Origin of the sequence: Flavobacterium sp., assembly GCF_965657075.1 — a bacterium.
Taxonomy (GTDB): Bacteria; Bacteroidota; Bacteroidia; order Flavobacteriales; family Flavobacteriaceae; genus Flavobacterium.
On the sequence record NZ_CBFHMV010000016.1, the window covers coordinates 1 to 57,671 of the forward strand.

The 57,671-nt window shown below is 31.7% G+C and carries 55 protein-coding genes (1 of these 55 running past the window's edge); 29 read left to right on the forward strand and 26 right to left on the reverse strand.

Features of this window, described 5'->3' with window-relative positions; all coding sequences use genetic code 11:
- Positions 1-144 precede the first annotated feature (144 nt).
- Positions 145-1,671, reverse strand: coding sequence for a T9SS type A sorting domain-containing protein (locus ACTF56_RS09465; RefSeq protein ID WP_438966661.1), 1,527 nt, complete (start codon positions 1,669-1,671; stop codon positions 145-147).
- Between the two features lie 268 nt (positions 1,672-1,939).
- On the opposite strand from ACTF56_RS09465, the gene ACTF56_RS09470 reads away from it, so the two are divergent.
- Positions 1,940-2,071, forward strand: a complete 132-nt coding sequence (locus ACTF56_RS09470; RefSeq protein WP_438966662.1) for a hypothetical protein — start codon at positions 1,940-1,942, stop codon at positions 2,069-2,071.
- A 2-nt stretch (positions 2,072-2,073) separates the two neighbouring features.
- Here ACTF56_RS09470 and aroC read toward each other — a convergent pair whose 3' ends face one another.
- Complete coding sequence (gene aroC, locus ACTF56_RS09475) at positions 2,074-3,135, reverse strand: chorismate synthase (RefSeq protein ID WP_438966663.1); 1,062 nt, start codon at positions 3,133-3,135, stop codon at positions 2,074-2,076.
- Between the two features lie 103 nt (positions 3,136-3,238).
- Here aroC and ACTF56_RS09480 point away from each other — a divergent pair, with 103 nt between their 5' ends.
- Both ACTF56_RS09480 and ACTF56_RS09485 read left to right on the forward strand, forming a co-directional pair.
- Entirely contained in the window at positions 3,239-4,057 is an 819-nt protein-coding gene (locus ACTF56_RS09480) for a hypothetical protein (RefSeq protein WP_438966664.1), read from the forward strand.
- Between the two features lie 91 nt (positions 4,058-4,148).
- On the forward strand, positions 4,149-4,643 hold the full coding sequence (locus ACTF56_RS09485; RefSeq protein ID WP_438966665.1) for a hypothetical protein: 495 nt from the start codon (positions 4,149-4,151) through the stop codon (positions 4,641-4,643).
- A gap of 55 nt (positions 4,644-4,698) precedes the next feature.
- Here ACTF56_RS09485 and ACTF56_RS09490 read toward each other — a convergent pair whose 3' ends face one another.
- From ACTF56_RS09490 to ACTF56_RS09545, 12 genes are all read right to left on the reverse strand, one after another.
- Entirely contained in the window at positions 4,699-5,127 is a 429-nt protein-coding gene (locus ACTF56_RS09490; protein WP_438966666.1) for a protease complex subunit PrcB family protein, read from the reverse strand.
- Positions 5,120-6,265, reverse strand: a complete 1,146-nt coding sequence (gene bshA, locus ACTF56_RS09495) for an N-acetyl-alpha-D-glucosaminyl L-malate synthase BshA (RefSeq protein ID WP_438966667.1) — start codon at positions 6,263-6,265, stop codon at positions 5,120-5,122. The genes ACTF56_RS09490 and bshA overlap by 8 nt, the downstream gene beginning before the upstream one ends.
- Before the next feature lie 65 nt (positions 6,266-6,330).
- Positions 6,331-6,786, reverse strand: coding sequence for a DUF1801 domain-containing protein (locus ACTF56_RS09500; protein ID WP_438966668.1), 456 nt, complete (start codon positions 6,784-6,786; stop codon positions 6,331-6,333).
- A 98-nt stretch (positions 6,787-6,884) separates the two neighbouring features.
- Positions 6,885-7,349 (reverse strand): GNAT family N-acetyltransferase, encoded by a 465-nt coding sequence (locus ACTF56_RS09505; protein ID WP_438966669.1) that lies wholly within the window; start codon positions 7,347-7,349, stop codon positions 6,885-6,887.
- 8 nt (positions 7,350-7,357) lie between these two features.
- Positions 7,358-10,219: a glycoside hydrolase family 3 N-terminal domain-containing protein gene (locus tag ACTF56_RS09510; protein ID WP_438966670.1), complete on the reverse strand. Its 2,862-nt coding sequence runs from the start codon at positions 10,217-10,219 to the stop codon at positions 7,358-7,360.
- Between the two features lie 129 nt (positions 10,220-10,348).
- Entirely contained in the window at positions 10,349-10,831 is a 483-nt protein-coding gene (locus tag ACTF56_RS09515; protein WP_438966671.1) for an ABC transporter ATPase, read from the reverse strand.
- On the reverse strand, positions 10,831-11,427 hold the full coding sequence (locus ACTF56_RS09520) for a hypothetical protein (protein ID WP_438966672.1): 597 nt from the start codon (positions 11,425-11,427) through the stop codon (positions 10,831-10,833). The genes ACTF56_RS09515 and ACTF56_RS09520 overlap by 1 nt, the downstream gene beginning before the upstream one ends.
- Before the next feature lie 20 nt (positions 11,428-11,447).
- Positions 11,448-12,239, reverse strand: coding sequence for a (Fe-S)-binding protein (locus tag ACTF56_RS09525; protein ID WP_438966673.1), 792 nt, complete (start codon positions 12,237-12,239; stop codon positions 11,448-11,450).
- A gap of 50 nt (positions 12,240-12,289) precedes the next feature.
- The gene (locus tag ACTF56_RS09530; protein WP_438966674.1) at positions 12,290-12,736 is read right to left on the reverse strand and encodes an LNS2 domain-containing protein; all 447 of its coding nucleotides are present in this window, start codon (positions 12,734-12,736) and stop codon (positions 12,290-12,292) included.
- 56 nt (positions 12,737-12,792) lie between these two features.
- Positions 12,793-14,097, reverse strand: a complete 1,305-nt coding sequence (locus ACTF56_RS09535; RefSeq protein WP_438966675.1) for a 4Fe-4S dicluster domain-containing protein — start codon at positions 14,095-14,097, stop codon at positions 12,793-12,795.
- An 11-nt stretch (positions 14,098-14,108) separates the two neighbouring features.
- Positions 14,109-15,068, reverse strand: a complete 960-nt coding sequence (locus tag ACTF56_RS09540; RefSeq protein ID WP_438966676.1) for an MlaD family protein — start codon at positions 15,066-15,068, stop codon at positions 14,109-14,111.
- A 47-nt stretch (positions 15,069-15,115) separates the two neighbouring features.
- The gene (locus ACTF56_RS09545; RefSeq protein WP_438966677.1) at positions 15,116-16,288 is read right to left on the reverse strand and encodes an N-acetylmuramoyl-L-alanine amidase family protein; all 1,173 of its coding nucleotides are present in this window, start codon (positions 16,286-16,288) and stop codon (positions 15,116-15,118) included.
- A gap of 117 nt (positions 16,289-16,405) precedes the next feature.
- Here ACTF56_RS09545 and ACTF56_RS09550 point away from each other — a divergent pair, with 117 nt between their 5' ends.
- Positions 16,406-19,036, forward strand: coding sequence for a putative LPS assembly protein LptD (locus tag ACTF56_RS09550; RefSeq protein ID WP_438966678.1), 2,631 nt, complete (start codon positions 16,406-16,408; stop codon positions 19,034-19,036).
- Between the two features lie 19 nt (positions 19,037-19,055).
- The gene (locus tag ACTF56_RS09555; protein ID WP_438966679.1) at positions 19,056-19,436 is read left to right on the forward strand and encodes a RidA family protein; all 381 of its coding nucleotides are present in this window, start codon (positions 19,056-19,058) and stop codon (positions 19,434-19,436) included.
- Positions 19,437-19,460: 24 nt separating this feature from the next.
- On the opposite strand, the gene ACTF56_RS09560 is transcribed toward ACTF56_RS09555, so the two are convergent.
- Positions 19,461-20,483 carry a threonine aldolase family protein gene (locus tag ACTF56_RS09560; RefSeq protein WP_438966680.1) on the reverse strand — a complete coding sequence of 341 codons (1,023 nt, stop codon included), beginning with the start codon at positions 20,481-20,483 and terminating at the stop codon, positions 19,461-19,463.
- A gap of 47 nt (positions 20,484-20,530) precedes the next feature.
- Between ACTF56_RS09560 and prfB the strand changes: the two genes are divergently transcribed.
- Together prfB and ACTF56_RS09570 are read left to right on the forward strand one after the other, a co-directional pair.
- Positions 20,531-21,629, forward strand: a protein-coding gene (gene prfB / locus ACTF56_RS09565; protein WP_438966681.1) for a peptide chain release factor 2 whose coding sequence is annotated in 2 segments (ribosomal slippage) — positions 20,531-20,593 and positions 20,595-21,629 — 1,098 coding nt in all. Because the reading frame shifts where the segments join, the coding sequence is not laid out codon by codon here.
- A 142-nt stretch (positions 21,630-21,771) separates the two neighbouring features.
- Positions 21,772-22,695, forward strand: a complete 924-nt coding sequence (locus ACTF56_RS09570) for an AraC family transcriptional regulator (RefSeq protein WP_438966682.1) — start codon at positions 21,772-21,774, stop codon at positions 22,693-22,695.
- On the opposite strand, the gene ACTF56_RS09575 is transcribed toward ACTF56_RS09570, so the two are convergent.
- Together ACTF56_RS09575 and ACTF56_RS09580 are read right to left on the reverse strand one after the other, a co-directional pair.
- A complete protein-coding gene (locus ACTF56_RS09575) occupies positions 22,692-23,066 on the reverse strand; it encodes a DUF779 domain-containing protein (protein WP_438966683.1) in 375 nt (124 codons plus the stop codon). The genes ACTF56_RS09570 and ACTF56_RS09575 overlap by 4 nt on opposite strands.
- A 68-nt stretch (positions 23,067-23,134) precedes the next feature.
- Entirely contained in the window at positions 23,135-24,640 is a 1,506-nt protein-coding gene (locus ACTF56_RS09580) for an aldehyde dehydrogenase family protein (RefSeq protein ID WP_438966684.1), read from the reverse strand.
- A gap of 216 nt (positions 24,641-24,856) precedes the next feature.
- Here ACTF56_RS09580 and ACTF56_RS09585 point away from each other — a divergent pair, with 216 nt between their 5' ends.
- Both ACTF56_RS09585 and ACTF56_RS09590 read left to right on the forward strand, forming a co-directional pair.
- Positions 24,857-26,500 carry an acyl-CoA carboxylase subunit beta gene (locus ACTF56_RS09585; protein ID WP_438966685.1) on the forward strand — a complete coding sequence of 548 codons (1,644 nt, stop codon included), beginning with the start codon at positions 24,857-24,859 and terminating at the stop codon, positions 26,498-26,500.
- A gap of 96 nt (positions 26,501-26,596) precedes the next feature.
- Positions 26,597-26,884 carry a hypothetical protein gene (locus ACTF56_RS09590; protein ID WP_438966686.1) on the forward strand — a complete coding sequence of 96 codons (288 nt, stop codon included), beginning with the start codon at positions 26,597-26,599 and terminating at the stop codon, positions 26,882-26,884.
- A gap of 121 nt (positions 26,885-27,005) precedes the next feature.
- On the opposite strand, the gene ACTF56_RS09595 is transcribed toward ACTF56_RS09590, so the two are convergent.
- Positions 27,006-27,437 carry a winged helix-turn-helix transcriptional regulator gene (locus ACTF56_RS09595; protein WP_438966687.1) on the reverse strand — a complete coding sequence of 144 codons (432 nt, stop codon included), beginning with the start codon at positions 27,435-27,437 and terminating at the stop codon, positions 27,006-27,008.
- Positions 27,438-27,516: 79 nt separating this feature from the next.
- Here ACTF56_RS09595 and ACTF56_RS09600 point away from each other — a divergent pair, with 79 nt between their 5' ends.
- From ACTF56_RS09600 to ACTF56_RS09610, 3 genes are read left to right on the forward strand one after another with little or no spacing between them, the layout of a single operon-like run.
- Positions 27,517-28,287 (forward strand): SDR family oxidoreductase, encoded by a 771-nt coding sequence (locus ACTF56_RS09600; protein ID WP_438966688.1) that lies wholly within the window; start codon positions 27,517-27,519, stop codon positions 28,285-28,287.
- A 21-nt stretch (positions 28,288-28,308) separates the two neighbouring features.
- Positions 28,309-28,797: a hypothetical protein gene (locus ACTF56_RS09605; protein ID WP_438966689.1), complete on the forward strand. Its 489-nt coding sequence runs from the start codon at positions 28,309-28,311 to the stop codon at positions 28,795-28,797.
- Position 28,798: 1 nt separating this feature from the next.
- Complete coding sequence (locus ACTF56_RS09610) at positions 28,799-29,803, forward strand: alpha/beta fold hydrolase (RefSeq protein ID WP_438966690.1); 1,005 nt, start codon at positions 28,799-28,801, stop codon at positions 29,801-29,803.
- Between the two features lie 291 nt (positions 29,804-30,094).
- On the opposite strand, the gene ACTF56_RS09615 is transcribed toward ACTF56_RS09610, so the two are convergent.
- A complete protein-coding gene (locus ACTF56_RS09615; protein WP_438966691.1) occupies positions 30,095-30,865 on the reverse strand; it encodes a prohibitin family protein in 771 nt (256 codons plus the stop codon).
- Between the two features lie 139 nt (positions 30,866-31,004).
- On the opposite strand from ACTF56_RS09615, the gene ACTF56_RS09620 reads away from it, so the two are divergent.
- Entirely contained in the window at positions 31,005-32,666 is a 1,662-nt protein-coding gene (locus ACTF56_RS09620) for a pseudouridine synthase (RefSeq protein ID WP_438966692.1), read from the forward strand.
- 127 nt (positions 32,667-32,793) lie between these two features.
- Positions 32,794-34,410, forward strand: a complete 1,617-nt coding sequence (locus ACTF56_RS09625) for a M1 family metallopeptidase (protein ID WP_438966693.1) — start codon at positions 32,794-32,796, stop codon at positions 34,408-34,410.
- Between the two features lie 446 nt (positions 34,411-34,856).
- Here ACTF56_RS09625 and ACTF56_RS09630 read toward each other — a convergent pair whose 3' ends face one another.
- The 3 genes from ACTF56_RS09630 to ACTF56_RS09640 form a co-directional block, all read right to left on the reverse strand.
- Positions 34,857-35,273, reverse strand: a complete 417-nt coding sequence (locus ACTF56_RS09630; protein WP_438966694.1) for an endonuclease domain-containing protein — start codon at positions 35,271-35,273, stop codon at positions 34,857-34,859.
- Positions 35,274-35,695: 422 nt separating this feature from the next.
- Positions 35,696-36,736, reverse strand: a complete 1,041-nt coding sequence (locus tag ACTF56_RS09635) for an AMP-binding protein (protein ID WP_438966695.1) — start codon at positions 36,734-36,736, stop codon at positions 35,696-35,698.
- A complete protein-coding gene (locus ACTF56_RS09640; protein WP_438966696.1) occupies positions 36,729-37,673 on the reverse strand; it encodes a lysostaphin resistance A-like protein in 945 nt (314 codons plus the stop codon). Before ACTF56_RS09640 ends, ACTF56_RS09635 begins: the two co-directional genes overlap by 8 nt.
- Positions 37,674-37,751: 78 nt before the next feature.
- On the opposite strand from ACTF56_RS09640, the gene arsC reads away from it, so the two are divergent.
- The 10 genes from arsC (at position 37,752) to ACTF56_RS09690 (ending at position 50,313) form a co-directional block, all read left to right on the forward strand.
- Complete coding sequence (arsC, locus tag ACTF56_RS09645) at positions 37,752-38,093, forward strand: arsenate reductase (glutaredoxin) (protein WP_438966697.1); 342 nt, start codon at positions 37,752-37,754, stop codon at positions 38,091-38,093.
- A gap of 81 nt (positions 38,094-38,174) precedes the next feature.
- Entirely contained in the window at positions 38,175-40,613 is a 2,439-nt protein-coding gene (locus tag ACTF56_RS09650) for a TonB-dependent receptor domain-containing protein (protein WP_438966698.1), read from the forward strand.
- Positions 40,614-41,162: 549 nt separating this feature from the next.
- On the forward strand, positions 41,163-41,897 hold the full coding sequence (locus ACTF56_RS09655) for a hypothetical protein (protein ID WP_438966699.1): 735 nt from the start codon (positions 41,163-41,165) through the stop codon (positions 41,895-41,897).
- A 242-nt stretch (positions 41,898-42,139) separates the two neighbouring features.
- Positions 42,140-43,174 carry a site-specific tyrosine recombinase/integron integrase gene (gene xerA / locus ACTF56_RS09660; RefSeq protein WP_438966700.1) on the forward strand — a complete coding sequence of 345 codons (1,035 nt, stop codon included), beginning with the start codon at positions 42,140-42,142 and terminating at the stop codon, positions 43,172-43,174.
- Between the two features lie 152 nt (positions 43,175-43,326).
- Entirely contained in the window at positions 43,327-44,928 is a 1,602-nt protein-coding gene (locus ACTF56_RS09665) for an RNA-binding domain-containing protein (protein ID WP_438966701.1), read from the forward strand.
- Positions 44,929-45,090: 162 nt separating this feature from the next.
- Positions 45,091-46,071 (forward strand): hypothetical protein, encoded by a 981-nt coding sequence (locus ACTF56_RS09670; RefSeq protein WP_438966702.1) that lies wholly within the window; start codon positions 45,091-45,093, stop codon positions 46,069-46,071.
- A gap of 225 nt (positions 46,072-46,296) precedes the next feature.
- Positions 46,297-46,845 (forward strand): hypothetical protein, encoded by a 549-nt coding sequence (locus ACTF56_RS09675; protein ID WP_438966703.1) that lies wholly within the window; start codon positions 46,297-46,299, stop codon positions 46,843-46,845.
- A gap of 192 nt (positions 46,846-47,037) precedes the next feature.
- Complete coding sequence (locus ACTF56_RS09680) at positions 47,038-48,861, forward strand: AHH domain-containing protein (protein WP_438966704.1); 1,824 nt, start codon at positions 47,038-47,040, stop codon at positions 48,859-48,861.
- Between the two features lie 2 nt (positions 48,862-48,863).
- A complete protein-coding gene (locus tag ACTF56_RS09685; RefSeq protein ID WP_438966705.1) occupies positions 48,864-49,610 on the forward strand; it encodes an imm11 family protein in 747 nt (248 codons plus the stop codon).
- Between the two features lie 187 nt (positions 49,611-49,797).
- Positions 49,798-50,313, forward strand: coding sequence for a hypothetical protein (locus ACTF56_RS09690; protein ID WP_438966706.1), 516 nt, complete (start codon positions 49,798-49,800; stop codon positions 50,311-50,313).
- 190 nt (positions 50,314-50,503) lie between these two features.
- Here ACTF56_RS09690 and ACTF56_RS09695 read toward each other — a convergent pair whose 3' ends face one another.
- Positions 50,504-52,066 carry an IS1182 family transposase gene (locus ACTF56_RS09695; RefSeq protein WP_438966707.1) on the reverse strand — a complete coding sequence of 521 codons (1,563 nt, stop codon included), beginning with the start codon at positions 52,064-52,066 and terminating at the stop codon, positions 50,504-50,506.
- Between the two features lie 110 nt (positions 52,067-52,176).
- Between ACTF56_RS09695 and ACTF56_RS09700 the strand changes: the two genes are divergently transcribed.
- Positions 52,177-52,935 carry a hypothetical protein gene (locus ACTF56_RS09700; protein WP_438966708.1) on the forward strand — a complete coding sequence of 253 codons (759 nt, stop codon included), beginning with the start codon at positions 52,177-52,179 and terminating at the stop codon, positions 52,933-52,935.
- A gap of 151 nt (positions 52,936-53,086) precedes the next feature.
- Here the strand turns inward: ACTF56_RS09700 and ACTF56_RS09705 are convergent, their stop codons facing one another.
- Both ACTF56_RS09705 and ACTF56_RS09710 read right to left on the reverse strand, forming a co-directional pair.
- Complete coding sequence (locus ACTF56_RS09705; RefSeq protein ID WP_438966709.1) at positions 53,087-53,371, reverse strand: hypothetical protein; 285 nt, start codon at positions 53,369-53,371, stop codon at positions 53,087-53,089.
- Between the two features lie 134 nt (positions 53,372-53,505).
- Positions 53,506-53,826: a hypothetical protein gene (locus ACTF56_RS09710; protein WP_438966710.1), complete on the reverse strand. Its 321-nt coding sequence runs from the start codon at positions 53,824-53,826 to the stop codon at positions 53,506-53,508.
- A 137-nt stretch (positions 53,827-53,963) separates the two neighbouring features.
- On the opposite strand from ACTF56_RS09710, the gene ACTF56_RS09715 reads away from it, so the two are divergent.
- Together ACTF56_RS09715 and ACTF56_RS09720 are read left to right on the forward strand one after the other, a co-directional pair.
- Complete coding sequence (locus tag ACTF56_RS09715) at positions 53,964-54,743, forward strand: hypothetical protein (RefSeq protein WP_438966711.1); 780 nt, start codon at positions 53,964-53,966, stop codon at positions 54,741-54,743.
- Between the two features lie 394 nt (positions 54,744-55,137).
- The gene (locus ACTF56_RS09720) at positions 55,138-55,998 is read left to right on the forward strand and encodes a hypothetical protein (protein ID WP_438966712.1); all 861 of its coding nucleotides are present in this window, start codon (positions 55,138-55,140) and stop codon (positions 55,996-55,998) included.
- Positions 55,999-56,111: 113 nt separating this feature from the next.
- On the opposite strand, the gene ACTF56_RS09725 is transcribed toward ACTF56_RS09720, so the two are convergent.
- Positions 56,112-56,276 (reverse strand): hypothetical protein, encoded by a 165-nt coding sequence (locus ACTF56_RS09725; protein ID WP_438966713.1) that lies wholly within the window; start codon positions 56,274-56,276, stop codon positions 56,112-56,114.
- Positions 56,277-56,455: 179 nt separating this feature from the next.
- Here ACTF56_RS09725 and ACTF56_RS09730 point away from each other — a divergent pair, with 179 nt between their 5' ends.
- Complete coding sequence (locus tag ACTF56_RS09730) at positions 56,456-57,076, forward strand: DUF4240 domain-containing protein (protein ID WP_438966714.1); 621 nt, start codon at positions 56,456-56,458, stop codon at positions 57,074-57,076.
- Between the two features lie 172 nt (positions 57,077-57,248).
- A protein-coding gene (locus tag ACTF56_RS09735) for a hypothetical protein (protein ID WP_438966715.1) crosses the window boundary here: on the forward strand, positions 57,249-57,671 show its 5' portion. It continues 15 nt past the right edge of the window; 423 of the gene's 438 nt are visible here — the first part of the coding sequence; it begins with the start codon at positions 57,249-57,251; its stop codon lies off the right edge, out of view.

The following is a 57,671-nucleotide window of genomic DNA, read 5'->3' on the forward strand; positions in this document are numbered from 1 at the left end:
TACGCTTTACATACCGAATTTCTTCATTTCTTTCCATTTGGATACTTTTTGTGTATCGCTATTTCAGGACAAGACAAAATTTTTATAAAAAAAGCTCCTTAAATTAATAAGGAGCTTTTTCTTTAAAACTAAAATAATTTTAAATTAGTTTTTAATAATTTTCTTTGTAGCAGTACCATTATCAGTAGCTATATTTAAGAAATAAATTCCAGAATTTAATTCAGAAATGTTGATTTCATTTCCAATAGAATTTACATTAATATTTTTAACTGTTCTTCCGTTTATATCAGAAATAGTTAAAGATGTGATAGTTAATGATTCATTATTTTCTATAACAAATGCATCGTTTACCGGGTTTGGATAAACACCAATTTTAGATTCAACAAACGTATTATTTGATAATACTTGAGTTACAGAAAAATTATCAATTAAAAGTGCATGAGTAGCACCACCCGTATTTGCTGGAGATAAATTTCTAATACCAATATAATAAGTACCAGTTGATGCAGGAGTAAAACTATATGTTTTTAAAGTAAAAGCGGCAGCACTTAAACCAGTTTCAGAGGCTACTATATTGGTTTGTGCAGCTGCAGTTTGTGCAGTTCCATAAGTAACATTATAACTAGCAGTACTAGTAGTATTTCCAGTAGCTCTAAAATTACTAGCATATAATGTAACAGTTACCGGCTGTCCACCTTCTAAAGTTACACCTCTAGAGATTGCAAATGCATCTGAAGTTGCAGTAGCACTACTTACACCTGCTAAAGCATAAGACCCTTCTTGAACCAATGCCGAGCCTGCACCACCATTATTTGGATAGAAATCATTACCAGCAGTTGCAGTTGGAGCAAACCAACCAATATAATCTAATTCAGTTTGTTCAAATCCAGTATTATATGGAGGGGCTACTGCTGTAAAAACAGTATTAAAAGAAATTGGACCACTCCAAACACTGAATGTTCCTGCACCACAATTAGTTCTTACATAAAAGCTGTATACAGAACTTGGGATTAAACTTGTTAAAGAAACACTATTTGTTGTTGGAGTCAATGTAGTACCTGTACCTTGTGTAAATCCTTGCAAACCATATTCAAATTCATATCCAGTTGGAGTTGAACCTGATGCTGGTGCTGTCCATCCAATTCCTGCAGTTGTAGTAGTTGGTGCAACAGTAAATGTAAACCCAGTAGGTACAAAACAAGATTGTGCTACAAAAGTAAATTCAAATGAGAAAGAAGTGTTTTGCCATCTGTCATCCCATACAATATAATAAGTAGTTCCAGATGTAACTACAAAATTAGAAACAGCTGAACGATAGTCTGTATCACTCACGTCATCATTTGCAGCAACACAAGTTAAAGCTGCACATGTTCCGGTATAAATACCTAATCTTGAGTCTGTTGCTGTTGCAGATGTACCACCAGGATTAGCAGCAATAGCAGAAGTAACTGATATAACTCCATTAGCCGTTGGAGTAAATTTATACCATTTTGCATTTGGAGAAGCAGAACCAGAAGCAAAACACAAACCTGTTCCTGTAGGATATGTTCCATCAATGGCACCAGTAACAAATACCCCATTTGCAGTGATATCTAATGCTGTTGCACAAGTTCCTTGAGAATAAATTGTTATACTAACAAAACTCAATAATAAAAGTAATAGTTTTTTCATAATAAATAGTTTTAATTAGGAACAAATTTAATTAAAAAAAGACAGATTAAATGTTAAATTTAATTTTTATAAAAACTTTAAGAAATAGCCTTTAATTCCTGTGAAATTTTTAATCAATATAAATTTCTTCTTAAAAAAATTAATATTATGTATTAATAATAGTTGTTTTGCATTCAATTTTAACACTATATGGTAAATTAGTATGATAAATATCATATTAAATCTAAAAAACTGACTTTAAATTTGTACATAATTAAAATAGTACAAAATGAATTTACCACTTTATTCTTGGGGAAATGGAGCTTTTATAATGATTATCATTTTTGGCTTAGTGATATTAGGTTTAGTTGGAGCTGTTTATTTGTTAATGAAAACCGATAAAAAAAAGAAAAAGGAGTAGTTCTATTTATTAATCTTATCCATTAAGAAATAATCTGCCATAACCAATGCTGCCATAGCTTCAACAATTGGTACTGCTCTTGGCACTACACAGGCATCATGTCTGCCTTTGCCTTGTTGCACTTCTATTTGACCTTTGTTATTCAAATGTTCTTGCTTTTGTAAAAGTGTAGCGACTGGTTTAAAGGCTACTCTAAAATAAATATCCATACCATTGCTAATTCCACCTTGAATTCCACCCGAAAGATTTGTTTTGGTTGTTCCATCTAAATTATACAAATCGTTATGATCACTTCCTTTCATTTGGGCACCACAAAAACCACTTCCAAATTCAAAACCTTTAACAGCATTAATGGATAGCATGGCTTTTCCTAATTCGGCATGCAATTTATCAAAAACAGGTTCCCCTAAACCAATGGGAACGTTTTGAATCACACAAGTTATGGTTCCTCCAACAGTATCGCCTTGTTTTTTGATTTCCTTAATATGATTTTCCATTAATTGAGCTGTGGCTTCATCAGGACATCTAACAGCATTGGAATCAATTTTAGTAAAGTCTAATTCTTGATAGGGTTTATCAATAAAAATGGTTCCCACTGAAGAAACAAAAGCATTAATCTTAATTTCAGGAATTATTTGTTTTGCAATTGAACCACCTACTACTCTACTAGCTGTTTCTCTTGCAGAACTTCTTCCACCACCACGATAATCTCTAATTCCATATTTTTTTTCATAAACATAATCAGCATGGCTAGGACGATAAGAATCTTTTATATGAGAATAATCATCTGATTTTTGATTGGTATTTGGAATTATAAATCCTATGGAAGTTCCTGTAGTTTTTCCTTCAAAAATCCCTGATAAAAATTGAACTTCATCTTCTTCTTTACGTTGAGTTACGATTGCCGATTGTCCTGGTTTTCGCCTTTGCATTTCTGACTTGATAGCATCAAAATCCAATGCAATTCCTGCCGGACAACCTTCTATAATTCCTCCTAAAGCTGTTCCATGTGATTCACCAAAAGTGGTAAGTTTAAATATTTTTCCAAAGGTATTTCCAGCCATAGTTTTTGTTTTACTTTACAAATTTAAAAAAATTAAGGTACTTCTATATTATTTTACTAGAATTAGCGTTTTTTAATTAAATTAGCAGTCTAATATAATTTAAATGAAAACAAAAATCCTATTTTTAATGATGTTCTCTTTAGCTCTTTTTTCATGTAGTAATGAAGAAGTAGCAGGAAATGGAGATGAAACAATTGCCACTTCTTTGCCTATTGCATCAGGTAATTTTTGGAATTACAAAGTTTACACTGCTGCAACTACAAGTATTCCTGAATCTTGGGATAACGATAAATTGTATGTTGAAAATGATTTTTTAATCAATGGAATTACTTACAAAAAAATGAAAACTATTGAAACTCCAATTGGATTTTATTCAAGTACATTAAATGAAAATGGATTAAGAGTAGACGGCAATAAGCTCAGAGTTTCAGGTGCTGTTACATTTGATGCTGGTTTGCCTACAGCACTAGCTTTTGAAGTTTTTGATTTTATCTTTTTAAAAGAAGGGGCATCTGTAGGAGAACAATTAAGTACAACTAATGGTTCATTTACTGAAAATGTGGGTGGTTATCCTTTAACCTTTGAGTACACCTTAACATCTTTTGCTGATGGAACTTTAACTTCATTTACTTCTGATGGAACTAATTACAGTGATATTACAAAAACTAAAGTGGTTTTAAATCTTAAAATTTATACCGTTCAAACCATTTCAGGATTTCCTTTTAATATTCCTGTTATGGATGCGCAAGATGTTTTAATTTCTAAACAATATTACAGTAAAAATATTGGTTTAGTTTACAACAAAACTGAAATCAACTATACTTTGAATGATTTACCATCTAATTTGAATGTAACACTACCAATTCCAACTACAGGAAGTCAAACACAAGAAGAGTTTTTAGATACTTATTTAATCAACTAAAATAAATTATATAACTTTTTATGTAAATTATGTAAATAGAAAAATGGGTTTGGAATTATCTTTGTAACATATTAATACTAAATAAAAAAAAATGAAAAAAATCTTATTAATTACAGCTTTAACGTTTGGATTTGTATGGACTAGTAACGCTCAAGACATTTCTAAAAATGCACTTGGTTTAAGATTAGGTAGCAATGATGGTTTTGGTGGAGAAATTTCTTACCAAAGAGGACTAGGAGATAATAATAGATTAGAGTTAGATTTAGGTTTTAGAAACAGTAACAATGTAGATGCTTTTAAAATTGTTGGTTTATACCAATGGGTATGGAATATTGAAGGCGGATTAAACTGGTATGCAGGTGTTGGTGGTGGTGTTGGAAGTTGGAGTTATAATGACAATAATATTAAAAATGATGGCTCTTTCTTTTTAGCAGCTGGTGATATTGGTATTGAATATAATTTTCAAGAAGCTCCAATACAATTAGCTTTAGATTATAGACCAGAATTTTATTTCAACTCTGATGACTACAGAAATGATAATTATGGTTCAGATATTGCTTTATCAATTAGATATAGATTCAACTAATTTTTATAAAATACAGCAGAATAAAAAAAGAGCTTCAAAATTGAAACTCTTTTTTTTATTTCAGCTGATAAACTTTATGCTTGGAAACTTTAACCAAACAATAAGGATTGGTCAAGGCCATTGTGACTGGCTCTAAAGGTTTTGGTCTTGTGATTTCTTTTTCTAAAATTAAAACATCATCTTGTAGTTGAATAGCTTTTATTTGGATGCTAAATCCACCATTACTTTTTTGTCCCATTGAAACAAAAGCAATTGCATACCTACTGAAATCTGTCGCAAGTAATTCTTCAATTACTTCTGGTGCAATTGAAAGTTGATCTAATGCTGCAATGCATTGTTGTTTTGTATCTAAAATAGTTAAATTTTCAACGTCATTTCCGCCGTACTCTGCTTGATGCAACATTTTAAAACTGGGTGAATTTATAGGTTCTGCTAATTTACAAGAAAGAACTAAAATTGTTAGTAAAGTAAAAAATTTATTCATTTTTTAAAGTATTTAATTCAACCGCTTTTTGATATAACGCCTCATATTGAGGTAATATTTTATGAATTTCAAAACGTAAGGCTACTTCTTTGGCATTTTTTTTAAACTGATTGAGCTTTGCCTCATCTTTCAAAATGGAAATGGAGTTGGAACTCATATCAGCAACATCACCCACATTACTCAAATATCCAGAAAATCCATTGCTATTTACTTCTGGTAAACCTCCTGAATTGCTTGAAATTACGGGAACACCACAAGCCATAGCTTCTAAGGCTGCCAAACCAAAACTCTCTGTTTCTGAAGGCAACAAAAACAAGTCCGAATAGCATAAAATTTTATCAATTTCAGAACTATTTCCAAAAAAAATAACTTTATCCAAAATTCCTAAAGTCTGACATAAGTACTCCGCTTTTTGTTTTTCTGGACCATCACCCACCATCATCAACTTGGAAGGAACTTCTTTTTGAATGTTATAAAAAATCTTCACAACATCTTCAATTCGTTTCACTTTTCTAAAATTAGAAATGTGAGTAATTATTTTCTCTTGGGGTTGTGCCATCATTGCTCGATCACATTTTACAACTTCTTGAGTATTTTCGGGTTTAATTTCAATAAAATTCGGAATTACCTCGATTTCTTTATTGATGTTAAACAACCTGAAAGTATCTTCTTTCAAACTGTTGGAAACGCTTGTTACAAAATCGGATTTATTGATACTAAAACTAACAGCTGGTTTGTAAAAAGGATGATTTCCTACCAAAGTAATATCGGTTCCATGAAGCGTTGTAATCATAGGCAAATGAATGCCTTCTTCAGCCAACATTTTTTTAGCCATATAACCGGCATAAGCGTGAGGAATGGCATAATGAACATGCAAAACATCTATATTGTAATATTTAACCACATCAACTAATTTGCTGGATAAAGCCAATTCATAGGGTTGATAATGAAATAAAGGGTATTCGGGAACGTGAACTTCGTGATAATGCAAATTCGCATTTAAAAGCGCCAAACGCACAGGTTGACTGTAAGTAATAAAATGGATTTCGTATCCTTTTTTGGCTAATTCTAAACCTAATTCAGTGGCAACAACACCACTACCACCAAAGGTTGGATAACATACTATTGCAATTTTCATTAAATGATTATATTTTTTATAAAAATACTATTATTAAAAAGAACAAAAAGTAAAACTATGTTAAATTATCTTTTAAAATGGGTTTCATAAGTTTCAATCCATTCTTTTACGGAAACTTTTTTAACTAATTCCCCTAATAATTCAAAAGGAATTTGATCCATTTTTTTGAAACGAATGCAACTTTTTCCCATGTCTAACTTTGCTTTACAATGCTTTGGATATTCTGAAGTAAACCAATTTAATAACGAAGGATTACCATATATTCCCATATGGTAAAAGTTAATGCTGTTTTTTTGAGAAGCAAAACTCATGAAAGGTAATGGTAAATCAGGTGAACAATGGTAACCATCTGGATAAATTTCATGAGGAACAACATAGCCAATCATTCCGTAACTCATTTCTTCTTTGAAACCTTTTGGTAAGTTTTCATTAATCACTTTTCGAAGTTTTGTAATTGCTTCTACTCTAACGTCTTGTAATTCATCTATGTACTGTTGTGGAGATGTTGCTTTTGATGTCATTTTTAGTAAATTAAGTTACGAGTTTATAAAATGAAATGATGTTGTAAATAATACCTACATCAAATAAGATGGATAACAATTTCTTTTATGGTTACAATTTAAATAGACAGTTCCATTTTAATATTAGCTCTATCATAATGTCCTTTTTCAAGAGCTACTTCAGTAAAACCATAGGTTCTATAAAGATGTAAAGCTGCTTCTAATTTGGTATTTGAATATAAAATTAAGGTTTTTATTTGATTTTCTTTCGCAAAAGTGATGCAATGCTGCAATAATAAAGTTCCAATTCCATGGCCTTGGACTTGACTACTTACAGCCATTTTGCCGATTTCAAAAAGGGAAGAAGTGATTTTCAACAAAGAAACTGTTCCAACTATTTCCTCATCTAGTTTTGCATAAAAGATAAATCCTCCTTGATCAATAATTTGCTCTTTTGGGTTGGACAAAGATAATTCGTCGCTTTTTTCTATGTAAAAATATTTTTCAAGCCATTCATAATTGAGTGATTTAATAGGTTCTTTTAAATCATTCGTAAAATTAATTATTTGAATTGCATGCTTCATTTTAAGAATTAATCTCTAATACTTTCATAAATTATTTTTTGAATATTTTCACGAATATTCTCTCTAGATAATTTATTTACAGCATTGGAATCTGGATAAGTTCTGTTGGATAAAAATACGTAAACAATTTCTTTGTCAGGATCAGCCCAAGCCATTGTCCCTGTAAATCCAGTATGTCCAAAGCTTGTTAGTGATAAACATCCACAAGTTGGTCCTGCAGTTCCTAATTGAGGTTTGTCAAATCCTACACCTCTTCTATTTCCATCTTCACAAAAATAACACGTATTGAATTCATTCATTGTTTTTGGTGTAAAGAATTGATGCGTACCATAAGTTCCGTTTTGCAAATACATCTGCATCATTTTGGAAACGTCTAAAGCGTTTGAAAACAAACCGGCATGACCAGAAACTCCAGCTTGCATAGCAGCTGCCATATCGTGAACATACCCTTGAACGGTTTGATATCTGAAATAATTATCGTTTTCTGTTGGAATGATTCGAGATTTTTCAAACTTATTCAGGGGATTATAGGAAGTAGTATTCATTCCCATAAATTGATAAAAATGTTCATCCGATAAAACGTCTAATTTTTTATTGGATTGCAATTCTAAATATTCTTTAAGCAAAATGAATGAAAAATCACTGTACTTGTATTTTTTTGAAGCCAGCAAATCACTTTTAGCAATTTGATGGATAATGCTATCGTTATAATCTTTTCTTAAATATAAATTTTCGGCAACTTTATTTGGAAAGTCTTCTGAATAAAAACTTCTGTAATACTTGAAATCCGGTTTTTTCTTGTTGTTTAAAGTGCTCTGATAAAAAGGAATCCAAGGTTGAAATCGAGCTTGATGCGTTAACATATCTAAAAGAGTTGCATTTTCTTTGTTACTTCCTTCAAAAACAGGCAACATTTCTGATAATGTAGTATCAAAATTCACAATTTCTTTTTCTTTTAGTTGCATGATGTTGGGCAAAGTAGAAAGTACTTTTGTTAATGAAGCAACATCATAAATATCTGAATTTTGAACAAGCCTTTGATCTTCATAAGTATGGGTACCAAAGGATTTGTTGTAAATGACTTTGCCTCTTCTAGCCACAACTATTTGTGCTCCAGGGGTCATTTTACCTTCAATTGCACTTTTGATTATGGTGTCGATTTGTGCTAAATTTTTAGAATCCATTCCTTGATTTTCGGGTACATCAAAGCCTAAAATCTTTAGCGATTGGGTTGAAATTCCTTCATAGATAGTAAAATCATCATTAACAGAAACCGGTAATTTTCCTTTAGAAGAAAGAGCTCCAAATACTATTTGAGCCACAGCGTTATGTGTAAACTTATTGTTTTGATAAGCCATAATTAAACCTTCAATATGCTCATAATCTAGAGATGAGTTCATTGAATAAGGTCTTGAGAAAAAGGAAACTATTACTTTATTATTATTAGAAATCGCATTAATCCATCGAATTTCTTCTTGCGTAGCTGCATTTTTTTTCCAAACATTATCTGGCTTGTGATATCCAACAATAACTTTGGTATATGCTTTTAGTTTTTCTAAAGTGATTTCTAAAGAAATTTCTTGAATATAATCGACTTTAGCATAAGCGTTTAAGTGTTCAACAAAGACTTTATTTTCGTCGCCACCAATAGCAACATAGGCTATTTTTTCTTTTTCTAAAGCTGTAATAGGAATAATGTTTTCAACATTGTGAAGTGTTGTAATGGCATTGTTAAACAATCTTTGGTTCAATGCATCGTATTTGGGTTGATTTAAGTCTTCTGTTAAATTGGTTAAATCAATGATTTTTTTATCGTACAAACCCGCTTGCAATTTATATTTTATAATTTTTGTTACAGATTCTTTTAAACGTTCTTCCTTCAAAATCCCTTTTTGATATGCTTCTTGAAATTTTGTTAAAGCTTTAGGAACGTTTTCTGCAAATAATAAAACATCATTTCCAGCCAAAAAAGCAGCTAAATCAATATCTCCAGGCTGTTTAAAATTACTTGCTCCTTTCATGTTTAGAGCATCTGTAAAAATCAGTCCTTTAAAATTCAAATCTTCTTTAAGTAAATTAGTTACTACTTTTTTGGATAAAGAAGTAGGCAAAGCTTTATTTGGTTCTAAACTTGGAACACTCAAATGAGCTACCATAATACTGGCTAAATCATTTTTAATCAGTTTTTTATAAGGATACAATTCAATAGAATCGATTCTTTTTTTGGTAAAAGTTACGGTTGGTAAGGTATGATGAGAGTCTGTTGATGTATCACCATGTCCAGGAAAATGTTTGGCCGTTGCATAAACACCATTTTTTTGCAAGCCATTCATGTACGCAAGTGATTTTTCGGTAACATTCCACTTAGATTCACCAAAAGAACGATTCCCAATAATTGGATTGTTTGGATTTGTATTGATATCAACTACTGGAGCAAAAGTAAAATGAACGCCCAATCTTTTAGATTGTTCAGCCATTTGAGCACCCATTTCTTCAATAAGTGAATTGTCTTGAATAGCACCAAGCGTCATGTTCCAAGGATAGCAATAGGTCGAATCCAAACGCATGCTCATTCCCCATTCGGCATCAATACCTATAAATAAGGGTTGTTTTGACTTTTCTTGAAAACGATTGGTTAATTTAGCTTGTCTGTTAGGACCTCCTTGAAAAAAAATTAGTCCACCAATATGATAATTCTCTATTAGTCCATCCAAAGATTGATAATGTTCTTCATTCTTATTAGAGTAAGCGGCAACCATAAACAATTGCCCAACTTTTTCATTAAATGACATGGTGTTGTAAATACTGTCGACAAATCTTTCTTTTTTATATACATCAACAGCTTCGTCCAATTCTTTATTAGTAAACATTGAAGGTTTATCGTAATTAAAGAAGGTTACCAAAACAAATAAAAAAATTAAATTATATCTCAACATATGTATTTAAATAAAAAATCATCATTAAATGGAAGTTTCTTAATGATGATTTTTATAGTAGTATTAAAAAAATCGACTATGCCAACTATCACTAGCAGGAACTTCCCAAAAATCTTGCCATTCTTCAATAGTATTTACTAAATTATTGAAAACAATAGTGTTTTCGGAAACCGATTTACTTTTTGCTAATTGTTTGAATTCAATTAAAGTTTTGAATGCAATAAATTCACCCGTTTTGTAGGTCACATTCATTTTATCTAACAAATCAATTTCAAATTGTTGTTCTAATTTTTGAATGAATTCCACAGAACTATCAATTGAACATCCCGTTGCTTGTTGCACCTCTTGGTTGACAGCAATTATTATAAAACGATTGTATTTTGTAATGAAAGAAGCTTCCAAAGATTTTCCGTGAGCTGCCCAATTTTCAATAAAATCTTTAGCTTGTTCTTCAATAGTTACAATTTCATCATCATATAATTTTCGGTTCGATTGATAAATCCAAATACGAGAATGTAAGGGTAAATCTTCAAAAGGTATATACATTATAAACGCTCTATATCAGTTATAACTTTAAAATTTTCGTATTTAGCTGTTTTTGCGTTATACAATTCAGCTTCAAAATAATATACTTCAATTTTATCATTGGCTTTCAATACTTTATCTGTAATTAAATAAGCATTATCAAAACTGTTGATTAATAAAAGTTGGTGCGTTTTTCCTGAATTTTCTTTCATATTAACAAAAAGAAAGCCATCTACATTAGTGCTAGTGTAGGTACCTTCAAGCATTTCGTCTTCATCTTCAGTCATTTCTGAATCGTCTTCCAATGCATTGTCCATGATAACTTGTAGTAATTTTGGACAGTTGAATGCTATTTTTTCACCAACATCACCACCAATATCTTCAATCTTAGACATGTAATCTTTACCGTAGTGTTTTTCAACATCTTTTTCATATTTTCCCACAGCTTCAAACAAACACAAGCCTAGTGTCATTTCATAATTCTCTTTTGTGAATTCTTTGTCTTGTGAACAATCACAAGTGGCTTCGCTCAATTTAACAAGCAATTGATCTTTTGTTAATTTTTGAGAAAACATAGTTGTTGATACAAACAACAGTAAATAAGCGATTTTTTTCATCGTAAATGGAGGTGTTAAATTTATAAATCTTGAGCGTTCGCAATTAATTCAGCAATGTCTAATACTTTTACATCTGCCTCTTTTTCTTTATTTTTTATACCGTCAGTAAGCATAGTATTACAAAACGGACAACCAGCAGCAATTACATCTGGCTTTGTTTCTAAGGCATCTTCTGTTCTTTCGATATTTATTTCTTTAGTTCCTGGTTCTGCGTCTTTAAACATTTGAGCACCACCAGCACCACAACAAAGTCCATTAGCGCGTGAACGTTTCATTTCAACCAATTCAGCGTCTAATTTTTCTATTAGCTCTCTTGGAGCTTCGTATATATTGTTGGCTCTTCCCAAATAACAAGGATCGTGAAAAGTAATTTTTTTACCTTTAAATTGACCGCCTTCTACAACCAATCTTTTATCGTCAAATAGCGATTTAAGGAATTCAGTATGATGCATCACTTCATATTTTCCTCCTAATTCAGGATACTCATTTTTTATGGTATTGAAACAATGAGGACAAGCCGTAACTATTTTTTTTACCTCATAAGCATTCATGACTTCTATATTCATCATGGCTTGCATTTGAAATAAAAATTCATTTCCAGCTCTTTTTGCAGGATCACCTGTGCAACTTTCTTCAGTTCCTAAAACAGCAAAATCAACTTTAGCACGATTTAAAATTCGCACAAAAGCTTTTGTGATTCTTTTAGCTCTATCATCAAAACTACCCGAGCAACCTACCCAAAATAAAACTTCGGGTTGTTTTCCTTGAGCCATCATTTCTGCCATGGTAGGCACTTTTAATTCTTCTAACATATTTTTATTTTAAAAATTGAGAAGTTTAGAATGAATTCTAAAATCTAATATTAGTCATGATTACCATCATCAAAAACCTCGATAGTAACTTCTTTTTCAATTAAATCTGTAAATTTACCATTGTATCTAGTAGCTTTTACCAAATGATTATCAATCCAATGATAATTTCCTCCTCTAGGTTTTCCCATGACCATTCCATGATATTTAAAACCATGTTGTTTCAGCCATGTCTCAGTATAAGCTCTATGTTCCTCGGTTCTTGAAGTAAAGAAACAAATTATGTGACCTTCATCATACCATTTATTTAATGTTTTTAAAGCATCTGGATAAACATTTGCTGTCAACATTCGTTCTGGTTCTTCATTAGGAATATCATCACATATTGTACCATCAATATCAATAAGATAATTTTTAACTCCTTCTGGTAATACAGGACTTAATTCTTTCCCGTCAACTACTAATTTTTGCAAGGATTTTTCATTGCTTTTCAATTCCATTTTATTTAATTTTTAACATCATTTCTAAAACCTCACAAATTAGAAAATCAATTGGTTTATTGTTCGTCTTTCCAGTTCAAACGGTCCATTTGGTTGTATTGCCATGGCGCACCGTTATTTTCAATATTACTCATCATTGCGTTTAATGACATTGGCGCAGCACTTTGTTCCATCACTAAATAACGTCTCATGTCAAGGATAATTGATAATGGACTTATATTTACAGGACATTCTTCAACACAAGCGTTACATGATGTACAAGCCCAAAGCTCTTCAGTAGTGATATAATCGTTTAAAAGCGATTTATTATCTGGAACAAAAACACCTTTGTTTTTATCCATATTAATACCTACTTCAGTTAATCGATCTCGAGTATCCATCATGATTTTTCGTGGAGATAATTTTTTACCTGTTTGATTGGCAGGACAAGATGAAGTACATCTTCCACATTCGGTACAAGTATAAGCATTTAATAACTGCACCCAATTTAAATCTTGAACATCACTTGCACCAAATTTTGCAGGAACTTCGTCTGGGTTTGTTGGAGCTGCAAAGGGATCAGCCGTTGGGTCCATCATTAACTTAACTTCATTCGTTACACTTTCTAAGTTATCCACTTTACCTTTCGCATTCAAATCAGCAAAATAAGTGTTTGGAAATGCTAAAAGAATATGCAAATGTTTAGAAAAATATAAATAATTTAAAAAGACTAAGATGCCACATATATGAAGCCACCAAGCTGTTCTTTCAATATAATGAAGACTTTCCTCTGAAAACCCAGAAAATAATGGAGCAATATATTGAGAAATTATATTTCCGTTATGATGCAACTGAAAATGATTATCTGTAGCATTCATAACTAAAAATAGAGTCATCAAAACTACTTCAAAATATAAGATAATATTTCCGTCATTTTTAGGCCATCCTTCCATTTCTGGACTAAAAAAACGTTTTAATTTAATTACATTTCTTCGAATCCAAAATACAACCACCACAACAAGAACTAAAACCGCTAAGATTTCAAACGATGCAATTAGAAAATCGTAAAAACTTCCCAAAAAAGCAAAAATTCTGTGCGTACCAAATAACCCGTCAATGATTATTTCTAAAACTTCTAAATTAATAATGATAAAACCTAAATACACAACAATATGCAAAACACCAGCAATTGGCCTTTTAATCATTTTTGATTGTCCTAAAGCAATCATTGCCATGTTTTTCCAACGTTCTGAAGAATTATCTTTACGATTTACATCTTTTCCTAACTTGATGTTTCGAATAAGTTTTTTTACATTCATAGTAAAATAACCTATACCTATAATAAGTACAATTGCAAATAAGATATTGTCAATATAATTCATAAAAATAGATTTTATTCTTCTGTGGATTCGTTCGTTTCTTCTTCAGGAGCAATGTAAGGTTTGTTTTTCTTTCCAAAAACAGAAACATTGATGTATCGTGTTGGATTTAAACGCAAATCTTGCAACAACAATTCCAACTCTTTAGAAGCATTGGTAAAATTGGTGTACATGGCATCATCTTTCATGATTTTTCCTAAAGTCCCTTTTCCTGATTGCATATCTGCTAAAATGGCATCGACTTTAACAAGTGTATTTTCTAAACTTTTCACGGTTTGTCCGATTTGAATTTTAGCCAATGAATCAGAAACTTTAGAAAAATTGGAAGATGTTTTTTCCAAATTAGTCATTGTAGAAGTAATGTTCTTCTTGTTATCGGCCAACATAGCATTCACATTTTTCGAAGCACTAGAAAATTCAGCTAAAACAACATTTAAATTAGCTAAACTGTTTCTTAAATTTTCTTTGGATTTGTCGTCTAAAACCTGATTGACATTTACCAACATGGCATTGGCGTTATTTAATAAAACTTCAACTTTATCTTTCAGAGGTACTAATTGTGAAGATAATTCATCGGCAAGTCCTAATTTTGAAGATGCATTCATGAATTGTTCATTCTCCAATAAATCAGCACCTGAACCTGGTAAAATAGCGATTTGTTTGCCTCCAATTGGACTAGGTGCATAAATTTCAGCTACACTAGATTTTGAAAGTTTGTAATCTCCATCAATTTGAATCTTTACAATGTTTTTCCAGTTTTCATCTAATTTTATTTCAATAACTTTTCCAATGGTTTTTCCGTTTATGGTCACTGTTGAAGAAGTTGTAAGTCCTTCCACATTATCGTATTTAACAAAAAATGTTTTGTAATTGGTAAATAAATCTCTTCCTTTTAAAAAACTATAACCCCAAATAAATAACATTATTGAGGAGATTACCAAGATGGCTGTTTTTATTTCTTTAGTTAGTTTCAATTTCTTTTTTTAGCAAATTTATTATTAAATTGTGTTACTGCCAAGTTTTAGTTAATTACTTCTGATAATTTTATTAATTTTCCATTTTTATAGGCTACTATAAAAGCGGAATCAAATCCTTTATCTTTGGCCGTTTTTAAATTCTTTTTAGCACTATCATAGGAATCTGTTTCTTCGTAAAAATATTTATACAGCTTATTAATCTTTTCTTTAGAGACATTTTTCAAGCCTTTAAAATTAGAAGCGGTAGGTTCTAAACTCTTTGAACTGGCAGAAATTTGAACTTTAAAAACTATTTTGTCTTTGGAAACATCTGCTTTAACTTCTTTAGGTTTTGATGTGTTTTTATCTGTTTTAGTATTCGGAGTTTCTTTTACAATTTCTTTGGGACTTTCCTTTTCCACTTCTTTTGGAGTTTCTTTTTCAGTTTTTTCGGTCTTATCCGTTTTTTCTTTTAATACAAAATATTCTTTCTTATATTCTATAATAGCGTCAGCAATCGCTTGAGCCATTTTGTCTTGACCTTCATTACTGTTTAAAAAAGAGCCTTCATTTTTATTAGAAAGAAAACCCAACTCAATTAAAACGCTTGGCATGTAAGTAGCATCTAAAACCCATATAGGTTGTTGTTTGACTCCTCTACTTTTTCTTTTATTAAGATTTTTGAAATTATTTTCTATTTTATTGGCCAAATCTATGCTTTGATTCAAAAACTCTTCTTGCAACAAAAGCATACTGGTTTGAAATTCAGGCTTATTGGGATCAAATCCGTTGTAAACTTCTTTGTAATTATCTTCTTGAAGTATTACTGAATTCTCTCTTTTGGCAACATCTAAATTGGTATCTGTTCTTGACATTCCCATTACAAGCGTTTCCGTTCCAAAAGCAGTAAATGCTTGAACACCATTACAATGAATAGAAATAAATAAATTAGCGTCTTCTTTATTAGCTAAATTAGCGCGTTCCTTTAATGTGGGATATGTATCATCAGTTCTGGTATAAATAATTTCAATATCCTCATGTTTTTTTAATAGGTCCCCAACTTTTAAAGTAGTTTTTAAAGAAATTGTTTTCTCAACAAATCCATGATGAGAATTTCCATAATCTTTTCCACCATGACCCGCATCCAAAACAATTTTAAACTTTGCATTTTGTGCAAAAGTTAAAGAATTGAATGTTAAAAATAGCAGCAAAAACTGAAGAAAATTAAATTTTCTCATAATGTATAATAGTTGAATGTTATAATTTTACTAACACAATAATTTTTTAAAAAAATATATGTAAGTTTGAGCCTTCAAAAACCAAGCCACATTTATTACAAAAATAACACATAAGTATTGTATTTAAAGAACTTCTATATCGTTATTTCGTTTATTTTTCTAACAACAGGAAACAGTCTTACTTTTGCACAAGAAGTCAATACTAACGACACTTTGAACATTAATGCAAATGAGTTATTAACAAAAGACAAGTCCAAAAAAACAGACACTCTTAAAAAGAAGACTTTTCTTGAAGGTATTATCAAACGTAACGCAAAAGGGTACGAAAATATTGATAACATCAAAAAACAAATGGTTTTGTATGATGAAGCTGAGCTTTATTACAAAGATATTGAACTGAAATCTGGAATTATTGTTTTAGATTTTGAAAAAGATGAAGTGTATGCCGGAAGGTTGAAAGATAGTTTAGGAGAATACACCCAATTTCCTGTTTTTAAACAAGGAGCTAATCTTATTGAACCAGATTCCATCAGATTCAACACCAAAACAAAGCGTTTAAAAGTTTGGAATTCTAGAACACAACAAGGCGAATTAAATATTAAGGCCGATCAATCAAAACGAATGAATGATTCGACCTACTTTATGAAAAATGTTCGTTTTACAACCGCTAAAAATGTAGATGATCCTGAATATTATTTTTATTCCAGAAAAGTAAAATTTGTTCCAGGTAAAAAAGTAGTTGTTAGTTTTACTAACATGTATATAGCCGACATTCCAACACCTATTGGATTGCCTTTTGCTTACTTTCCTTTTTCTGAAACCAGTACCTCTGGATTCATTTTACCATCACCTGGACAAAGCAATCAACAAGGGTTTTTCTTGCAAAATGGTGGGTATTATTTCGCATTAAGTGATTACTATGATTTGGCCATTTTAGGAGATTATTATACCAATGGAAGTTATGCCTTAAGAGCAGAAAGTGGTTATGCGAAACGCTACAAATTCAACGGTCGTATTAATTTGCGCTTTGAAAATCAAATTCAAAGCGAAAGAGGCTTACCTGATTATTCAAAATCCAAACAATATAACATTCAATGGAGTCATGCTCAAGATGGAAAAGCCAGTGCCAATTCCCGTTTTTCTTCTTCCGTAAACATATCAAGCAGTCAGTACTTTAGGCAATCTTTAAATTTAATAAATGTAGGTTCTACTTTAAATAATAATTTATCGTCCTCCATTTCTTATTCTAAAACAATTCCAAGTGTACCACAAATCAATTTTTCATTAACAGCAACACATTCTCAAAACATCAACACACAGGTAATTAACATGACTTTGCCTACGCTACAAGCCAGTGTGGATCGTGTTTTTCCTTTCGCTAAAGAAGGTGCCAAAAAAGGAATCATTCAAAACATCAATTTTCAGTACAATTTAAGAGGTCAAAATAACATTGAAACTACAGATTCTTTATTCTTTAAATCTGAAATGTTTAAAACCGGAAGAGCTGGATTTCAACACAGTATTCCATTAAGTACTAACTTTAAAGTATTCAAATATTTTAGTGTAAGTGCCAGTACAAATTTTAATGAAGTATGGAATTTTCATACCATAAGAAAAAGTTACAATGCTGCAACTAATAAAGTAGAAGACACAAGAGTAAATGAGTTTGCTGCTTACCGAACGTATGATTTCAGTTCTGCCATTGGTACAACCATTTATGGTACTTTTGATTTTGGTGAAGATAAAAAAATCCAAACCATAAGACATGTCATGAGACCTAATATTTCATACAGTTACACGCCTAGTTTTGATCAATATTACGATACTTATGCTATTGATGCTACAGGAACTACCATGCAAGAATATACTAAATTTCAAAACGGTTTGTTTGGAACACCTGGAAATAATTATTCCAATAATGTTGGCTTTTCTTTAAATAACACTTTTGAAGCTAAAGTAAAAACGGTGGATGAAAAAGGAAAAGAAGAGGTGAAAAAAGTAATGCTATTAAATAATTTAAATTTAGTCACAGCGTACAATATCTCTGCAGATTCTTTGGCTTGGTCTCCAATGAGAGTTTCTGGCGGTACTACCTTATTCCAAAACAAAATGGGTGTAAATTTTTCAACAACACTTGATCCCTACGCAATTGATAATTCTGGAAGAAGAATAGAAAAATACAATATCAACAATGGCGGAAGTCTTTTCAGAATGACAAGTGCTAACATGGCCTTAAACTACTCTTTAACAAGCAGCGGTTCTGATGGTAATAAAAACAGACAAAACCAACAAAATGGGGGTCGTGGTGATGATTTATTTGGAAGATCAACCGATTTGAGTGACAACAGACAAAGTCTTTTTGATGATGATAAAGATAAAGAGGAAGAAAAACCTTCTGAATTTTATAATTCTAAACTTCCTTGGGATTTACAATTTGCATATTCTGTGACCTATCTTAACGATAACAGACAAAATCGTTTGAATAACAACTCTTTAATGGTTTCTGGAAATGTAGAATTATCTCCAAAATGGAAGGTGGGAATTTCTAGTGGTTACGATTTTGTTCAAAATGGTGTAACCTTTACGCAATTTAGATTTGAAAGAGATTTAGAAAGCTGGAGAATGAGCTTCAATTGGGTACCTTTTGGTGTAAATAGCTATTGGGGATTCTTTATCGGAATCAAATCTTCTGTGTTTAGCGATATCAAATGGGACAAAAACAGAGTTCCAGACCGACGTTTAAGATAATAAAAAACATTTAATATTCATGAAAACCATCATAAATACATCAAAAGCTCCTGCTCCAATCGGACCATACAACCAAGCAGTGCTAGTAGGAAACACACTTTATACTTCAGGGCAAATAGCCTTAAATCCAGAAACAATGGAATTGGTTTTAGATTCTATAGAAATTGAAACAAAACAAGTAATGGAAAACATGAAAGCCGTTTTAGAAGCTGCCAACATGACTTTTGAAAATGTTATTAAATCTTCTATTTTTATTGCTGATATGAATGATTTTGCTAAAATAAATACCGTATATGGAGCTTATTTTGACGAAGCAACAGCACCAGCAAGAGAAACGGTTCAAGTAGCTTGCTTGCCCAAAAATGTTAATGTTGAAATCTCAATGATTGCCATCAAATAATTTTTGAAAGAAAATCAATTGTTATCATCTCATTTTTTGAAGCGTCTCCAAAACATAGGTATGCATTACTTCTTTATAATCCAAATGTGTTACAATTCTTAATTTTCCATGCCCCATAGAACTTATATGAATATTTTTAAGTTTCAATTGATTCATAAAAGCTTTTTCATCCACTTGGGCAACTAAATTAAAGATGACAATATTGGTCTCTACAGGCTCTACTTTAGCAATGAAAGGCGAATTAGACAATATCAAACCTAATTCTTTAGCTCTACGATGATCTTCCTCTAAACGTGTCACATTGTGTTCTAAAGCATATAATCCTGCAGCTGCTAAATATCCCGATTGACGCATATTGCCTCCAAATATTTTTCTTATTCGCAAAGCTCTTTTCATATCGGCTTTAGTTCCTAAAAGCACTGAACCTACTGGAGCACCCAACCCTTTTGATAAACAAACAGATATGGTATCAAATAACTTTCCAAATTCCTTTGGATGTTGTTTTTTAGCCACAATAGCATTCCACAAACGCGCACCATCTAAATGATATTTCAAATTATGTTCCAGGCAAACTTGCTTCATCTTTTGCAATTCTTCTAATTCATAACAAGCTCCTCCTCCTTTGTTTGTAGTGTTTTCAATACTTACTAATGAGGTTAATGGAGCATGGTAAAAGTCTGGATCATTTATGCCCGATTTAACTAAATCAGCCGTAATTAAACCGCGAGTTCCATCCAATAAATTACAAGAAATCCCACTATTAAATGAAGCTCCACCTCCTTCATAATGATAAATATGAGAATATTTATCACAAATGACTTGCTCTCCAGGATTCGTATGTAACTTCAAGGCGGTTTGATTGGCCATAGTTCCTGATGGAAAAAAAAGTGCCGATTCCATTCCAAATAAATCCGCTAAAGTTTCCTCTAACTTGTTGACTGTAGGGTCTGTTTTATAAACATCATCACCTACTTTTGCATTAAACATGGTTTGTAACATGGCCGTTGAAGGTTTAGTTACGGTATCGCTAATTAAATTTATTTCCATAGAATCAAAAGGAATCACTATTTTTGTGGTGTAAAATTACATAAATTATGATAAACACAGAACAAATAAAGGATATTATTAATCGCCTTGGTGCGTTAAGGAGGTATCTTTGACGTCGATAGAAAGTTAATTGAAATTGCCAACGAAGAGGAAAAAACCTTTGCTCCTGATTTTTGGAACAATGCCAAAGAAGCTGAAATTGTAGTAAGAGAACTTCGTTCTAAGAAAAAATGGGTCGAAGACTACACAAAAGCTGTTGACATGAATGAAGAGCTCCAAATTATGATTGATTTTCATAAAGAAGGAGAAATGTCAGATGAAGAGGTTGAAACTTTTTACGCAGAATTAATCACACACATTGAAGATATTGAATTTAGAAATATGCTTTCTGATGAAGGTGATGGTTTAAGTGCAGTATTGCAAATTACAGCTGGTGCTGGTGGAACAGAGAGTTGCGATTGGGCTTCCATGTTAATGCGAATGTACATGATGTGGGCCGAAAAACAAAAGTTCAAAATCAAAGAATTAAACTATCAAGAAGGCGATGTAGCTGGAATAAAAACCGTAACACTCGAAATTGAAGGCGATTTTGCTTTTGGTTATCTTAAAGGTGAAAATGGTGTACACCGCTTGGTTCGTATTTCTCCATTTGATAGTAATGCCAAGCGTCATACTTCTTTTGCTTCCGTATACGTTTATCCGTTGGTTGATGATACAATCGAAATTGAAATCAATCCTGCTGACATTGAGATTACAACGGCTCGATCTAGTGGTGCTGGTGGTCAAAATGTGAATAAAGTGGAGACTAAAGTTCAACTATTCCATAAACCTTCAGGAATTCAAATTCAATGTTCTGAAACGCGTTCTCAACACGATAATCGCAATAGGGCCCTGCAAATGCTGAAATCACAATTGTATGAAATTGAATTAAAAAAACAACTGGCTCAACGAAGTGATATTGAAGCGGGCAAAATGAAAATCGAATGGGGTTCTCAAATCAGAAACTACGTAATGCAACCCTACAAATTGGTAAAAGATGTAAGAACTGGAGCCGAAACCAGCGATGTAGATGCTGTAATGAATGGCGAAATTGATAAATTCTTAAAAGCCTATTTAATGTTAATGGGACAAAAAGAGGAAGAATAAATTTCTAAATAAATAAAATGATAAACCTTTCTTAATTGAAGGGTTTATTTTTTTGTACATCACGAACATTAATTGTTAAAAACGATAAATTTTTATTCGTATTAAAATACTTTTCTTATATTTAGCTAAGAATAAATTATTTATGGGAAGTCTTAAAAAATTATTGCATAAACCATCACTAACTAACGAAAAATCACTGAAAACTTTAGTGGAAAACAGAACTGTTTATTCCCTGAATAATTGCGAATTGAATTTATTTGAAACCTATGAAACTTCTCAAAAAGTTCCTTTAAAATTCAACGATTTAGTGGTTACAAGTATGCTTCGTGGCAAAAAAATAATGCATTTATTTGATGATCCTGAATTTGAATACTTACCTGGAGAAACGGTTTTAATTCCTTCCAACGTGGAAATGAAAATCGATTTTCCGGAAGCTACAAAAAACAATCCTACACAATGTTTGGCTTTAGCCATTGACCAAATGAAAATTCAAGAAACCTTGAGTTTTTTAAATGAAAGATATCCCAAAGAGGGAAAAGGTAATTTTTGGAAATTAGACCATGAAAATTATTTCTTTTACAATAATTTAGAACTCAGCACCACCATCAATAAATTGATAAAAGAATGCATGAGTACTTCCATTACAAAAGATGCTTTAGCGGATTTAACTTTACAAGAATTGTTGGTAAGAATCATACAATCGCAAAACATTAGAGCGGTGGAAACAAATAATTTAATCGATAGCAACAACCCAATTGTTCCTGTAATGGAATTCATTAGATGTAATATCAGAGAGAATTTTAATTTGAAAGATTTGAGTGATAAAGCATGTATGAGTACGACTTCATTCTACCGTTTTTTCAAAAGAGAGCTAGGCATGAGTCCTATCGAATTCATCCTGAATGAAAAAATAAAATACGCAAAATCCTTACTAAAAAACCCAAATTTACAAATCAATGAAGTTTGTTATGAATCAGGATTTGATGATTGCAATTATTTCATTCGGTTATTCAAAAAACATGAAGGCATTACACCCAAGCAATACCAACTTTTATACATCAACTAATCTTCTGTGAAAATTAGAGGTTCTAAATTTTCAGTTTCATGTGTTGCAAATAATCTGGAATGAATTATAAATCGTTTTCCGTAAGGAATTTCTAAAGAAAAGCTCGCCCCTCTTCCATCGACAACATCCAATGTTAAATGGGTGTGTTTCCAATATTCAAATTGATCTTTGCTCATCCAAAACTTACAATCTTCAATTACACCCAAACAAACATCGCTTTGTCCGACTTTAAAATCACCTATTTCAAAACACATGGGTTGAGAACCATCGCAACAACCACCACTTTGATGAAAAAGTAAGTCGCCATTTCGTTCTTTCAATTGGGCTATTAACTCGTTGGCTTTTGCTGTACTTTCTATTCGTTTAAACATATTTTTACAAAATTAAAAAACCTAACAGCTTTAAAACTGATAGGTCTTATTATTATATTAATTAGCTACTAAAAGAAACCTAACCTATTTTTGTCATAAGAAATAAGCATGTTTTTAGTATTTCTATAGTGCTCTAACATCATTTTATGGTTTTCTCTACCAAAACCTGATTTTTTATAGCCTCCAAAAGGTGCATGTGCAGGATAAGCATGATAATTATTGACCCATACTCTACCGGCTTCAATGGCTCTTGGCACTTGATATAATTCGTGCGCATCTCTTGTCCAAACTCCTGCACCTAATCCATATAAAGTATCATTTGCAATTTCGATAGCTTCTTCCACTGTTTTGAAAGTGGTTACACAAACTACTGGACCAAAAATCTCTTCTTGGAAAATTCTCATCTTGTTATTCCCTTTAAAAACCGTTGGTTGAATGTAATAACCTGTACTTAATTCTCCATCCAAATGATTGGCTTCTCCTCCTACTAAAACTTCTGCACCTTCTTCTTTACCAATTTTCAAATACGATTGAATTTTTTCATATTGATCGTTGGAAGCTTGAGCACCCATCATGACTGTAGCATCTAACGGATGACCAATTTTTATAGCTTTTACTCGTTCAATTACTCTCGACATAAAGACATCATAAATATCCTCTTGTACTAAAATTCTAGACGGACAAGTACAAACTTCACCTTGATTTAAGGCAAACATTACTGCTCCTTCCACAGCTTTATCAAAGAAGGCATCATCTGCAGCAGCTACTGAACTAAAGAAAATGTTGGGAGACTTTCCACCTAATTCCATAGTGGAAGGAATAATATTTTCAGAAGCATATTGTAAAATCAAACGACCTGTTGTAGTTTCTCCTGTAAATGAAACTTTCTTAATTCTAGGGGAAGAAGCTAAAGGTTTTCCTGCTTCAATTCCAAATCCATTGACAATATTAATAACACCAGCTGGTAATACATCTTTAATCAAATCCATGAAAACTAAAATCGATGTTGGCGTTTGTTCTGCAGCTTTTACAACGGTACAGTTCCCTGCCGCAATGGCTGGAGCAATTTTCCAAGTTGCCATTAATAAAGGAAAATTCCATGGAATAATTTGCCCAACAACTCCCAAAGGTTCATGCAAACAAATACTTACAGTATGTTCATCATGTTCAGATATGGTTCCTTCTTCTGCACGAATTACACCTGCAAAATACCTAAAATGGTCAATACATAAAGGTAAATCGGCTGCCATGGTTTCTCGCAATGCTTTTCCGTTATCTATGGTTTCTACAGTAGCTAAATATTCTAAATTTGCTTCCATAATATCAGCAATTTGATTGAGTACTTTACTTCTGTACGCTGGTGAAGATTTTCCCCAAGTTTTAAATGCTTCTTCTGCTGCATCAATAGCCAATTCAATGTCTTCTTTTGTAGAACGTGCTACTTTTGTAAACGCTTTCCCATCTATAGGCGATATGTTTTCAAAATAGTCTCCTTTAACTGGTGGAACAAATTTTCCTCCAATAAAATTATCATACTTCTCTTGAAACTTTGGTCTTTCTGTTATTTTACTCATAATTGTATTTTTTTATTATTTTCAAAGCTAGGAGTAACATTTCATAAAAAATAGCACAAATCATTCATTAGATAGCACAATATTGCCATTATAATATTTTTTATCTATTTTTATTAAATAATAATCAATTTTATTACTTCAAAATTTGATTTTTAATAATTATTAGAATTCAATCTATTTGATTAATTTAGCAATTCTAAAAAAAATGACTATCTAATGGACTTAAATTTCAATAAAAACGAAGATCATAATAAGCTTTTAGTTTCCGACATGAAACAAAGATTGGCTCAAGTAAAATTGGGTGGAGGACAAAAACGTATCGAAAAGCTTCATGCTGAAGGAAAAATGACAGCAAGAGAACGCATCGATTATTTATTAGACGAAAAATCAAAAAGTATTGAAATCGGAGCTTTTGTTGGAGACGGAATGTATGCGGAACATGGAGGTTGTCCTTCTGGTGGTGTTGTAGTTAAAATCGGTTATATTTCAGGAAAACAGTGTATTGTTGTTGCTAATGATGCTACTGTGAAAGCTGGCGCCTGGTTTCCAATTACTGGAAAAAAGAACCTTCGTGCTCAAGAAATTGCCATGGAAAATAGATTACCAATCATCTATTTAGTTGATTCAGCAGGAGTTTATTTACCCATGCAAGACGAAATTTTTCCAGATAAAGAACATTTCGGGAGAATTTTTAGAAACAATGCCATCATGAGCAGTATGGGAATTACTCAAATTGCTGCCGTTATGGGAAGTTGTGTGGCTGGTGGAGCCTATTTACCAATCATGAGTGATGAAGCTCTAATCGTAGATAAAACAGGAAGTATTTTCTTGGCAGGAAGCTATCTAGTAAAAGCTGCTATTGGCGAATCCATTGATAACGAAACTCTTGGTGGTGCAACTACACACTGTGAAATTTCTGGTGTAACAGATTTCAAAGCTAAAGATGATGCAGCTGCGTTGGACAGAATAAAAAGCATAGTTGGAAAAATAGGCGATTATGATAAAGCAGGTTTCAATCGTGAAAAACCGCAAAAACCAGCACTTGAGCCTAAAGATATTTATGGAATTCTTCCAAAAGCTCGTAACGAACAATACGATATGATGGAAATCATTAAAAGATTAATTGATAATTCAGAATTTGAGGAATACAAAGAAGGATATGGACAAACTATAATTACCGGGTATGCTCGTATTGATGGTTGGGCAGTTGGAATTGTAGCCAATCAAAGAAAAATTGTAAAAACTACAGCCGCAAAAACCAAACCAAGTGAAATGCAATTTGGCGGTGTAATCTATTCGGATTCAGCGGATAAAGCGACTCGATTTATTGCCAATTGCAATCAGAAGAAAATCCCGTTAGTATTTTTACAAGATGTGACTGGTTTTATGGTTGGAAGTAAATCGGAACATGGTGGAATCATTAAAGATGGTGCTAAAATGGTGAATGCCGTTGCTAATTCAGTGGTGCCAAAATTTACAGTGGTGATAGGAAATAGTTACGGTGCAGGAAATTATGCCATGTGTGGAAAAGCTTATGATCCTCGATTAATTTTTGCTTGGCCAAGTGCTGAATTAGCCGTAATGGGTGGAGCTCAAGCTGCAAAAGTTTTAATGCAAATTGAAGCTTCTACTTTAAAAAAACAAGGAAAAGTTGTGGATGAAAAAGTGGAGCAAGAATTATTCGATAAAATCAAAGCGCGTTATGACGAACAAGTTTCTCCTTATTATGCTGCGTCACGTTTATGGACAGATGCAATCATTGATCCTTTAGACACAAGAACATGGATTTCTATGGGAATTGAAGCCGCAAACCACGCTCCTATTGAGAAAAAGTTTAATTTGGGTGTGATACAAGTTTAACAATGAAATCGCTATTAACAACAAGTTTGCATAAGCAAATACCAATAAATAAAGAGGCGATAACATATATGACCGCTAAAAATAAATTTTACATATATGAAAAAATATTTTGTAGTACTATTTATAATATTAATTTCTTGTAATTCTGATGATTTACCTGATGATAATCCAATTGACAATCCTTCTTTTAATGTTGAATTGCTTTTAAACAGATGGAAATTTGATCAAATAAATATCAACGGAATTCAATATGTATATCAACATCAACCCAATTGCCAAAAAGATGAATTTACTTTTGCCAACCAAGAAGGACAAATTAGGCAATACAATGAATTGATTTTTGTAAATGATATTTGCAGTACTAATTCTTTAAATATGGAGTGAAGAATTAAAAATGATATTATTTCTTGCTATTTTGGTATTCAAAAAGTAGTTGATTTCAAAGTAATTTATGTATCTAACAATTCATTAGTATACAGTTGATTGTAATTTGAAAAAAACATAATCAACCTAAAGTCTCTCGAACGATTTGACGATAATTATTTTGAATACCTTCCGTAAATTTTGATTTGTCTCGATTAAATCCTGCCTCAGCTATTGAAAACATTTCTGCGTTTTGAACTCTCAAGTTTTTATCACTCCACAAAATGATTTCGGTCATTATCGGACCTAACTCTATGCCTTTCTCTGTCAACAAATAGATGTTTTCTTTTTGATTATCTGGTAGTTTATGTTTTGTTATTAACTCATTTTCTTCCAACCACTTCAACCTTGAAGATAATATACCTGGAGCAATTCCCTCTGGTGAGGAAGAAAAATCCTTAAAATTTTTTTTGCCTTGAAGCAACATATCCCTTATAATCAACAAAGACCATTTATCTCCTACTATATCTAAAGTTGAAGCAACTGGACAGCCTGATCTAAAATTATTTTCCATTTTTTTACTATTATTTTGGTAGTAAAAATTATTTACCTTACTTTTGCTACTGAATTAATAGCAAAGATAGGAAATATAAATGAAACAATCAAAACAAATCGTACTTATAACTGGCGGTGGTTCAGGTATTGGACTTGCATTAGCTCAAAAATTCTTAGCAAATAACAATACCGTAATCATAACGGGTAGAAATCTTGTCAAACTCGAAAAAGTAAAACAAGAAAATCCCAAAATACATTTCTATCAAAGTGATGTAACGGATGATGCCGAAGTAAGGATGCTCGCAGACGATATCCAAGAAAAATTTGACGGCTTAGATATTCTTATCAACAACGCAGGAATAATGAATTTAGTAGATGCAGGAAACGAAAGCAACGACTTGCATAAACAAATGCAAGAAATTGAAATCAATTACAATTCTCCCATTAGACTATTGCACTACTTCCTTCCACAACTTAAAAATAGTGAGAACGCAGCCCTTGTCAATGTTTCTTCGGGTTTGGCTTATGTTACGTTTTCGCAAGCACCTGTTTATTCAGGAACAAAATCGGCTTTACATTTTTGGACACAAGCCATTCGCCCTCAACTGAAACCTCACGGAATTAAAGTTATTGAACTGCTTCCTCCTGTGGTTGATACGCCCTTGGCACACGGAGCTGATATTGCCGAAGATGACAATTTAAAACCAATGCCTCCCAATAAATTAGCTGATATTTTTTGGAAAGATTTTATAAATGGAAAAGAAGAGATTACACCGGGTATTTCCAAACAATTGAAATTGATGAGTAGGCTTGCTCCTAAATTCATCTTTAAGCAATTGAACAAAAAACCAATCCCAAACCGAAAATAATCACAGATAAAAAATAACAAAATGGACAATTTTACAATTATCAACTTACAAGCCTTAACAGGCACAATCGCAATCGTTTTAGGTTTCAAGTATTGGATTCAGCCTCGAATTTCAAAACTATCCTTACACGAAGCACTTTTGCCTTTTGTTTTCTTAAACACCTTTAGGTATTTGGGCTTGACATTTATGGCTAAAGAGCAGTTTTATGACGGCTTTCCTTCGGACTTTTTAACAACAGTTGGTCTGCTTGACTTTACTACAGCTATTTTAGCCATCATTGCTGCCATTGCATTAAAAAACAAATGGAGTTTTGCCATTCTGTTAGTATGGATATTCAATATTGTAGGATTTGGAGATTTGATTACTGCTTTTCCTCAATTTTTTAGCTTAGAACTCTATAATCATAACCTTGGCATTATTTGGTTGACGTTTGTAACCTATGGTTTAGCTGCGTTCTTAAGTCATATCTACATATTTATCAGACTATTCAAAAATTTAAAAAAGAAATAATATGAACACAAATAATAAAATACTTCTATTCCTTGCACTGAGTTTTTTCGCTTTTCAAAATATAAAAGCACAAAGTGTTTATGAAGGAAAGAAAACAAAAGTAGAAAAGGATATTTCGGCAGAATTTCCATTCGAATCTAAATTCATAGAATTAGGAACAGACACAGTACATTATGTAGAGTCTGGCGAAGGTGACCCAATAATATTATTGCACGGTTTACCCGCAAATGCTTATCTATGGCGAAACATTATCCCAAACATTGACGATAATAAAAAGGTAATAGCCTTGGACTTTTTAGGTTTTGGAAAATCCAGTTTTCCAAAAGACAGAAACGTTTCAGTAGAAGTACAGTACAAAATGCTGACTGATTTTATAGAAGCTAAGCAACTTAAAAATGTCACACTTTTTATTCAAGATATTGGCTCAATTGTAGGGATGCTCTATGCAATTAGAGAACCTCAGAACGTAAAGGGGATGGCTCTCTTTGAAGCTCCTTTTATGCCAGCTGATGTAATGTACGACCAATTACCGTTTAGTTTCAAAGCGTTTATGAAACTCACTAGAACCAAAAAAGGGAATGAAAAATGGATGGTTAAAAAGAATTTTGCTGGCAAAAAATTGGCGGTTAATTTCTTTACGGGTAGAAAATTACCAAAAGAAGCGTATCCGTATTATACGCAACCTTGGGATGAGAAAGAAAGACGCTATGCCATAACCAATGGACCAGACCCTGCCGTTTTATCCTACACCAAAGGAAAGGGAGAAAGTGACTTTGCTACTCTATTGGACACTATATCAAATGGAATGAAAGAAACACGAATCCCAATCTTATATTTCTACGCCAGAAAAGGATTGATAAACAGAAAAAAAGCAGTTGAATACGCAAAAGAAAACTTCAAAAATGCAACCTATGTTTATTTAGGAAAAGGAAAACACTTTTTAACGGAAAGTCACCCAAAACAAATGAGCCAAAAGTTCAATGAATGGTTTGAAACGTTGAAATAGAAGAAAAAAACTATAGCCTACAATGTATAAAAGCAAAAGCGGTTCAGTTGCAAACTTGAACCGTTTTCGCATTTATTAAGTATCTTGCTGTTCGAAAAGACAGTGCTTTAAATCTGCTACTGCTCTTAAACTAGACCGTTATTCCTTAGATATTGATAACGATAATGTAAATGATAATATCATTATATTTGCCATTCCTTATGAATAAAGCTATAAGAATACTATTGCGTTAAAAAACTAAAACCACAATTACAACTAATTGTGGTTTTTTATTGGATAAAATTGTAAAAACTATTCTTCCCCTGAAATTAAAAAAGGAGCTTTTCCATCCGTAATGATTACTTTACTGTTTGGAGATTTAGACAATTCCATAAAAGCCTCAATACTTCTCAATTTTATAATTTCTTTAGTTAAACCTTGTGAAAGAATATTTTGAGCATCTCGAGTTCCTTTGGCCTCAATTATAATGCGTTCTGCTTCTAATTTTTCCTGTTGAAGTACAAACTCCATTCGCATGGCATCTTGTTCTGCTTGTAATTTTCTCTCAATTGATTTCGATAAGCCTTCTGGTAATTGAATACTTTTCATTAAGACAGATTCAATTTTAATTCCTTGAGCACCTAAAATGTTATCCATTTGTATTTTAATATCCTCTTCAATTGTAGCTCTCATTCCTGAATGCATATCTTTTGCAAAAAAACGAGAACAAACATCTGCGGAAGCGGAACGAAAAACATTTGAAATAATGCCTTCATAAGATAAACCCAAATTTTTAATGATATCGGGAACTTTACTTTTCTCTAATCGATACAAAATTGAAATTTGAGAATTGATGCTCAATCCTTCTTTACTTGGAAGATTAATAAACAATTCCAAATCATTCGTCTGAATTGAAGCCTTTACTACCTTAGACGTAAGTGGATTATAAAAAACAGCTCCTTGAGTATGAACTTTTTCTGATAAAGTTCCCATTTTCTGTTTGATACCAACTTCTCCCGGTCGAACCACAGCACAACTTACTAAAAGTGTACTAATTCCTGTAAATAAAAGTAATTTTTTCATGATAATAGTTTTTATTTCAAATTTAAAAGTAATACTATCAACTTAATGCTAATTAAATCCTAAATTTATATTAGAGAATTCTTAAATTTTTGTAGATGTTAATAGAAATGAAAATATTAGATTTTTATACCTTTACACAATGAAATCAATTTCAAAGTTTATGCTTTTCAAAGAAGATGTTTCTTCTATAGAAATCCCTGAAAAGTTTACATTTCCCTTTTATTATGAACCTCACAAATTGAGCATAATTGCTGCCAAAGAATTGCAGAATTATCTTGATAACCAAACCGATTTCTTACATAATTTTGGTTTGGATGCCACACAAAAAGGTTTAAGTATTGGTAAGATGTTTGGGGTTTTAATTTGCCAAAACCAACAAGGTGCAATCGGACAATTGTGGGCTTTTTCTGGAAAATTGGCGGAATCCAATCATCATGAAAAGTTTGTTCCTACAGTTTTTGATATGTTAGATGCTCAAGGATTTTATAAATTAGGAGAAGACGAATTAAACGCAATTACCAAAGAAATTATTTCTTTAGAAAACGATGCCGAATATAAAAATGCGCTTCAAAATTTAGAAGAAACCCAAGCAAAAGCCCAAACCGATATAGACCAACAAAAAAACAGAATTAAAGAACAAAAAGGAATTCGTGACCAAGTTCGCAACGACAACCTCACTACTTTAGATGAAAATCAAAGAACCGCATTGAGTGAAGCCAGTAAAAAAGAAAGTATTTTATTAAAAAAAATGACAAAATATTGGAACTATCAAATTGAAAAGGCTCAAAATGAATTCAACCAAGTACAATCTAAAATTAATGCTTTAAAAAGTTTAAGAAAACAAAAATCAGCTGCCTTACAACTTGAATTATTTACCAAATATTCTTTTCTAAATCAAGAAGGTAGTCGGAAAAATTTAAAGCAATTGTTCAACGAAAATCCACCGGCTGGTGCTGGAGAATGTGCTGCTCCAAAACTACTTCACTATGCTTTTGCCAACGGTTTAAAACCTATTGCTATGGCTGAGTTTTGGTGGGGAACTTCACCCAATTCGGAAATCAGAAAACACAAACAGTTTTACCCAGCTTGTAAAAGTAAATGCGAACCTATTTTAATGCAACACATGTTGGTAGGTTTAGATATGGAACAAAATCCTTTTGAAATCAATACTGCTGAAGGAAAAGACATTTCAATTGTCTATGATGATGCGCATTTGTTGGTCATCAATAAACCTACTGAATTTTTATCTGTACCTGGTAAACAAATCAAAGATTCAGTTTATCAGAGGGTTAAAGATGGGTTTCCAAATGCAACCGGACCTTTGATAGTACATCGTTTAGACATGTCAACTTCTGGAATCATGGTTTTGGCAAAAAATGAAGCCATATATAAAGACTTGCAAAGTCAATTCATCAAAAGAACCATAAAGAAACGATATGTAGCACTTTTAGATGGAATTATTGAAGAAAACGAAGGATTTATCGATTTTCCTTTGCGTGTTGATTTAGAGGATAGACCAAGACAATTGGTTTGCTATGAACACGGAAAAACAGCTCAAACACATTGGCAAAAAATTGAAGTCAAAGACAACAAAACTAAAGTTTATTTTTATCCCATTACAGGCAGAACACATCAATTGCGCGTACATGCTTCTCACCAATTGGGTTTAAAAACACCCATTGTTGGAGATGATTTGTATGGAAAAAAAGCCAACCGATTGCATCTTCACGCAGAACAATTGACTTTTACACATCCCATTTCAAAAGAAGATATGACTTTTACAGTGGAAGCTGAATTTTGAGTTGTTACACAGAGTTACTCAAAGGTTTCACTAAGTTTCACTAAGTTTTTTAAATAATTGCTTTGCGACTTTGCGACTTTGCGAGAAATTCAATTTATTCCTTATATTTGATTTTTAAATTTCTATCATGAAAAAGATAATCATTCTTACTACATTATTTAGTATTTTTCTATCAAATGCACAAAACTTTACACGTAGAGATTCCCTACAAGGCGGCATGCGTTTTGAACGTTCTTGCTTTGATGTTCAACGTTATAATCTCGACATAAAAGTACTACCTAGAACAAAAAAAATAATAGGAAGCAATGAAATTATGTTTTTGGTAGCTGCAACGACTTCTAAAATTCAAATGGACTTGTTTGAAAATATGCAAGTGGATTCTATCGTTTGGAACCAACAAAAACTGACTTACAAAAGAGATAATGATGCGGTTTTTATCGAATTTCCTTTACCTTTAGAGAAAGATTCGGAACAAAGCATCCAATTTTATTACCAAGGAAAACCCAAAATAGCTAAAAATGCTCCATGGGATGGTGGTTTTGTATTTAAAACAGACAGTAACGGAAAAGATTTTATAGGGGTTGCAGTACAAGGAACAGGGGCTAGTTTATGGTATCCTGTAAAAGATTCTCAAACCGATGAACCCGATAAAGGTGCTTCAATTAAAGTTGCAGTTCCGAATGGTTTAATGAATGTTTCTAACGGAAGATTTAAAGGTTCAGTTGCCTTGGAAAACGGTTTTACCCGATGGGATTGGGAAGTGACAAATCCCATAAACACCTACTCCATTACGGTGAATATTGCTGATTATGTGCATATTCATGATGCTATTGGCGATTTGGATTTGGATTACTATGTGCTTCGTGAAAATGAAGAAAAAGCAAAAATTCATTTTGAAGCCGATGTAAAGCCCATGATGCAATGTTTTCAGAGCAAGTTTGGGAAATATCCTTTTTATGAAGACGGCTATAAATTGGTAGAAACTCCTTATTTAGGTATGGAACATCAAAGCGCTGTGGCTTATGGAAATAAGTACAAAAAAGGCTATATGGGTGCGGATTTATCTGGTACAGGTATTGGACTTTCGTTTGATTTTATTACCATTCACGAAACTGGTCATGAGTGGTTTGGAAACAGCATCACCAGTAAAGACATTGCCGATATGTGGATTCATGAAGGCTTTACAACCTATTCAGAATCTGTATTTTTGGAATGTACCAAAGGGTATGAAGAAGCACAAAAATACATTAACGGACAAGCTAAAAATGTAGCCTATGATCGACCAGTAATTGGTTTTTATGGGGTAAACAAAGAAGGTTCTAGTGATATGTATTACAAAGGTGCTTTGTTGATCAATACATTACGACACATTACTAATAACGACGCTAAGTGGTGGCAAATGCTACTTAAGTTTTCAGAAACTTACAAAAAACAAATCATAGATACAGAAACTGTTATTGCGTTTTTTAATAAAGAGATAGGCTACAATTTGACACCTGTTTTTAAACAATATTTAAACCATAAAAACATCCCGAAACTAATCATCAAAAAACATTTAAATGGTTTTAAATACAAATGGGAAACAGACGAAAAGGATTTTGTAATGCCTGTTGAAATCACCATTAACGGTAAAATGGAACGTTTAATACCAACCAACGAATTTCAAAAATCAGGCATACGATTTACTAGTTTTGCAGAAGAAGTTCAAGTAGCTACTGATAAGTTTTTTATTAAAGTGAATTAGATTTTTTTATAATTGAAGAATCATATAATTCGATAAAACGGATTTGCAATTCATGCTAACTTCAGTATATAACAAATCTAACAATAGTTTTTATTTTAAAAAACGATGTTTTTCATCAGGTTTATGTTTTTTAACACCCCGCCCTACGGGCACCCCTCTTGCAAAGAGGGGAATTTAATTGTGTATCCTATGCTTTGATAAATTTATAGTTGAAATAGTATTGACTATTTCCTATTAATTCTAAACGTGTAAAATGCAGCTTCCTTCCCATCTTCCCAAGAGGGGTGCCCGAAGGGCGGGGTGTTCTTCTCAAAACAAAACATAATTAAATATCAAAAAAATAAATTCAATACTATTTATTTACTTTACATCAAATTACCGTCATAATATCCCCTCTTCCCAAGAGGGGTGCCCGCAGGGTGGGGTGTTAACTATTATTTTAATTACTACCCATATTTCTCGCAAATATAATTTTCTAAACGAAGCATTTCCTTTTCAATATTAAATTTTATGCTTGTATCTGATATCCTATAAACATCAAGACCTAAATCTTTTAAAAACAACTCCCTTGCTTCATCATATTCTTCTTTATCATTATGACTACTTCCATCTATTTCTATGACTAATCCTAAACTTTTGATATAAAAATCAACGATATAATTTCCAATAATTCGTTGCCTGTCAAAATCCAATTTCCAAAAAGAGCCTTTGTGAACTTGTTTCCAAAAAATAATTTCAGACAAAACACCTGCTTTTCTTAACGAACGAGCTCGACCAAGTAGTAGCTTATTTTTGGGTAGTACTACTATTTTTTTTCTAAAAATTGGTTTTTGGTTGATGTAGGTTACGATTTCTGGATTCATGTTTATCTTTTTTTAACACCCCGCCCTACGGGCACCCCTCTTGCAAAGAGGGGAATTTAATTTTGTATTTAGATAGTACGGACTTGCTATTCGTGCCTAACTTTAATATTTAACAAATCTAACAACAGTTTTTATTATAAAAAATAATGTTTTTAATCAGTTTTGTGTTTTTTAACACCCCGCCCTTCGGGCACCCCTCTTGCAAAGAGGGGAATTTAATTGTGTATCCTATGCTTTGATAAATTTATAGTTGAAATAGTATTGACTATTTCCTTTTAATTCTAAACGTGTAAAATGCAGCTTCCTTCCCCTCTTCCTAAGAGGGGTGCCCGTAGGGCGGGGTGTTCTTCTCAAAATAAGACAACACAAATTTTACAATGCGCACACATTCAACTTCAAAAAAAGCTTCTTAATGTAAAGTACTAGACCAGACTTTCTTCTCTAATCACTTTTCCGTTTGGGGTTTCTTTAAATTTATTAACAAAAATGATTTCTTTAGGCTTTTCATATTTGTCTAAATTTTTTATTTTGCTTAGGTCAATTTCTTTGGGTTCGCCTTCAATAACTAAAACCAAATGTTCTCCTAGCTCTTGATCTTCTTTGCCGGTTACAAAAAAACGGTTTTTGAGGTACGATTGCATTTTGGCTTCAATTTGTTCTGGAATGAGTTTGATGCCTCCACTGTTGATGATGTTGTCAAATCGTCCTAAAAACTGGAATTTATTTTCTGAAACCAATACTACAATATCGTTAGTGTGAATTATGTCTTCTGAAATATGAGGAGCATGAATCAACAAACAATTATTTTCATCTTGTGATAAAACCACATTTGGCAAAGTAGTAAAGGCCTTAGCTCCTACTTTTCTGGCTGCAATATGCGTTATGGTTTCCGTCATTCCGTAAGTTTCATAAATGGCTGAGGGAATGGCTTTTAATTTTTTTTCTAAATCCAAAGAAACTCTTGCACCACCAATAATTACCGTTTTAAAATTAGATAATTTAGCTAACGAATTTTGAGCTTGTAATGGAACTAAAGCAGTAAAATCATAGAATTTATCGACTAATTCCATTGGGTGCGAACTGGGTGCCACAAAATCCATTTCTAAGCCTAAAATAAAAGCACGTATAAACATCATTTTACCTGCGACATAGTTTACAGGCAAACAATTTAAAATAGTGTTTCCGGCTTCTAAACCAAAAAAGTCACCTGTAGCTAGGGCCGAATTAACCATCGCTTGCTTTTTAACTTCAATTTTCTTGGGTTTACCCGTAGAGCCCGAAGTTTGTAAGCTAATGGTATCGTTAGCATCAAACCAATCTAAAAGGAAATCACCTACAGGTTTTTCAAAGGCTTCGCCTTCTTTTATAAAACTATAAGCTACTCTACATAAATCGTCTGCATTCAAATGAAAACCGTTTAATTTGAATTTGTTGTGTACTTTTTTGTAATTGATATTATTCATGTCCAATGTTTTCAATATTAGTATTCGTTTCGTTGGTCCCTAATAATTTATTTTTCCAGTCTTTCCATCGGTACATTTTAGCAAAGAGCAACAGCAGTAGTACGTAAAAAACAATAGGTAAAAACAATTCTGAACCTACTTGTGGTTCCGATAAATCTTTAAAAATTGCATGGGTACGTAAAACGCTGTAATTTGAAGTAACCAAAAGGGCTGCAATTAAATTATTGGCTGCATGAAAACCCAAAGCCAATTCTGTACCTTCGTCCATCAAGGTTAAAATGCCTAAAAACAAACCTGTGCCTATGTAGTAAACCATAATTATAGGTCCCATTTCTGCTACTTCTGGATTAAACCAATGCATGCCACCAAAAATAACCGATGTCATGACCAAAGGAAACCATTTGTTTTTAGATATGTTATAAAATCCTTGCATCAAATAGCCTCTAAAAACCAGTTCTTCTGTAGAAGTTTGAATGGGAATTAACACGATAGCCACAAACGATAAAATAAGAAAAGGAATTAAATCAAACTGCACTACTAATTCAGAATCGTCAGAAAAATAGCTCAGTAGCACTAAGGTCACCGACACCAATGCCCATAACCAAAAAGCAACAAAAAAACGTTTCCAATCTATTTTGGAACGCGATGTTATGATGCTTATAAAACTTTGATGGTGTAATTTCTTAACAATAAAATACAAGCCTAAAAGCGCAAATAGGAAAGAAATAAGCATTAAAAACAATAAGGTATTGGATTCAAAAAAAGCATACAAACCGTCGTTTGTGGTGGGCATTGTTTTTTTATTTACTAAAACATCGTAAAATAGTACCATAACCAAAGGCAGTTGCCCAACAAATGAAGCTATGATAACTAAAACAGAACCAATAATGTATCTAAAAAAATCGTTTTCTTTTACATCGCCTTGTGCAATAAACATAGTAATTGTATTAATTTTGTCTAAAGTACAATTTTTTAATGAAAATAAAACACCTCTAATTGCAATAAATTTCAACCCATGATAAAAATATACCACAATTCAAGATGCGGAAAATCTAGAGCCGGTTTGGCGGCATTGGAATCCTTAAATATTCCGTTTGAAACCATCAAATATCTTGAGAACCCTTTGACTAAAGCAGAACTTGTTGCACTACTTAAAAAGCTCAACTATCAACCTATTGATTTAATACGAACCAAAGAAAGCATCTGGATACAAGAATATAAAGGAAAAAACCTTTCTGACGATGCTATAATTGATGCGATGATAACACATCCTAAATTAATGGAACGACCCATTATTGTTGTTAATGAAAAAGCTGTTGTAGCACGACCTGCCGATAAAATTAAGGAAATTATATAGTTTATTTAACAAAGATTTAGTAATTGATGCTTAAACCTTAGGCTACTTTTGCATTCTTATTTCTAAACTAAATAAACAAAAATGAAAATCAACAAACTCTTACTAATTTCCTTTTTATTTTTATCCTATAGTACGTTTACCCTAGCCCAAAAAGTAACCATTTCTGGTAAAATTTTAGAAAAAACTACCAATGTGCCTTTAGAATATGCAACAGTTATTTTGCAAAATACTAAAGATACCTCTATATTGGCTGGTGGTGTGACTGATTTGGATGGAAATTTTAAATTTGAAGTTGCTAAAGGTACCTATAACATTCGATACGAATACATCTCATTCAAAACGGTTAGTGTGGCTAATAAAGTAATTAATGCCAATCTGAACTTAGGAACTGTTTTTTTAGAAGAAGATGCTACGGTAATGGAAACTATTGAATTGGTGGCTGAAAAATCGACTGTTGAGTTTAAATTGGATAAGCGCGTTTACAATGTAGGCAGTGATATGATTGTAAAAGGAGGAACAGCAAGCGATGTGTTAGACAACGTGCCTTCGGTTACTGTTGATACAGATGGAACTGTAGCCTTAAGAGGTAACGAAAACGTAAGAATTTTAATTGATGGAAGACCTTCGGGCTTGGCCGGAATTAACATTCAAACTGCCTTGAGAACTTTGCCTGCAGATGCCATTGAAAAAGTAGAAGTCATTACCAATCCATCGGCTCGTTATGATGCAGAAGGTGGTGGTGGTATCATCAATATAGTGTTAAGAAAAGGAAAAACTGGTGGTTTAAACGGATCGGTAACGGCTACCACAGGTAATCCTGAAAACTATGGCTTAAACTCTAACTTGAACTACCGATCGGATCATTTTAATTTGTTTTCTAATTTTGGATACAACTACCGTACTTCACCTGGAAATTCGTTAAACAATTCGGAGTATTTTGATGCCAACGGTGCTACTACAGGTTTTATTTATGAAAGCAGAAAAAATGAGCGTTTAAACAAATCATTCAACGGAAACTTTGGTATCGATTTGTTTTTAAATGAAACTACCAATTGGTCCAATTCCTTAAATTTCAATAGAGAATCAGGAAACAATCCAGATAATGTTTTCTTTAATAATTACGATGCCAACTTTAATCCTACCTTTACAAGAAACCGTTTTAGTGATGAAAAAAGCAAACAGTACAATTTAGAATACTCTTCCAATTTTACCAAAAGATTTAAAAAAGAAGACCACAAACTGACTATTGACGTAGCTATTTCGCAAAACAAAGACAACGAAGCTTCTAAAATTACAGATCAAATTTTGGGTGACCCTACTACCCTATTTGTAGACAATACCAACAACATTCAAAAACAACAACGCAACTTGTTTCAAACCGATTATGTGTTGCCTTTGGGTGCTAACGGTCGATTAGAAGCGGGTTATAGAGGTAGTTTTCAAAATAATTTAACGCAATTTACTATTGATACCAACGCTGAATTGTCTAACGATTTGGAATATGTAGAAAATGTAAATGCTTTGTACACGCAATATGGTAACAAAATCAATAAGTTTTCTTACTTTTTAGGGCTTCGTTGGGAAGACAGTCATATTGAAGTCAATTCGTTAACAGACAATGATTTTAATACCAAAAAATACAATAACTTTTTTCCTACAGCTACTTTAAATTATGATATAGATGATAAAAGTAATGTGAATTTAAGTTACAGTAAAAGAATCAACCGACCAAGAGGCCGTTTTTTGAACCCAACTTCTAGTTTTTCAAGTAATATTAATATTTTTCAAGGAAACCCAGATTTAGATCCGACGTATACTAATGCATTTGAAATTGGTTATTTAAAAAGATGGGATAAAATTACATTAAACTCTTCTGCCTATGCTAATTTTACTGATGAAGCTTTTCAGTTCATCCGAAGAGAATCGGGTTTATTTGTAGACGGAATTCCTGTAATTTTAAGCACACCCATTAATTTATCTAAAGAAACAAGAATGGGATTTGAATTTAATGCCAACTACAGTCCTTACAAATGGTGGCGTTTGAACGGAAATTTCAATTTCTTTAGAAATGTGAATGAGGGCGATTATACTTATGTAAATTATTTAGGCAATACGGTTACTCAAAATTTTGATGTTACAGCAAGCTCATGGTTTACACGAATCTCTTCAAAAATAAACTTGCCTTATAAAGTAGATTTTCAAACTAACGTAACTTATAACGCACCTCAAAAATCGGCGCAAGGAAAACGATTAGACATCACTTCCATCAACTTAGCCTTTAGTAAAGATGTACTTAAAGAAAAAGGTACTGTTACCCTGAATGTAAGCGATTTACTAAACTCTAGAAAAAGAAGATTCACCAACCAAATTGAAAATGTAATCAGTTCTTATTCTGAATTTCAATGGCGCGTTAGACAAGTTAATGTATCGTTTACGTATCGTTTCAATAAGAAAAAAGAAAGAGAATCCCAAAGAGGTAATGATGGTGGTGGTCCAGAAGAATTTATGGGAAGACCTTAATAATTTCAAACAATTAAAATAAAGAGACTGTTTTAAAAGTAGTATTCTTGTTATCCGAATTCATTTCGGAATCTAAAAAAATATTGATATACAATATTATATAGAAACTGACACACATTCAGTTGGACAAGATGTAGACTTTTAGGACAGCCTTTTTTTTATATGCCTGTTTGTAATGTTTTTTTGTTTAACAGCATCATTCATTTTGATTTTAAAATGAAATTACAAGCCCTATTTTATAAGGATTATTACCTCATTTTGTTTAAAACAAGTTGTATTGTATCTTAATATAAAGCACATTGTAAAGCGTGTTTGTAAAATAGTACCTTTTAGTATAATGTATGTTTGCTTAATATTTTAGTTATGGATTATTAATACTAAATCCATAATACTTCTATACTTATACTATAGTGAGTCTATAAAATTAGTATTTTTTATAGATAAATTAGGTAATTATTATTCATAAATTAAATATTTATGTACAATATAGATACAATTAAACTCTAATTATAGTAACTTTATGCCTTATTATGGTTTACGTTATATACTATGGCACGAATTGGCAAAAAAGGAATTTTAAGTGGCTTGGTGGGCAACTTGGTTTTTAGAAATTTGGATGGTAAACAAATTGTTCAAAGTCGTCCTGATGGGGTGCGACAAACGGCAAATACTAAAGCCAGTTCTGGTGAATTTAGGCAATGCAGTACTTGGGCCAAACAGTTGCGTATGGGTTTAAGGTCGTTTCTTTCTGAGGAAACAGACAGTTATATGTATCGCAGGTTTACAGGAGCTTTTTATCAGGCATTGTTACAAAACAAAAATTTCCTTAAAGGAACACGAACGCCTTTTAATTGTGATTTATCGGCTTTGCATGGATTTGAATTTAATATTCATTCGCCTTTTAAAAACCACTTCTTACCTCCTATTGCTGTTCAATTAAATTCGGATGGGAATTTGCGGGTTAGTATTCCTGAATTTGAACCTAAAAATGAGATGTATTTTAATAGAAAACATTTTAATGCCGAATTGATGCTTTATGTTTACACCACAACTTTTACCTACAATCAGCCGGCAATTGATGCTACATTTAGCCTTAGCATTGCTAACAATTATTCGTCAGTTGCTGCAACCGATTGGATGAGTCCAGTGTTGCCATCGGGACGTTTTGTATTGGTGGTGGCTAAGTTATTTTATTATTCGAACAATCCGTTTACGGGCAAAAAATACAGTAATTCTAAAGAAATGAGTCCGGCCATGGTTGTTTTTTCTGGTGTAGTTGCTTGATAAAATAGGTTCTACCCTTAATTGAGTGGGTATAAATTTAAAAATAAGTTACATAAAGTTTAAACCATTAAAATAAATTAAGATAATTAAGACTTATTGAACTTAACTATCTAAATGGTTTAATTTTAATGGTTCCATTTATTGATACTATCAATTTTATAAAAACCCACTGAATTGGTGGTAGAACCATAAAATATTTTATATATATTTGTGCTTCTGTACTTTATAAATAATTATATGCCATGAATTGGGAAGCCAAACTCATTAAACACAACAAAGAAACACGCATTGCGGTTTATTTTGAAAAAGACGCTGCATTAATTGCTCGCATTAAAAAAATAGAAGGAGCGCGATGGAGTCAAAGTAAAAAAGTGTGGCATTTGCCCAATACACCAGAAAATCAGAAGCGATTTCAACTGGTTTTTAAATTGCCTTCAGCAGAAGGAATAGCTCATATTGAAACTTTTAAAAGATATTTGTTATCCAAACGCTATAGTCCTAATACGATAAACACTTACAGCGAAGCATTAAAATCATTTTTAACTTTTTGCAACACAAAAGCGATAAAAGACATTAGCAATGATGATGTTATTGCTTATAACAATGATTACATTTTGAAAAACAAATTTTCTTCATCGTATCAAAATCAAATTGTAAACGCAATTAAGCTTTTTTTCAAAATTGTAAAAGAGACCGCAATTGAAATAGATAAAGTACATCGACCAAAACGAGAAAAAGTATTGCCTAATGTTTTGAGTAAAGAAGAAATTAAAGCCATTTTAGAAGCCCCAAAGAATTTAAAACACAAAGCAATGCTTTCTATGATTTACAGTTGTGGATTAAGACGAAGTGAATTATTGAATTTAAAACCAAATGATATTGACTCCAAAAGAAACGTTGTAATAATAAGACAATCAAAAGGTAAAAAAGACAGAATTACACCCTTATCACCAAAAATATTAGAATTATTGAGAGTATACTATAAAGAATACAGCCCAAAAAGTTATCTTTTTGAAGGACAAGAAAAAAACACACAATATTCTGCAAGAAGTTTAGAGGAAGTATTAAAAAAAAGTATTAAATTAGCGACAATAAAAAAACCTGTTACATTGCATTGGTTGCGTCACAGTTATGCGACACACTTATTAGAAAGTGGAACAGATTTAAGATACATACAAGAATTATTAGGGCACAATAGCAGTAAAACAACTGAAATTTACACTCATGTTAGTACTAAAAATATTCAGCAAATTAAAAGCCCTTTTGATGATTTATAAAAATAATACGTAATAATAGTTGAGCAAAGCTTTACAAAAACAGACGTCTTTACTCAACAAAACAGTAAAAAACTGAGCATATAAACAAGTTAGCTGCTATTCTGATACGACACTGCAAACATTGAACTGACTGAATAAAACGGACAATACAAATGAAAAATAGTAAACAAATAATAACGGAATTTCTAAATCAGTTCGTAACAAACGGACAAGGTAAGGACATTCTCCTTTTGAATTTTACAACGCCACAAATACTTAACATTTCAATCAAAGCGTTGACAGAATTGAAACTTGATGGCGATTTTGACAGAGTCAAGAACAAACAATTTGATATAGTAATTGGTGACCTTCCATTTGGTTTGCAATCTGTAACCACTGACACATTTTCAAAACTTAAAGTCAATAAAAACTGGAACTATGTTTTGACTTCATTGCGAACCTTAAAGGAAAACGGACAAGCTTTTTTTCTAATTGAACCAAGCATTTTGTTTTCAACACAGGGACAAAAGTTTCTTAGCGACTTAGCATTGGAGAATTATTTTCACAACTCTGTATTTGAACTTCCTGAAAAGTTGCTTTATCCTGAAACTGCATTTCAACCTATCATCATTCACTTTGAAAGACAAAAACAAAACGAACTATTCATAGGAGAAATCACGAGCGACTTTGAAACTTTACTGAATTCCTTTAATTCAAGAACATCAACAAACAATTTAGCGACAGGGATTATTGTTGCAAGAGATAACTTTGAATCTTTTTTTAAGTTTAGAATTGAGAATGAAATCGACAATCTTCAAACGCAATACAAAGAATACAATAAGTATAAGTTGAAAGAAGTTGCCCTTGAAATCAACTTAACCCGTGAATCATTCCAAGATAAACCCAACAGCATTTATATTCCTAAACTTGGAACTTCACTTGTTGTCGCAGACATCAGAGCAACAACAATAAAACACCAAAATCTTTTTCAAGTAGTTCTCAACTCCGAAATTGTAAAATCTGAATTCCTTACCTTGTTCTTTCATTCGGATTTAGGCAAACAAATTTTGAAATCCTTGACAAGCGGAAGCTTTATACCGAACATAAATAAGTCGGACATTGAAAACTGTTTTGTTTCAATTCCGAGTTTAGCAGAACAGAGTTTACTAATTCTGACAAATCAAAAACTATCTGAACTACAAGTCACAATTAATCAGCTTAAAGCTGAACTTAGTTTGAACCCAAAGAGTGCAAATGTTATTCTTGACAAGTTTGAAAGCATTCAAAGTCCATTGAAACAACTATCTTCAGAAGACCAAATTTTAAGTTTGATAAGAAAAGGAGAAAACAAACACATTGAGTTTAAAGAATCATTTTCTAAAAACATTAGGACGGGACAAAAAGATAAAGAGATTGAAAAATCTTCCTTAAAAAACATTGTAGGTTTTCTAAACGCAGACGGTGGAACACTTCTTATCGGAATTGCTGACAGTGGAGAAATAAAAGGAGTTGAAGATGACTTTTTCACTTCAACTGACAAGTATAAACTGAATTTTAAAAATGCGATAAATTCAAAAATTGGTTCAGAGTTTTATTCATTAATTGATTACGACTTGTTCAACGTTGCAGGACACCAAGTATTAAAGGTTGACTGTAAAGCATCAAGTGAACCTTGCTTTTATGACCAGACAGAGTTTTTTGTTAGGACAAATCCAGCAACAGATAAACTTGAAGGTAAGAAACAAGTTGATTACATAAAAGAACGCTTTAAATAAATTCACGAAAGGAAAGAAGAACAGCAGCTAACAGGCGTTTGGCAAAAAAGCGGGTTCAGTGCTTTAATGAAGTTTTGTGCTTCGTATCAAGTTCAGTGCTGGCAGACAGATTAGTGCTTCGAAATCCGCTTCTTCGCCAAGCGCCAAAACGTTGGCGGTAATATGATGAAACATAGCAAATACATATTAACATTAATCTTAGTTCTGACTTTTGGAACTGTTTTCGCACACCAAGACTTTTGGGTAACCAAAGACTTCGGGAAAATCAAAGTGAGAATAAAAACAGGATTTGATTACGAAGAAATTAACAAAGTTTTTATTTATGGAGAACTGGTAGAGAAACTCGCTTCTCAATTAAATTATAAAGGCCCAATATTTCTTGATTTTAATCACCATTACACAGGAGATTGTGAGCCTGACTATTTTATTTCCTTTGATAAAGGTGAGATAGAATATACTTGGAGCGGTGCAGAAAAACAGAAACCTTTTTTACCAAAGAAATCGATTGTTATCAGACAGGTATCAAGACAATTTGATAGCAGAACAACATTAGAACTTGTAGAATTTGCGATAAAAAACTTACCCGAAATTAAGTCCAAACAAAAGCAGATAGAATACAACAAAAACTATTGTCAATGGAGAGTACAGACAATTGACACTCTGAAAATCAAAGGAATATTTCAAGACTCACTAAGTAAAGAAGTAAAAGTTGTGATGTCAAAAAGAATTGAAAGACCTGAAAAGGATTTTAAATATGGTATTTCCTATTATTATCAAGATGGTCGTTACACTCTTTTTCTTCGGGACTATAACAAAGAAGATATTGACATTAAAACAATTGACAATATATATGATTTCCAGAAAATTGGCAGTTATTCAGCAATTATTTTTGATACAGATAGCAGCTTCTATTTTGCAAGTCAATATGGACAGAATAAGGTTTCAAACAGAAATATGGTTGAGAATACATTTGATTATTACAGACCTTATAAGATTGAGAACATTGGTGGTGATAAATTGTCAATTTACTTCTCCTACTATTCAAAAGAACTAGGTCTACAGCCAAAAGAAAGAACATTGATATATTTAACTGACAAGGACAAATTAATTCAGGACTTGGACAAATTGATTAAAGAAGAATAAGAAATACTACCGCCAACAAAAAATATAGTGCATTTGGCAGATAGTGCTAAATATGAAGATGATAGCAATAAATAAATATAGTAGTAAATTGAAAAATTGGAGCGCTGAAATGCCAAACGCACCATATTTAAACCGTTGTGCATAATTATGAAAACAGTACTAAAATCAATCTTTCTGCTAATTATAAGCTTCTCGTCTTTTTGCCAAAATAGCGAAAAAGAAAAATTGAACTTAACTTTCATAAATGAATGTTCAAATGAAAAAATCATACCTGAATTTGACATTGATTCAAGTCAAGATTTTTTTAATTATAGATTAATAACGGTTTATTTAAAACGTGGAGAATGGATTTCACAATTCTCAACTACTTTAAAAACGAATAAGGATACTATTGTAGTTCCCAAAATTCTATTTTCATCTGGAAATGAATTACACTCAAAACATTGGACTTATCTGAATTGCGATAAAGTTTGTGACGGAATTGAAACGGGTTTCTACTCAAACGGAAATAAAAGACTTGAAGGGATTTTTAAAAATGGAAAACCTATTGAAATAAAGGATTTCAGGCCAAATGGAAAATTACTTACTCAAACTTATTACGAAAACCTGACTCTGAATTATGAACGTGTGAATTACTTCAACGAAAATGGAGAGTTGACCGAGTATGAAATTTATAAAAATAAAAAAGGGAAAACGATAATTAGAACGTTTGATAAAAATGACAATCTGATTAATAAAGAAACCGAAAAGAAATATATTGAACGAAATAAATAACTATGCACAACACCGGCTATAGTTTACTGCTTGGTTGTTTTTCCTTCGGAAAAACCACGCAAACGTGAATGGTTAGTGTTTATTTACTAAATTTATTGCTAAACCAACGCAGCAAACCATAGCCAAAAACGTTGTAGGCTATATTTGCCAAACTAAACCTTAAAAAATTAGTAACTTAAAACAACGTTAAATATGAAAACAAAATTGAAAATTTTTAAATTTATTGCTTTATTGGCTTTGTTCAACTCCTTTTATTCCTGTCAAGAAGACGAAATTTTAATTGAAAGTGATAATAAAACTTTCGAACTAAAAACAAGTAAAGTATCAATTAATCAAGTAATAAGTGAAATTAATTCACAAAGCTTTAAACAGAAATTACAAAGTAAAAACTTTGATTCTTCCATAAGTAATTCTCTACTACGTACAAGTGATTCAGATATTTACTTTATAAAAAAAGAAAAAGATGATGAATTAATTTCATACATCTTACATTTAAATTCTTATACTCAATCAAAACCCTATTTTCTAAAACTGATTATTACCCAAAATAATAATGAAACTGAAAGAATGGGATATATTAAATATATTCCAACTACCCCAATTTCAATTTTAGATATGTCAACTTTTTCTGGTGAAGTGCAAATTTTAGACAATAACTTTGAAGTAAATGCTACTTCAAATTATGTAAATGGAGTAAAACAAGAAAATTTACAAAATAATGGAACACAAAATAGAATAATTTGTACAGATGAAATTGTTATTACAGAAGTGAGATGTAGTCATGGAGGTAATCACGGTGTAGGTCAGTCTTGTAACAATGGATTAGTTAATGATGCTCATTATGTAATAAGTATATTTACAAGATGTACTGGAGATAGAACTACTCCTACACAAATAATTGATGATTACGGAAATCCAAATAGCGATGGAACATCAAGTGTAAATGTAGGTTTGGCACTTGCACATAATTTCTCACTAAATTTAACCTCTGAACAGAAATTAATTTATGACCTTAATCAAAGTATTGCAGTTTATCTAGCAGATAATGTTATTGTAGTTCCAGACCCAAGCTATAATCCTATTTTAGGAGGAAATCCTACAATGCCTATTATTGACCCACAAGCTGAACAATTTGTGTTAGAGTTGATTGATTATGTGATAGAAAATAATAATGTTGAAAATCAAAATATTTTAAATGAGTTAGTAAATGTTTCATTATACACTTACAATAATGGAGGTGTTGAGCAATTGATTAATAATAATTATCTTCAAAACATTAACCAATATACTCAATTAGATTTTAATGACCCTACAATAGCATTAAATTTCGTAAGACTATTTGTTGTTCATTGTGCAACTTTAAAACAGGAAAACCCTACTTGGACTAATTGGCAAGTTTTTAAACAGGCTTATGTTGATACTACACATCTTGTATTGGACTTAGCGGGTCTTGTACCAGCAATAGGTGAAGTAGCCGATTTAGCAAATGGAATAATATATACTATCGAAGGTGATGGTGTTAATGCAACTTTGAGTTTTGCTTCAACTATACCTGTTGCAGGTTGGTTTTCTGCAGGAGTAAAGTTTGCAAAAAGAGCTGATGGTTTAAAGTTTTTAGTAAAAGGTGCTAATAATTTAATCGATTTTGGTGCATACAATAGTAAAAAGTTTAGAGCCGCTTGTGGTATTGCAGTAGGCGATGCAACCAAACAAGCACACCATATTATACCAAGAGGCTCTGCAATTATTGAACACAGTGTAGTTCAAAAAGCAGCTAAGTCAAATACAAATCAAGGATTTCATATAGACCAAGCGTTAAATGGTGTAAAAGTTGATACCTGGAGAAATCAACCTAATCATAATGCATACAATAATTTGATTAAAAGTAAATTAGATGCTTTACCAACAAATTTAACACCAAATCAGGCTTATGCTGAATTAATGGACATATTAAATCAAGCAAAACAAGCTGTTATTAACAACCCTAACGTACATATAAATGATTTAGTTTTTTAATTATGAAATATTATAAATTGAATTTCTCTTTAAGCAAAAAAATAAGAGGAAATAATGAGTATGTGAAAAAGTATTGTTTGAAAATTCCTAATGATAAAATGTATTGGGAAGAACCAATTTTTATAGGTAATATTAGAAATGAAAAAATAGATTTCCATCCTTACCTTTTAGATATTGAGCTATTTCAAAATTCTATAGTTAATGACTTAATAATGGATGGTGGTCCTATATCTACAAAATTAATAATAAGTGGTAGATTGAAGTCTATACTTGAAGATTATAGAAAAAATGGAATGCAATTTTTCAATATTAATATTCTAAAAAAGAACGTAGTGTTTTCAGATTACTGGATATTAAATATGTATGTGTTTAATCAAGAACTTATAGATTTTTCAAAATGTAAAATTATTTATCGTAAAAAAGATGATGATTTTGAAGTAACATTTTCTGCTAAAAATGTAGTAATAGAAGTAAACAATATTAAAGAGTTTAATGATTATATTGAGAATGCTAAAGAAAAATTGGAAACAATAACAATAGAAGAGTTAAGTTTAACAAACAATATTTCAGAAGATTTCTTTATTTTAAAGTATGTTTTTGGAGGAGTTGGCTATTATGTTTCCGAAAAGCTAAAACAAGAAATAGAAGATTCAGGTTGTACTGGTATAGAATTTATGCCAGCAGAATTAAGCTGGACTGAATGGATACAAGGAGGAGAAAGAGAAAAAATATATGGAAAATCATACTAAAAATTAATACAGCCTACAACAATGCATATATTCAATAGCGGTTTTTGGCATAAGTCAAAAGCCGTTTTGTATTTGCAAAGTATAGTAATCAATCAATGATTTTGGTATATTTGTCCGCTACTGAAATATATGCTTCAACGTTATGTGCAACCTACTTTTGAAACCTATAAAGTAATTATCTATAATTATGATTCTTAATAACGAACAAAAGAATTTTATCAAATATTTTCTCCCAATACTTGCATCAATTTTAACATTTGTTACTATTGGTCAATTTTATTCGTCAAAACTTAACGAAAGTGATTTAAAAGAGGTTATTGGTAAAGTTACATCAATTAAAAAAGATAGATATAGACATCATAAATATACAGATGACAGAATAACTATTTTTATTGAAGGACATTCTGAACCTTTTTATTTTTTTGAAAATAACATAAAATATTTTTATACTATTATGGAAAATATAACTGAAGGTGAATTAATTTCCATTAAGCATAGAACAAAATTTCAATCAATAATTGGAACAGGAAGTGAATTCAAAATATTAAAACTAACGAAAAACAAAACAGTTTTATATAGTTTTGAAAATACAAAAGAAAATTTCTGGAATGTTGGAAAATTTGGTTTTTGGACTTCATTAGCTATGTGGCTACTTTATGCCTTTTTGAGAATAAAATACAAATTCGAAAAAGGCAGCACATAACAGCGGTTTGCTTCAATGGCGAGGCACGGGATTTATCAGAAATGGGAAAGGTTTTTAATTAAAAGTTTTGTTTATATTTGTAAAGGTTTGTGATAAATCATCGCCACTAAAGCAAGCCGCAAAACGTCAGGCTGTGAAAAAACCCTATTTTCTTCCAAATTACCAATTTCAATAACGTGATACTTTCAATTTAAGCTACGTTAAATTTTGATGTATTTTGAGTAGTTCTAAAAATGATTTGAGCTAAAAACAGCTTTATATAAGTCGTTTTTGCAAAAAGCCAAGCCTTTCTCTTGTAAGGCGAGTTCCATGTCTTGATTTTGGCTATTAAATTGGGTACACCAAGTATGTTGATACTGCGCTTGATGTTGTAAACTAGCATGATTAAACTGTGTTCTCCGTTTACTTTTTCTAAGCCTATTAAATCCGTGTAACTATATCCCCATTTTCGTTTGATGGTTCCGAAGATGTGCTCATTGATCTCTTGTCGTTTGCGATACAATTGGGCGTTTGCTTTGTAACGCTGGTGATTTTCTTCTACCGCTTCGGCATACTCGCTTCTATCGATTTCTCTTCCTCCTTTTCTGCTGGTGCAGCGGTCTTTTACGGGGCAAGTTTTACACGCTGATGTGCGGTATTTTTGAAACCTATAACCACTCTCTTCGGTGCGTCCTGTTTTCTTGTGCCAACGACCTGTTGTGGTTAGGGTTTGACCTTCTGGACAACTGTAAGTATTGTCTTCTTTGTTATAAATAAACTTTGATACCAAATACTCGGGTTGGGTGCCGTTTTCATTACTTTTGCCTTGTTCAGGAACCGCTACTATGGTGGTGATGTTGTTTTGTTTGCAAGTGTGTAATTCGCGACCGTTGTGATAGCCTTTGTCTACTAAAACCGTGAGGGTTTCTAATGCTAAGTTTTCTTTGACTTCAAGAGCAATGGACGATAAAGCATTTTTATCATTGCGGTTGATGGTGTGCGTGGCTACTACTAAGTTGTGTTTGTGATCTACGGCTGCTTGTATGTTATACGATACTTCTACTACTTGACCTTGAACCAAAAGCGCTCTGGCATCGGAATCGGTGGTGCTTACTTGTGGTTCTCTGCTTTGTTTTAATTCTTCTTCAAGGAGTTCGTATTTGATTTTGTTTTGCTTTAAACGTTCGATTTTTTGTTGGATATTTTTTATGGCAACTGGATTTTCCTGAATATCGTTTTGCTCCAACTGATCTAAATATTCTTGTGACTTGGTATCAATATATTCTTTGTGCTTATCAATCTTTTTTTGATTAAAATTCGCTTTCTTGCTGTTGTGGGCTCTGGATTTGGTACCATCAATTGCAATAGTTTCGCCAGCAATTAAATCGGCATCTTTTAAAAACGAAACAAACAATTTAAAGAGTTCTTTCAAGGCTTTGGGATTCTCTTTTCTAAAGTCGGCTATGCTATGATAATTCGGGCGAATGTCTTCTAAAAGCCATTGCACTTTAATGTTGCGAAAACATTCTTTTTCCAATCGTCTGGAGCTGCGAACACCGTTGAGATAACCGTATAAATACAGTTTTAAAAATATCGTTGTCGCAAAACTAGGTCGCCCTTGTGTTTTTAAAACTTTGGACTCAAAACCTAGTTTTTCAAAATCGATATGATTCACAAAAACGTCAATAAACCGAACTGAATTATCAGCCGATATTTTATCTTCTAAACTACTCATTTGTAGTTGATGGCGGGATATTCCTTGGATATGTTGCATCTTTAAAAATACAAAAAATCTGATTTTCTTGCAAATTTTTTACTATATTTGTTAGAAAGATTGTGGGTTTTTTTCACAGTCTGACGTTAGTGGCAATTTTAAAAATGAGCGTGAAAAAGATAATTTATATACTAACCATTTCAATTACATTTTTAAGTTGTAATAATCAACCCAATAAAGTTGAAGAGGAAAATTTTGCCGAAAAAGAAACACAAACCAATAAGTTTGACAACTCAAAATACTACACACAACAAGACACCATTTTAATTGCAACCGAAATTGGTGACACTTTGAAATATGCAAAAATTGATTTCAACAACATAGTGGATAAACATACAGAGTTTTTTGAAGATTATCCAAAAAATCCTGACCAAGCATATTTCAACGACATGGATAAGGAGGAATTTAACTGTGAAGTTGGACAAGATGTCTACTATGTTTTATATGCTTATTTTCTTAAACAAAGAAACGGAGTTGAAGAGTTTGCTCAACAACGACAAAAACTCATAAACATATACTCAAACATCAATTCATTATTTGGACACTTTCAATATGGAGGAACATATTTTGGACATCAAAGCAGCCGAATTTTAGGATATGCAGAATATTCAATTTACTTGTTGCCAAAAAGCAAAGATGACATTTCCAAAACTTACGACATAACAAAGCAAAAAGATTTTTACATTAAATCATTGCGACAACTTATAGAAGACGAAAGTAAAATTGACTTTGAAACTTTAGGACAAGAGAAAATAGCAAGAAACAAAAAGCTTAAGGCAATAGTTGGCGAACTTAACAAGCTAATCACGGACAATTTTTATCTTAGACGTGCGCAAGAATTTCAATATGGACATTACGAATATTATTGATAAAAAAACTGCCACTAACAGCAGTTACAAGAAATTTTTAGGCATGGGATTTATAAGAAATGGTAATTGTTGAATTAAAGATTTGTCTATATTTGTAATTGACAGTGAATGAAGTACGCAACTTCTTGTAGCTGCCAAACGTTAGTAAACATTATATATCGAAATCTAAATTTTCATCAACTAAAATATCAAAATTGTTTTTAATCAAAGTTTCTTTATAATCAATAATTGCCATTTGTATCATTGGGTTACTTTTCCAATCTTTAGGAAATGGTTTTTCTTTAGACCCAAAAGTTACTATCTCTTGCAACAAAATCTTCCCTTCTTTACTTTTTAGGGTATATTTAAAATCTTTAGAATAACGATTTGCTAACAGCGGTTTTGACTTATTGCCGTTTTCGGCTTCATTTAATGTTGGTTTTGTACTTGTATTCATTGTTTTTTTCAATTTAAATATTTGGTCTTATTTTCGGCAACAAGACAAAGCCACGAAACGTCAGGCTGTGAAAAAACCCTATTTTCTTCCAAATTACCAATTTCAATAACGCGATACTTTCAATTTAAGCTACGTTAAATTATGATGTATTTTGATGTATTTTGAGTAGTTCTAAAAGTTATTTGAGCTAAAAACAGCTTTATATAGGTCGTTTTTGCAAAAAGCCAAGCCTTTCTCTTGTAAGGCGAGTTCCATGTCTTGATTTTGGCTATTAAATCGGGTACACCAAGTATGTTGATACTGCGCGTGACAACTACCAAATTATGTTTGTTATCCACAACATCGATATGATTCACAAAAACGTCAATAAACCGAACTGAATTATCAGCCGATATTTTATCTTCTAAACTACTCATTTGTAGCTGATGGCGGGATATTCCTTGGATATGTTGCATCTTTAAAAACACAAAATAGCTGCTTTTCTTGCAAATTTTTTACTATATTTGTTAGAAAGATTGTGGGTTTTTTTCACAGTCTGACGTTGGCAGAAATTTTTGGAAAACTCAGAAATTCAACAAATAAATTCATATTTATGAAACATTTTTTTCTAACTATTCTATTTTTATTCAATTCTAGTTATGTTTTTAGTTGCGTTTGTATTCCTTCAAAATTAATTGATAAATTTCAAAAATCTGAATTTGTAGCTAAAGTCAAAATATTAAAAGTAACTAATATTGGTAATGATTTGGAGTATCAAAATGCAGAAATTGAAGTTCTAGAGTTATATAAAGGTAAAAAAATTACAACTATTAAGATATTAGCTTCAATGAATAGTTCTTGTTCTTTATATGTTCCAGAAAACTCAACTTGGCTAATATTTGCTGACACTTTTAATGGAGTATTAAGTTTTGGCTATTGTTCTGGCTCAAATCAGTTAGACGCAGATATGTATTCAAAGAAATATCCTAATAATCAAAAAAATTATAATAAAGCAAATGAAAAAAAATTAACTGCTTTAAAAATTCTGAAAGAATATAAAATAAAGAATTTTAACGAAAATGATTTAAAAATTTCTTACAAAGAAAAACCTTGTAAAAATAATTTTTTAGGCTATGAAGTAAAAAATGATAAAATTGCTATCTATGAAATTAAAGTTAATCGTAATCTGAAAATAAAAAAAATAAAAGCTATAAGTGAATTTGATAATGCAGATTTATCTAGACAGATTCTGAAATGTTTATCTGAAAATTTAATAATTGATAAAAAAAGAATAAAAAAAATACCTAAAAAATCTAAAATTTACATAATTTACTATTACAATGAAGAAGTTGATAAAAATCAATCTTATATAACCGATTATTTTCTAATATAAAACTTCTGCTAACAACTGTAACTGTTGCACAACTACTGTTTTTCAAAATAAAATCTCAAAAAACATAAAATTCCGACCTCGTTTAAGCCCTTTTAAGCGAGGTTTGTTTTTTTGTTGTAGTTCAAATGTAAATATTTGAATAGCTTACCATCGAGTTTTTAAAAATCAATATGATTCACAAAAACGTCAATAAACCGAACTGAATTATCAGCCGATTTTTTATCTTCTAAATTACTCATTTGTAGCTGATGTCGGGATATTCCTTGGATATGTTGCATCTTTAAAAATACAAAAAATCTGATTTTCATACAAATTTTTTACTATATTTGTTAGTAAGATTGAGGGGTTTTTTCACAGTCTGACGTTGTATGCTAGTTTTGAAAAACAGAATAAAATGAAATTTATCTACATTATTTACTTTCTTTCAATTATTCAACTATTTTCTCAAAATATTGAAAAAAGAAATGGCGAATATAAAATAGATATTTCAACCTATCGTTTTTCTGAAAGTGAAAAGAAAATTAAAATAGGTAAATCAGAATTTTACTTTGATAAATCTGGCAAAATTTTTGAAAAAATTAGTTATGGAAGACATCACTATAATAAACTTGATGTAATTGGAAATATTGAACAATTTGAATATCAAAATGACATTTTAAAATTATCAAGAAAATATACTTCGTGGTGCAAAACATGTGAATTTGATGAAACTGACACTAAATATAATTACAATAATAAAAATGAACTTATTAATGAAATTATACTAAATGTTGAAAATGATTCAATAATTATGAGTATAAATTACTTAAAAGAAGGAAATTCACTTGAAATTCATTCTGGAGAATCTACTTATATTCAAAAAATATATGATGATAATTTAAAACTCATAGAGCTTAATCAAATCTATGAAAATTCAAAAAAAATAAGATGGCAATACCTTTTCAGTTATGGAAATAATTGGAAGCGTAGCAATTTTCAAACTTATTATGGAGATGGAAAAGAAAATTCAAAAACAGAAGTAGAATATTATGACAAAACAAACAGAATTATAACAAAAGAGATTCTTTCAAACTTTAATACAAAAATTGTTTACATATATTCTGAAAAAGGTTTATTAAAGGAAATCAAAGAATACGAAAGTTATAATGACGATTTCAAACTAAAGTATGTTAAACATTATAAATTTAAAGGCAAAGTCCGAAAATTAAATAACGAAACTATTAAAAAAATTAACGACGAATTGATTGGTAAATAAACCAGCACACAACAGCGGTAACTGTTTCACAACCACCATTTTTTTAAAAACATTTTCAAAAGCATAAAATTCTGACCTCGTTTAAACCCTTTTAAGCGAGGTTTATTTTTTTGTTAAAGTTCAAAATGTAAATATTTGAATAGCTTACCATCGAGTTTTTCAACATCGATATGATTCACAAAAACGTCAATAAACCGAACTGAATTATCAGCCGATATTTTATCTTCTAAACTACTCATTTGTAGTTGATGGCGGGATATTCCTTGGATATGTTGCATCTTTAAAAACACAAAATAGCTGCTTTTCTTGCAAATTTTTTACTATATTTGTTAGAAAGATTGTGGGTTTTTTTCACAGTCTGACGTTGGCACCAATTTGAAAAATGAAACTCACGACAATAATACTTACATCATTTTTGATATTAAGTTGTAATCAAAACACGAAAAATAATAACCAAATGGGAATATTCGACAAACTTTTTGGAAAGAAAGAATCAACCAAAAAAGAAATACCGAAAACTTATAATCAAGAAATTGAGAAAACTAGTGAAATGTTGGACGAAACAATATTTTGGAGTATAGTTGACTCTTCAGTCAAGAATACTAAAAATCAAGATGCACAAGAAAGATTTTTAGTAAAAGAAATTGAAAAACTGACACCAAAACAAATGATTGGTTTCCGATTAAGAACTGACAAACTTCTTTACGATACATATAACTCTGAAATGTGGTGTGCTGGATATATAATGAATGGTGGTTGTTCGGACGATGGATTTGAATATTTTAGAAATTGGATTATATCACGAGGAAAAGACACATATTATAAAGCAAAGGAAAATCCAGACAGTTTAATTTCGGAATTTGTAGAAGGCGAAGAATATTATGATTTTGAAAGTTTTTGGTACGTTGCTTTAACTGCGTTTGAAAATAAAACAGGGAAAGAACTATACGATTACATATCTGATGATTTCAAAACAAACGAAGGGAATTATCCGAATTTTGAGTTTACTTGGAAAGAGGAAGAACCTGAAACTATGAAAGCGATTTGCCCGAAGTTATTTGAGAAAATGTGGAATTAAAAACTGGTGGCAACACCGTATAAAATTAATCGCTAGTTATTGCCTACTTACGAAAATTCTCGCGGATTTTCTATCTGGTGTTTATTTGCTAAATTAGGTGCTTTAACACGCCACTAATCTTATACAAACACGTTAGGGCACATTATAAAATACCGAAATCGACATGAAATTTTTGAAAATACTAGTATGTTTATTGACAATAAATTCAGTTGCTTTCTCCCAAAGTCGAAATCTGGACAAACCGTCAATTAAAAGTATTCGCAATAATGATTCTATTTATTATATGGCTCATATTGTTATTGAAGGCTATTCTAGGACAGAAATGATAACAGTCAGAAGAATTGATTCTCTTTATTACGCTAATATTGATGTTCAGTCTTCAAGAAAAGAAGACAATTTTAAAATTTCGACTATGGTATTAAGCAACTCGCAAGTTGATACTCTTGTAAAGTTTGAAAATTCAATCTATTCAATGAAAATTAATCATAATCAAGGTTTGAGATTTTCAGGTCGATTAGGTAGATATTTCATATTCTATGCAGACAAAAAATACGAATTTGAAAGCCGAGAACTTTTTGGACTTGTAGATGCATTA

Bases quoted from the DNA above. Each gene is read 5' to 3' on its own strand.
- ACTF56_RS09465 (WP_438966661.1), bottom strand. From the start codon at position 1,671: ATGAAAAAACTATTACTTTTATTATTGAGTTTTGTTAGTATAACAATT.
- ACTF56_RS09470 (WP_438966662.1), top strand. From the start codon at position 1,940: ATGAATTTACCACTTTATTCTTGGGGAAATGGAGCTTTTATAATGATT.
- aroC (WP_438966663.1), bottom strand. From the start codon at position 3,135: ATGGCTGGAAATACCTTTGGAAAAATATTTAAACTTACCACTTTTGGT.
- ACTF56_RS09480 (WP_438966664.1), top strand. From the start codon at position 3,239: ATGAAAACAAAAATCCTATTTTTAATGATGTTCTCTTTAGCTCTTTTT.
- ACTF56_RS09485 (WP_438966665.1), top strand. From the start codon at position 4,149: ATGAAAAAAATCTTATTAATTACAGCTTTAACGTTTGGATTTGTATGG.
- ACTF56_RS09490 (WP_438966666.1), bottom strand. From the start codon at position 5,127: ATGAATAAATTTTTTACTTTACTAACAATTTTAGTTCTTTCTTGTAAA.
- bshA (WP_438966667.1), bottom strand. From the start codon at position 6,265: ATGAAAATTGCAATAGTATGTTATCCAACCTTTGGTGGTAGTGGTGTT.
- ACTF56_RS09500 (WP_438966668.1), bottom strand. From the start codon at position 6,786: ATGACATCAAAAGCAACATCTCCACAACAGTACATAGATGAATTACAA.
- ACTF56_RS09505 (WP_438966669.1), bottom strand. From the start codon at position 7,349: ATGAAGCATGCAATTCAAATAATTAATTTTACGAATGATTTAAAAGAA.
- ACTF56_RS09510 (WP_438966670.1), bottom strand. From the start codon at position 10,219: ATGTTTACTAATAAAGAATTGGACGAAGCTGTTGATGTATATAAAAAA.
- ACTF56_RS09515 (WP_438966671.1), bottom strand. From the start codon at position 10,831: ATGTATATACCTTTTGAAGATTTACCCTTACATTCTCGTATTTGGATT.
- ACTF56_RS09520 (WP_438966672.1), bottom strand. From the start codon at position 11,427: ATGAAAAAAATCGCTTATTTACTGTTGTTTGTATCAACAACTATGTTT.
- ACTF56_RS09525 (WP_438966673.1), bottom strand. From the start codon at position 12,239: ATGTTAGAAGAATTAAAAGTGCCTACCATGGCAGAAATGATGGCTCAA.
- ACTF56_RS09530 (WP_438966674.1), bottom strand. From the start codon at position 12,736: ATGGAATTGAAAAGCAATGAAAAATCCTTGCAAAAATTAGTAGTTGAC.
- ACTF56_RS09535 (WP_438966675.1), bottom strand. From the start codon at position 14,097: ATGAATTATATTGACAATATCTTATTTGCAATTGTACTTATTATAGGT.
- ACTF56_RS09545 (WP_438966677.1), bottom strand. From the start codon at position 16,288: ATGAGAAAATTTAATTTTCTTCAGTTTTTGCTGCTATTTTTAACATTC.
- ACTF56_RS09555 (WP_438966679.1), top strand. From the start codon at position 19,056: ATGAAAACCATCATAAATACATCAAAAGCTCCTGCTCCAATCGGACCA.
- ACTF56_RS09560 (WP_438966680.1), bottom strand. From the start codon at position 20,483: ATGGAAATAAATTTAATTAGCGATACCGTAACTAAACCTTCAACGGCC.
- ACTF56_RS09570 (WP_438966682.1), top strand. From the start codon at position 21,772: ATGGGAAGTCTTAAAAAATTATTGCATAAACCATCACTAACTAACGAA.
- ACTF56_RS09575 (WP_438966683.1), bottom strand. From the start codon at position 23,066: ATGTTTAAACGAATAGAAAGTACAGCAAAAGCCAACGAGTTAATAGCC.
- ACTF56_RS09580 (WP_438966684.1), bottom strand. From the start codon at position 24,640: ATGAGTAAAATAACAGAAAGACCAAAGTTTCAAGAGAAGTATGATAAT.
- ACTF56_RS09585 (WP_438966685.1), top strand. From the start codon at position 24,857: ATGGACTTAAATTTCAATAAAAACGAAGATCATAATAAGCTTTTAGTT.
- ACTF56_RS09590 (WP_438966686.1), top strand. From the start codon at position 26,597: ATGAAAAAATATTTTGTAGTACTATTTATAATATTAATTTCTTGTAAT.
- ACTF56_RS09595 (WP_438966687.1), bottom strand. From the start codon at position 27,437: ATGGAAAATAATTTTAGATCAGGCTGTCCAGTTGCTTCAACTTTAGAT.
- ACTF56_RS09600 (WP_438966688.1), top strand. From the start codon at position 27,517: ATGAAACAATCAAAACAAATCGTACTTATAACTGGCGGTGGTTCAGGT.
- ACTF56_RS09605 (WP_438966689.1), top strand. From the start codon at position 28,309: ATGGACAATTTTACAATTATCAACTTACAAGCCTTAACAGGCACAATC.
- ACTF56_RS09610 (WP_438966690.1), top strand. From the start codon at position 28,799: ATGAACACAAATAATAAAATACTTCTATTCCTTGCACTGAGTTTTTTC.
- ACTF56_RS09615 (WP_438966691.1), bottom strand. From the start codon at position 30,865: ATGAAAAAATTACTTTTATTTACAGGAATTAGTACACTTTTAGTAAGT.
- ACTF56_RS09620 (WP_438966692.1), top strand. From the start codon at position 31,005: ATGAAATCAATTTCAAAGTTTATGCTTTTCAAAGAAGATGTTTCTTCT.
- ACTF56_RS09625 (WP_438966693.1), top strand. From the start codon at position 32,794: ATGAAAAAGATAATCATTCTTACTACATTATTTAGTATTTTTCTATCA.
- ACTF56_RS09630 (WP_438966694.1), bottom strand. From the start codon at position 35,273: ATGAATCCAGAAATCGTAACCTACATCAACCAAAAACCAATTTTTAGA.
- ACTF56_RS09635 (WP_438966695.1), bottom strand. From the start codon at position 36,736: ATGAATAATATCAATTACAAAAAAGTACACAACAAATTCAAATTAAAC.
- ACTF56_RS09640 (WP_438966696.1), bottom strand. From the start codon at position 37,673: ATGTTTATTGCACAAGGCGATGTAAAAGAAAACGATTTTTTTAGATAC.
- arsC (WP_438966697.1), top strand. From the start codon at position 37,752: ATGATAAAAATATACCACAATTCAAGATGCGGAAAATCTAGAGCCGGT.
- ACTF56_RS09650 (WP_438966698.1), top strand. From the start codon at position 38,175: ATGAAAATCAACAAACTCTTACTAATTTCCTTTTTATTTTTATCCTAT.
- ACTF56_RS09655 (WP_438966699.1), top strand. From the start codon at position 41,163: ATGGCACGAATTGGCAAAAAAGGAATTTTAAGTGGCTTGGTGGGCAAC.
- xerA (WP_438966700.1), top strand. From the start codon at position 42,140: ATGAATTGGGAAGCCAAACTCATTAAACACAACAAAGAAACACGCATT.
- ACTF56_RS09665 (WP_438966701.1), top strand. From the start codon at position 43,327: ATGAAAAATAGTAAACAAATAATAACGGAATTTCTAAATCAGTTCGTA.
- ACTF56_RS09670 (WP_438966702.1), top strand. From the start codon at position 45,091: ATGATGAAACATAGCAAATACATATTAACATTAATCTTAGTTCTGACT.
- ACTF56_RS09680 (WP_438966704.1), top strand. From the start codon at position 47,038: ATGAAAACAAAATTGAAAATTTTTAAATTTATTGCTTTATTGGCTTTG.
- ACTF56_RS09685 (WP_438966705.1), top strand. From the start codon at position 48,864: ATGAAATATTATAAATTGAATTTCTCTTTAAGCAAAAAAATAAGAGGA.
- ACTF56_RS09690 (WP_438966706.1), top strand. From the start codon at position 49,798: ATGATTCTTAATAACGAACAAAAGAATTTTATCAAATATTTTCTCCCA.
- ACTF56_RS09695 (WP_438966707.1), bottom strand. From the start codon at position 52,066: ATGCAACATATCCAAGGAATATCCCGCCATCAACTACAAATGAGTAGT.
- ACTF56_RS09705 (WP_438966709.1), bottom strand. From the start codon at position 53,371: ATGAATACAAGTACAAAACCAACATTAAATGAAGCCGAAAACGGCAAT.
- ACTF56_RS09710 (WP_438966710.1), bottom strand. From the start codon at position 53,826: ATGCAACATATCCAAGGAATATCCCGCCATCAGCTACAAATGAGTAGT.
- ACTF56_RS09715 (WP_438966711.1), top strand. From the start codon at position 53,964: ATGAAACATTTTTTTCTAACTATTCTATTTTTATTCAATTCTAGTTAT.
- ACTF56_RS09720 (WP_438966712.1), top strand. From the start codon at position 55,138: ATGAAATTTATCTACATTATTTACTTTCTTTCAATTATTCAACTATTT.
- ACTF56_RS09725 (WP_438966713.1), bottom strand. From the start codon at position 56,276: ATGCAACATATCCAAGGAATATCCCGCCATCAACTACAAATGAGTAGT.
- ACTF56_RS09730 (WP_438966714.1), top strand. From the start codon at position 56,456: ATGGGAATATTCGACAAACTTTTTGGAAAGAAAGAATCAACCAAAAAA.